59 protein-coding genes (2 of these 59 cut by a window edge) are annotated in these 54865 nt (G+C 70.0%); 31 read left to right on the forward strand and 28 right to left on the reverse strand.

The genetic code is table 11. The features are described 5' to 3' along the window. Positions 1-417 carry the 3' end of a GlxA family transcriptional regulator gene (locus DFR69_RS22905; RefSeq protein ID WP_110039680.1) on the forward strand. Its footprint begins 597 nt before the window's first position, so only the last 417 of its 1014 coding nucleotides appear in the window; its start codon lies beyond the left edge, outside the window; it ends in the stop codon at positions 415-417. Here DFR69_RS22905 and DFR69_RS22910 read toward each other — a convergent pair. From DFR69_RS22910 to DFR69_RS22935, 6 genes are all read right to left on the reverse strand, one after another. Continuing rightward, complete coding sequence (locus DFR69_RS22910) at positions 409-936, reverse strand: hypothetical protein (RefSeq protein ID WP_110039681.1); 528 nt, start codon at positions 934-936, stop codon at positions 409-411. The two genes, DFR69_RS22905 and DFR69_RS22910, sit on opposite strands and share 9 nt — an antisense overlap. Before the next feature lie 49 nt (positions 937-985). Then, complete coding sequence (locus DFR69_RS22915; protein WP_110039682.1) at positions 986-1783, reverse strand: family 1 encapsulin nanocompartment shell protein; 798 nt, start codon at positions 1781-1783, stop codon at positions 986-988. After that, positions 1784-2836: a Dyp-type peroxidase gene (locus DFR69_RS22920; RefSeq protein ID WP_110039683.1), complete on the reverse strand. Its 1053-nt coding sequence runs from the start codon at positions 2834-2836 to the stop codon at positions 1784-1786. A gap of 72 nt (positions 2837-2908) precedes the next feature. Continuing rightward, entirely contained in the window at positions 2909-3235 is a 327-nt protein-coding gene (locus DFR69_RS22925; RefSeq protein WP_110039684.1) for a cupin domain-containing protein, read from the reverse strand. Between the two features lie 104 nt (positions 3236-3339). Beyond that, complete coding sequence (locus DFR69_RS22930; protein ID WP_110039685.1) at positions 3340-3828, reverse strand: dihydrofolate reductase; 489 nt, start codon at positions 3826-3828, stop codon at positions 3340-3342. After that, complete coding sequence (locus DFR69_RS22935; RefSeq protein WP_110039686.1) at positions 3825-4628, reverse strand: thymidylate synthase; 804 nt, start codon at positions 4626-4628, stop codon at positions 3825-3827. Before DFR69_RS22935 ends, DFR69_RS22930 begins: the two co-directional genes overlap by 4 nt. A gap of 45 nt (positions 4629-4673) precedes the next feature. Here DFR69_RS22935 and cobF point away from each other — a divergent pair, with 45 nt between their 5' ends. Together cobF and DFR69_RS22945 are read left to right on the forward strand one after the other, a co-directional pair. Further along, positions 4674-5411, forward strand: a complete 738-nt coding sequence (gene cobF, locus DFR69_RS22940) for a precorrin-6A synthase (deacetylating) (RefSeq protein WP_110039687.1) — start codon at positions 4674-4676, stop codon at positions 5409-5411. Positions 5412-5443: 32 nt separating this feature from the next. Continuing rightward, the gene (locus DFR69_RS22945) at positions 5444-6313 is read left to right on the forward strand and encodes an Fpg/Nei family DNA glycosylase (protein WP_110039688.1); all 870 of its coding nucleotides are present in this window, start codon (positions 5444-5446) and stop codon (positions 6311-6313) included. On the opposite strand, the gene DFR69_RS22950 is transcribed toward DFR69_RS22945, so the two are convergent. The 3 genes from DFR69_RS22950 to pdxR form a co-directional block, all read right to left on the reverse strand. After that, entirely contained in the window at positions 6306-7754 is a 1449-nt protein-coding gene (locus DFR69_RS22950; protein ID WP_110039689.1) for a dihydrolipoyl dehydrogenase family protein, read from the reverse strand. The genes DFR69_RS22945 and DFR69_RS22950 overlap by 8 nt on opposite strands. After that, complete coding sequence (locus tag DFR69_RS22955) at positions 7751-7996, reverse strand: DUF2630 family protein (RefSeq protein WP_110039690.1); 246 nt, start codon at positions 7994-7996, stop codon at positions 7751-7753. Before DFR69_RS22955 ends, DFR69_RS22950 begins: the two co-directional genes overlap by 4 nt. A gap of 77 nt (positions 7997-8073) precedes the next feature. Beyond that, positions 8074-9432, reverse strand: a complete 1359-nt coding sequence (pdxR, locus tag DFR69_RS22960) for a MocR-like pyridoxine biosynthesis transcription factor PdxR (protein ID WP_110039691.1) — start codon at positions 9430-9432, stop codon at positions 8074-8076. Between the two features lie 82 nt (positions 9433-9514). Here pdxR and DFR69_RS22965 point away from each other — a divergent pair, with 82 nt between their 5' ends. Both DFR69_RS22965 and DFR69_RS22970 read left to right on the forward strand, forming a co-directional pair. Further along, positions 9515-10204 (forward strand): pyridoxamine 5'-phosphate oxidase family protein, encoded by a 690-nt coding sequence (locus DFR69_RS22965; protein ID WP_110039692.1) that lies wholly within the window; start codon positions 9515-9517, stop codon positions 10202-10204. A 117-nt stretch (positions 10205-10321) separates the two neighbouring features. Then, entirely contained in the window at positions 10322-10999 is a 678-nt protein-coding gene (locus DFR69_RS22970; RefSeq protein ID WP_244198411.1) for a TetR/AcrR family transcriptional regulator, read from the forward strand. Positions 11000-11084: 85 nt separating this feature from the next. On the opposite strand, the gene DFR69_RS22975 is transcribed toward DFR69_RS22970, so the two are convergent. Then, on the reverse strand, positions 11085-12323 hold the full coding sequence (locus DFR69_RS22975) for a hypothetical protein (protein WP_110039693.1): 1239 nt from the start codon (positions 12321-12323) through the stop codon (positions 11085-11087). Beyond that, positions 12320-13105, reverse strand: coding sequence for a crotonase/enoyl-CoA hydratase family protein (locus DFR69_RS22980; RefSeq protein ID WP_110039694.1), 786 nt, complete (start codon positions 13103-13105; stop codon positions 12320-12322). The genes DFR69_RS22975 and DFR69_RS22980 overlap by 4 nt, the downstream gene beginning before the upstream one ends. Positions 13106-13164: 59 nt before the next feature. Here DFR69_RS22980 and DFR69_RS22985 point away from each other — a divergent pair, with 59 nt between their 5' ends. The 5 genes from DFR69_RS22985 (at position 13165) to DFR69_RS23005 (ending at position 18340) form a co-directional block, all read left to right on the forward strand. Beyond that, positions 13165-13770 carry a TetR/AcrR family transcriptional regulator gene (locus DFR69_RS22985; RefSeq protein ID WP_110039695.1) on the forward strand — a complete coding sequence of 202 codons (606 nt, stop codon included), beginning with the start codon at positions 13165-13167 and terminating at the stop codon, positions 13768-13770. Positions 13771-13788: 18 nt separating this feature from the next. After that, positions 13789-15417, forward strand: coding sequence for an acyl-CoA dehydrogenase family protein (locus DFR69_RS22990; protein ID WP_110039696.1), 1629 nt, complete (start codon positions 13789-13791; stop codon positions 15415-15417). Between the two features lie 26 nt (positions 15418-15443). Further along, positions 15444-16112, forward strand: coding sequence for a nucleoside/nucleotide kinase family protein (locus tag DFR69_RS22995; RefSeq protein WP_110039697.1), 669 nt, complete (start codon positions 15444-15446; stop codon positions 16110-16112). 187 nt (positions 16113-16299) lie between these two features. Beyond that, positions 16300-16881, forward strand: a complete 582-nt coding sequence (locus DFR69_RS23000) for a potassium channel family protein (protein WP_110039698.1) — start codon at positions 16300-16302, stop codon at positions 16879-16881. A 118-nt stretch (positions 16882-16999) separates the two neighbouring features. Continuing rightward, positions 17000-18340, forward strand: coding sequence for a GAD-like domain-containing protein (locus tag DFR69_RS23005; RefSeq protein ID WP_110039699.1), 1341 nt, complete (start codon positions 17000-17002; stop codon positions 18338-18340). On the opposite strand, the gene pgi is transcribed toward DFR69_RS23005, so the two are convergent. Further along, positions 18312-19949 (reverse strand): glucose-6-phosphate isomerase, encoded by a 1638-nt coding sequence (gene pgi, locus DFR69_RS23010; protein WP_110039844.1) that lies wholly within the window; start codon positions 19947-19949, stop codon positions 18312-18314. The genes DFR69_RS23005 and pgi overlap by 29 nt on opposite strands. Positions 19950-20054: 105 nt before the next feature. Between pgi and DFR69_RS23015 the strand changes: the two genes are divergently transcribed. Continuing rightward, complete coding sequence (locus DFR69_RS23015) at positions 20055-21512, forward strand: NAD-dependent succinate-semialdehyde dehydrogenase (protein ID WP_110039700.1); 1458 nt, start codon at positions 20055-20057, stop codon at positions 21510-21512. 90 nt (positions 21513-21602) lie between these two features. Here the strand turns inward: DFR69_RS23015 and DFR69_RS23020 are convergent, their stop codons facing one another. After that, positions 21603-21896 (reverse strand): chorismate mutase, encoded by a 294-nt coding sequence (locus tag DFR69_RS23020; RefSeq protein ID WP_022566231.1) that lies wholly within the window; start codon positions 21894-21896, stop codon positions 21603-21605. A 298-nt stretch (positions 21897-22194) separates the two neighbouring features. On the opposite strand from DFR69_RS23020, the gene pcrA reads away from it, so the two are divergent. Then, complete coding sequence (pcrA, locus tag DFR69_RS23025) at positions 22195-24771, forward strand: DNA helicase PcrA (RefSeq protein ID WP_186817484.1); 2577 nt, start codon at positions 22195-22197, stop codon at positions 24769-24771. On the opposite strand, the gene DFR69_RS23030 is transcribed toward pcrA, so the two are convergent. Together DFR69_RS23030 and DFR69_RS23035 are read right to left on the reverse strand one after the other, a co-directional pair. After that, entirely contained in the window at positions 24768-26147 is a 1380-nt protein-coding gene (locus tag DFR69_RS23030) for a DUF1731 domain-containing protein (protein ID WP_110039701.1), read from the reverse strand. The two genes, pcrA and DFR69_RS23030, sit on opposite strands and share 4 nt — an antisense overlap. Before the next feature lie 155 nt (positions 26148-26302). After that, on the reverse strand, positions 26303-27370 hold the full coding sequence (locus DFR69_RS23035; RefSeq protein WP_110039702.1) for a M23 family metallopeptidase: 1068 nt from the start codon (positions 27368-27370) through the stop codon (positions 26303-26305). Between the two features lie 520 nt (positions 27371-27890). On the opposite strand from DFR69_RS23035, the gene sucC reads away from it, so the two are divergent. The 6 genes from sucC to purH all read left to right on the forward strand — a co-directional run bounded on the left by sucC (position 27891) and on the right by purH (position 35253). Beyond that, positions 27891-29057 (forward strand): ADP-forming succinate--CoA ligase subunit beta, encoded by a 1167-nt coding sequence (gene sucC, locus DFR69_RS23040; RefSeq protein ID WP_110039703.1) that lies wholly within the window; start codon positions 27891-27893, stop codon positions 29055-29057. 12 nt (positions 29058-29069) lie between these two features. Continuing rightward, complete coding sequence (gene sucD, locus DFR69_RS23045) at positions 29070-29987, forward strand: succinate--CoA ligase subunit alpha (RefSeq protein WP_110039704.1); 918 nt, start codon at positions 29070-29072, stop codon at positions 29985-29987. Between the two features lie 273 nt (positions 29988-30260). Beyond that, complete coding sequence (locus DFR69_RS23050; RefSeq protein WP_110039705.1) at positions 30261-31334, forward strand: DUF5336 domain-containing protein; 1074 nt, start codon at positions 30261-30263, stop codon at positions 31332-31334. 114 nt (positions 31335-31448) lie between these two features. Beyond that, entirely contained in the window at positions 31449-32978 is a 1530-nt protein-coding gene (locus DFR69_RS23055) for a cell division protein PerM (protein WP_146229404.1), read from the forward strand. Positions 32979-33034: 56 nt separating this feature from the next. Further along, positions 33035-33691: a phosphoribosylglycinamide formyltransferase gene (purN, locus tag DFR69_RS23060; protein ID WP_110039707.1), complete on the forward strand. Its 657-nt coding sequence runs from the start codon at positions 33035-33037 to the stop codon at positions 33689-33691. After that, positions 33688-35253: a bifunctional phosphoribosylaminoimidazolecarboxamide formyltransferase/IMP cyclohydrolase gene (gene purH / locus DFR69_RS23065; RefSeq protein ID WP_110039708.1), complete on the forward strand. Its 1566-nt coding sequence runs from the start codon at positions 33688-33690 to the stop codon at positions 35251-35253. Before purN ends, purH begins: the two co-directional genes overlap by 4 nt. A gap of 59 nt (positions 35254-35312) precedes the next feature. On the opposite strand, the gene DFR69_RS23070 is transcribed toward purH, so the two are convergent. Beyond that, complete coding sequence (locus tag DFR69_RS23070; RefSeq protein ID WP_244198412.1) at positions 35313-35759, reverse strand: hypothetical protein; 447 nt, start codon at positions 35757-35759, stop codon at positions 35313-35315. 214 nt (positions 35760-35973) lie between these two features. On the opposite strand from DFR69_RS23070, the gene DFR69_RS23075 reads away from it, so the two are divergent. Continuing rightward, positions 35974-36546: a LysM peptidoglycan-binding domain-containing protein gene (locus DFR69_RS23075; protein WP_167456377.1), complete on the forward strand. Its 573-nt coding sequence runs from the start codon at positions 35974-35976 to the stop codon at positions 36544-36546. Positions 36547-36629: 83 nt separating this feature from the next. Here DFR69_RS23075 and rpsR read toward each other — a convergent pair whose 3' ends face one another. Genes rpsR through rpmB form a run of 4 tightly spaced genes read right to left on the reverse strand, consistent with a single transcriptional unit; the run spans position 36630 to position 37637 of the window. Beyond that, positions 36630-36884 carry a 30S ribosomal protein S18 gene (gene rpsR, locus DFR69_RS23080; protein ID WP_022566236.1) on the reverse strand — a complete coding sequence of 85 codons (255 nt, stop codon included), beginning with the start codon at positions 36882-36884 and terminating at the stop codon, positions 36630-36632. Positions 36885-36916: 32 nt separating this feature from the next. Beyond that, positions 36917-37222, reverse strand: coding sequence for a 30S ribosomal protein S14 (gene rpsN, locus DFR69_RS23085; protein ID WP_110039711.1), 306 nt, complete (start codon positions 37220-37222; stop codon positions 36917-36919). After that, the gene (gene rpmG / locus DFR69_RS23090) at positions 37222-37392 is read right to left on the reverse strand and encodes a 50S ribosomal protein L33 (protein ID WP_110039712.1); all 171 of its coding nucleotides are present in this window, start codon (positions 37390-37392) and stop codon (positions 37222-37224) included. Before rpmG ends, rpsN begins: the two co-directional genes overlap by 1 nt. A gap of 8 nt (positions 37393-37400) precedes the next feature. Continuing rightward, on the reverse strand, positions 37401-37637 hold the full coding sequence (gene rpmB / locus DFR69_RS23095; protein WP_019049258.1) for a 50S ribosomal protein L28: 237 nt from the start codon (positions 37635-37637) through the stop codon (positions 37401-37403). Between the two features lie 104 nt (positions 37638-37741). On the opposite strand from rpmB, the gene mrf reads away from it, so the two are divergent. Genes mrf through rpmF form a run of 3 tightly spaced genes read left to right on the forward strand, consistent with a single transcriptional unit; the run spans position 37742 to position 39486 of the window. Then, on the forward strand, positions 37742-39046 hold the full coding sequence (gene mrf / locus DFR69_RS23100; protein ID WP_186817502.1) for a ribosome hibernation factor-recruiting GTPase MRF: 1305 nt from the start codon (positions 37742-37744) through the stop codon (positions 39044-39046). After that, positions 39043-39309, forward strand: coding sequence for a type B 50S ribosomal protein L31 (locus DFR69_RS23105; protein ID WP_110039713.1), 267 nt, complete (start codon positions 39043-39045; stop codon positions 39307-39309). The genes mrf and DFR69_RS23105 overlap by 4 nt, the downstream gene beginning before the upstream one ends. 3 nt (positions 39310-39312) lie before the next feature. Next, positions 39313-39486 carry a 50S ribosomal protein L32 gene (gene rpmF, locus DFR69_RS23110; protein WP_110039714.1) on the forward strand — a complete coding sequence of 58 codons (174 nt, stop codon included), beginning with the start codon at positions 39313-39315 and terminating at the stop codon, positions 39484-39486. Between the two features lie 65 nt (positions 39487-39551). Here the strand turns inward: rpmF and DFR69_RS23115 are convergent, their stop codons facing one another. The 6 genes from DFR69_RS23115 to DFR69_RS23140 all read right to left on the reverse strand — a co-directional run bounded on the left by DFR69_RS23115 (position 39552) and on the right by DFR69_RS23140 (position 45305). Continuing rightward, positions 39552-39776: a hypothetical protein gene (locus DFR69_RS23115; RefSeq protein WP_110039715.1), complete on the reverse strand. Its 225-nt coding sequence runs from the start codon at positions 39774-39776 to the stop codon at positions 39552-39554. 452 nt (positions 39777-40228) lie between these two features. Next, positions 40229-41020, reverse strand: coding sequence for an MHYT domain-containing protein (locus DFR69_RS23120; RefSeq protein ID WP_110039716.1), 792 nt, complete (start codon positions 41018-41020; stop codon positions 40229-40231). Then, the gene (locus DFR69_RS23125) at positions 41013-41612 is read right to left on the reverse strand and encodes a GTP-binding protein (protein ID WP_110039847.1); all 600 of its coding nucleotides are present in this window, start codon (positions 41610-41612) and stop codon (positions 41013-41015) included. Before DFR69_RS23125 ends, DFR69_RS23120 begins: the two co-directional genes overlap by 8 nt. Positions 41613-41616: 4 nt before the next feature. Then, positions 41617-41988, reverse strand: a complete 372-nt coding sequence (locus DFR69_RS23130; protein ID WP_110039717.1) for a DUF742 domain-containing protein — start codon at positions 41986-41988, stop codon at positions 41617-41619. A 6-nt stretch (positions 41989-41994) separates the two neighbouring features. Further along, on the reverse strand, positions 41995-42399 hold the full coding sequence (locus DFR69_RS23135; RefSeq protein WP_110039718.1) for a roadblock/LC7 domain-containing protein: 405 nt from the start codon (positions 42397-42399) through the stop codon (positions 41995-41997). After that, positions 42396-45305 (reverse strand): ATP-binding protein, encoded by a 2910-nt coding sequence (locus tag DFR69_RS23140; RefSeq protein WP_110039719.1) that lies wholly within the window; start codon positions 45303-45305, stop codon positions 42396-42398. The genes DFR69_RS23135 and DFR69_RS23140 overlap by 4 nt, the downstream gene beginning before the upstream one ends. A 257-nt stretch (positions 45306-45562) precedes the next feature. Here DFR69_RS23140 and DFR69_RS23145 point away from each other — a divergent pair, with 257 nt between their 5' ends. The 9 genes from DFR69_RS23145 to DFR69_RS23185 all read left to right on the forward strand — a co-directional run bounded on the left by DFR69_RS23145 (position 45563) and on the right by DFR69_RS23185 (position 53679). Then, a complete protein-coding gene (locus tag DFR69_RS23145) occupies positions 45563-46249 on the forward strand; it encodes a response regulator transcription factor (protein ID WP_110039720.1) in 687 nt (228 codons plus the stop codon). Between the two features lie 10 nt (positions 46250-46259). Next, complete coding sequence (locus tag DFR69_RS23150; protein WP_110039721.1) at positions 46260-47708, forward strand: sensor histidine kinase; 1449 nt, start codon at positions 46260-46262, stop codon at positions 47706-47708. Positions 47709-47803: 95 nt separating this feature from the next. Then, complete coding sequence (locus tag DFR69_RS23155) at positions 47804-49321, forward strand: trypsin-like peptidase domain-containing protein (RefSeq protein WP_244198413.1); 1518 nt, start codon at positions 47804-47806, stop codon at positions 49319-49321. Continuing rightward, positions 49318-49863, forward strand: a complete 546-nt coding sequence (locus DFR69_RS23160; RefSeq protein WP_110039722.1) for a MogA/MoaB family molybdenum cofactor biosynthesis protein — start codon at positions 49318-49320, stop codon at positions 49861-49863. Before DFR69_RS23155 ends, DFR69_RS23160 begins: the two co-directional genes overlap by 4 nt. 5 nt (positions 49864-49868) lie before the next feature. Continuing rightward, a complete protein-coding gene (locus DFR69_RS23165; protein ID WP_110039723.1) occupies positions 49869-50060 on the forward strand; it encodes a hypothetical protein in 192 nt (63 codons plus the stop codon). Positions 50061-50581: 521 nt separating this feature from the next. Beyond that, on the forward strand, positions 50582-51259 hold the full coding sequence (locus tag DFR69_RS23170) for an MspA family porin (RefSeq protein ID WP_110039724.1): 678 nt from the start codon (positions 50582-50584) through the stop codon (positions 51257-51259). A gap of 65 nt (positions 51260-51324) precedes the next feature. After that, positions 51325-51984 carry an MspA family porin gene (locus DFR69_RS23175; protein ID WP_110039725.1) on the forward strand — a complete coding sequence of 220 codons (660 nt, stop codon included), beginning with the start codon at positions 51325-51327 and terminating at the stop codon, positions 51982-51984. Between the two features lie 304 nt (positions 51985-52288). Continuing rightward, entirely contained in the window at positions 52289-52957 is a 669-nt protein-coding gene (locus tag DFR69_RS23180; RefSeq protein ID WP_110039726.1) for an MspA family porin, read from the forward strand. A 62-nt stretch (positions 52958-53019) separates the two neighbouring features. After that, on the forward strand, positions 53020-53679 hold the full coding sequence (locus DFR69_RS23185) for an MspA family porin (RefSeq protein WP_110039727.1): 660 nt from the start codon (positions 53020-53022) through the stop codon (positions 53677-53679). 66 nt (positions 53680-53745) lie between these two features. Here the strand turns inward: DFR69_RS23185 and mscL are convergent, their stop codons facing one another. Both mscL and DFR69_RS23195 read right to left on the reverse strand, forming a co-directional pair. Beyond that, complete coding sequence (mscL, locus tag DFR69_RS23190; protein ID WP_110039728.1) at positions 53746-54150, reverse strand: large conductance mechanosensitive channel protein MscL; 405 nt, start codon at positions 54148-54150, stop codon at positions 53746-53748. Between the two features lie 116 nt (positions 54151-54266). Then, a protein-coding gene (locus DFR69_RS23195) for an SAF domain-containing protein (RefSeq protein WP_110039729.1) crosses the window boundary here: on the reverse strand, positions 54267-54865 show its 3' portion. 73 nt of this gene lie beyond the right edge of the window; only the last 599 of its 672 coding nucleotides appear in the window; its start codon lies off the right edge, out of view — the gene reads right to left on this strand; the stop codon is at positions 54267-54269.

Here is a 54865-nt window from a genome sequence, read left to right on the forward strand (position 1 = left end):
CTGCTGGTCTACCTGCAGCGTTCCGGCGGCCAGACACAGTTCTCCACCCCGCTGCGTGCCGCCGCCTTGCCGCCGGGCCCGGTGCGCGCGGTGACCGATCTGATCGCCGCGGACCCGGCGAAGCGCTACAGCGTGCAGGAGCTGGCGCGGCACGTGAACGTGAGTCCGCGCCACCTCACCCGGCTCTTCGCCGAGGAAGTGGGCCTGAGCCCGGCCGAGTACGCGGCGGGCGTGCGCTTCGATCTGGCCCGCGCCGCGCTGGAGGCAGGCAGCTCGGTGAGCCGGGCGGCCGCCGAGGCCGGGTTCGCCAGCGCCGAGGCACTGCGCCGGACCTTCATCGCCCGGCTCGGGGTGTCGCCCTCCGACTACCGGCGCGGCTTCCGGACCGAGTCGAGCGTGCAGCGCGTCTCAGCGTGACGTCGGCGGGGCGATCTGCCAGTGCTGGTTGAGCGCGCCCGCGATCTCGGGGAGCACGGTGATCGGAATCCGTTTGGCGCGCAACATCTCCCGGATCTCGCTCACCTGTTCGCGTTTGCGCATGTCGTAGGCGCCCGACACCGGGCGCACCACCGGCGGAATCGAGAGCAGGACCAGTTCGTCGGAACCCGCGCCGGTCAGGTCGAGGGCGAGGGACCAGCGGGAGCGCTCGTCGAGGGTGAAGCGGCCCGCGACCACGCTGTCCCACGGCACGGTCGCCGCCCGGAACGGGGTCCTGGCGTAGATGGCGTGCTCGGTGAGCTCGACGACATCGCGCACGAACAGCGCCACGCCGGCCGCGACACCCGCGATCGCGCCGACCAGGAACCCGGTGACGACCCGGTTCACCCCGAACATCGCCAGGAACAACCCGACGATGCCCGTGGTGACCAGCACGCCGATCAGGCAGTAGAACAGGCTGCGGGCAGCGGGCACGACACCGGCGCGCACGGTGGCCATGCGGACCTCCTTCTCGACGACTCGCGGCCCACCTTAGCGCCGGGTGGGCTCACGACCCGAGCGATACCGCCGCCTCCGAGGTCTCCACCAGGAAGGTGAAGGTCTCCTGGAAGTAGAGCTTGACGGTGTCGGCGTCGTGGCTGAGGTAGCCGATCGACAGGTCCTGCCCCACCGCGAGCTCGAAATCGCCGCCGCGGGTGGTGAGCGCGAAGCCGCCGGTGATCGCGGGCGCCCAGATGATCTCCCCGTCGATCAGCCGCTCGATGTGGGTGCGGATCGGATGGCCGTGGTCGGAGGTCTCACTGACCTGGGTGTACAGCTCGGCGCTGAGCACCACCGAGTACGGGCCCTGCACACCGGCCAGCCGCAGACCGGTGAGCGCGTGCGAGATGGCGTCGGGAATGTCGACGACATTGCTCGGCAGCTCGACCGGGGCGTTGGACGCCGCGGCGCGGATACCGGTGATGCCCGCGGCCGCGTAGCTCTCGAAGATGGCGCGGTCCTCGGCGAAGGCGATCTTCTGCGCCGCGTCCTTGAGGTTGTCCAGGTCGGCGTCGGGCGCGCCGCGCTCGATGTCGTCGAGTTCGGAGCGTTTCAGCGTGAACGGCACGCGGAGTTCGACCAGCGGCTGAACCACGCGCTGATGGGCCACGACGCCCTCGTCGGGAGAGGAGATCGAGGTGAGCCTGCCGCGGTTGAGCGCCGAGTAGGCGACGCCGTGCGGGCCGGACAGGTCGACGACGCGACGGCCCGCGATGTTGCGCTTGAACGTGCGGGTGGCCTCCTCCTCGATCTGGGCCCAGGCCTCGCCGCTGATCGGCGCGAGTTCGCGATGCAGGTTGTTCATTCACATACTCCTTTTCATCGTGCCGATGGCGAGTGAGCCGTCGGAGTCGGCCGCCGCGGCGTTCGCCTGCTCCACCGGGGCGAATTCGGGCAGGGAATCGGACTCTTCTTCGGTGGCGACGGATTCGGGTGCGTCGGGCAGGTCGTCGAGGAAATCGACGGTGGGGGTGAAGAACAGGGTGCCGGTGACCGCGAAGGAGAAGTCGAGGATGCGGTCGTAGGCGGCCTCCTCGGTGCCGAGGAACATGCGCTCGAGCATGCGCTCGGTGACGCTCGGGGTGGCGGCGTAGGCGATGTAGTACGTGCCGAACTCGCCGGTGCCGATGGTGCCGAAGGGCATGTTGGCGCGCATGATCTGGCGCTCGGTGCCATCGGGATCGACCAGGGTGTTGACGGCGACGTGCGAGTCGGCCGGCTTCACGTCGTCGGGCAGTTCGTAGTCGGCGAGCTTGGTGCGGCCGATCACGCGCTCCTGCTCCTCGATCGACAGCGCGTTCCACTGGTCGAGCGGATGCGTGTACTTCTGCACGATCACGTAGCTGCCGCCGGTGAATTCGGGATCCTCGTCGCCGATCAGGGCCGCCGAGGCCGCGGCCTTGCCCTCGGGATTCTCGGTGCCGTCGACGAAGCCGAGCAGATCGCGCTGTTCGAAATAGCGGAAGCCGACGGTCTCGTCGACGATCGTGGCCGCGCCGCGCAGCCGCTCACCGATCACCATGGCCAGTTCGAAGCACGGGCCCTGGGTCTCGGCCCTGATGTGGAAGAGCAGGTCGCCGGGCGTGGCGGGCGCGCTGTGGATGGGGCCGTTGTAGCCCGGGAACTCGTGCAGCTCAGCGGGTTTGGGGCCGACGAAGAGCCGGTCCCAGGCCGCGGAGCCGATCGAGGTGACACAGGTCAGGCCCTCACCGGGCACCCGGAACCCGATGGACCGGCGCAGGCCGGAGATGTCGGCGAGCAGGTCGCGCACTGTCGCCTCACCGCCCTCGTCGATGGTGGCGACCAGGAAGATGGCGGCGGGCGTGAGTGGATCGAGGATCGGCTGTGGCTCACCCATGGCGTCCAGAGTAGAGCGCCGCACCGACACGGTCGCGCCGCGCCGGGCGTGTCAGCGACCGAGTGACCCGTCCTACTTCGCGACGCTCAGCAGAAACGCCACGTCGTCGAGCGCCTTGACGCTGTGCCGGGCGCGCGGGACGACGATGAGATCGCCCGCCGAACCCTTCCACTCGTCGGTGCCCGCGATCAGCACCAGGGTGCCGCTGAGGACCTGGATCGTGGCGTCGCCGTTGTTGTCGTGCTCGGCCAGGCTCTGACCCTCGGTGAGCGCGACGACGGTCTGGCGCAGCGCATGGGTGTGGCCGCCGATCACGGTCTGCGAACTCCGGCCGCTCGTGGAGGTGGCCGCCAGCTTCAGCTGTTGACGGGCCACCGCGGTCAGCGATTTCTTGTCCATGACATCGCGCCTTTCGCAGGCTTCTCGCGGGGCTGGTATCGGTGAGTATGCCCGAGACCCCGCCCGCGGTCGGGCGTTTTGCCCCGACCGTTAGCCAGGCGTTGTCAGGCCCTGACGTAGCGGCGAATGCGGTAGCGGAGGCCGGTTTTCGAGTCGCGCCACGGCGTGTCGTCGGCCTGCCACTCCGGCCCGATCGCCGGTGCGAACGCGTCGCCGGCGACGGTCGTGTCGACCTCGGTGACCAGCAGTGTTGTCGCCAGCGGCAGGGCTTCGCGGTAGATCTGGCCGCCGCCGGCGATCCAGACGTCGACCTCGCCGGCGAGGGTCAGCGCGTCGGGCAGCGAGGCGGCCCGCTCGGCGCCCTCGGCGGACCAATCAGGCTGCCGGGTGACCACGATGTTGCGGCGGCCGACCAGTGGACGGAACGACGCGGGCAGCGAATCCCAGGTGCGCCTGCCCATGATCACCGGGTGCCCCATGGTCACGTCCTTGAAGTTGGCCATGTCCTCGGGGACGCGCCAGGGGATCGTGTTGTCGACCCCGATCACCCCGTTCGCGGCCTGCGCCCAGATCAGGGCGATCTCGCGACTCACACCGCCACCGGTGCTTTGATGGCCGGGTGGTGACGGTAGTCGCTGATCTCGACGTCTTCGTAGACGTAGTCGAACAGGCTCGTCGCCGGGCGCAGGTGCATCGTCGGGAACGGGTACGGCTCGCGGCCGAGCTGCTCGCGCACCTGGTCGACGTGGTTGTCGTAGATGTGCACGTCACCACCGGTCCAGATGAACTCGCCCGGTTCCAGCTCGGTCTGCTGGGCCACCATCAGCGTGAGCAGGGCGTAGCTGGCGATGTTGAACGGCACGCCGAGGAACAGGTCGGCGCTGCGCTGGTAGAGCTGGCAGGAGAGCTTGCCGTCGGCCACGTAGAACTGGAAGAACGCGTGGCACGGGGCGAGCGCCATCTTGTCCAGCTCGGCCACGTTCCAGGCCGAGACGATCATCCGGCGCGAGTCCGGGTCGGTGCGCAGGGTGTGCAGGACCTGGCTGATCTGGTCGATATGGGTGCCGTCGGGGGTGGGCCACGAACGCCACTGCACGCCGTAGACCGGACCGAGCTCACCGTGCTGATCGGCCCACTCGTCCCAGATGGTGACCCCGTGCTCGCGCAGCCAGGACACGTTCGAGTCGCCGCGCAGGAACCACAGCAGCTCGTAGACGATGGACTTGAGATGGACCCGCTTGGTGGTGATCAGCGGGAAGCTCTCGGCCAGGTCGTAGCGCAGCTGATGACCGAAGATGCTGCGGGTTCCGGTGCCGGTCCGATCGGCTTTGGGCGTGCCGCGCTCGAGCACGGTCCGGAGCAGATCCTCGTACTGCGTATCAGGGGTGGCCACGCCTGGCGATTCTACGGTGCACGGCACCTGGCAAGCTCTCCGCGTATGCGCAAGCTCTACGTGATCGGCATCGGCGCCGGCGACCCCGACCAGGTGACGATGCAGGCGGTCAAGGCCATGCGAGCGGCCGACGCCTTCTTCGTCATCGGCAAGGGCGACGAGAAGCGGGAACTGGTCGAGGTGCGCACCTCGATCCTGGCCGAGCACGTCGCGGGGCCGCACCGGATCATCGAGATCACCGATCCACCGCGCGAGCGCACCCCCGACGACTACGCGGGCGTGGTGCGGGACTGGCACGAACGCCGCGCCGAACTGCTCGGCGCCGCCTTCGACGAGGTCGACGGGACCGGCGCGATCCTGGTGTGGGGTGATCCGGCGCTCTACGACAGCACGCTGCGCATGGTCGAGCTGGTGCTGGCGGGCGGGCGGGCGTTCGACTACGAGGTGATCCCCGGCGTCACCAGCGTGGCCGCGCTGGCCGCCCGGCACCGCATGGTGCTGCACCGGATCGGCGAGCCGGTGCACGTCACCACCGGCCGCAGACTGCGCGAGGACGGGCTCGGCGCCGGTTCGACGGTGGTGATGCTCGACGGCGACTGCTCGTTCACCGAGATCCCCTCCGACGACGTGCACATCTGGTGGGGCGCCTACCTCGGCATGCCCGACGAGACCCTGATCGAGGGACCGCTCGCCGAGGTGGGCGAGCGGATCGTCACCCGCCGCGCGGAACTGCGCGCAGCCAAGGGCTGGATCATGGACGTCTACCTGCTGCGTCGTCGCTGACCCGGCGGCGCGCGGGCCGCTAAACTGGCACGGTGCCCGAGCTACCCGAGGTGGAAGCGCTGGCGCAGTTCCTGCGGGATCATGCGGTCGGCGCGGTGGTGGGGCGAGTCGACGTGGCCGCGTTGAGCGCGGTGAAGACGTTCGACCCGCCGCTCACGGCGCTGTCCGGGCGCGATGTCACCGGCGCCGGGCGCTGGGGCAAGTTCCTCGGGATGGACTGCGGCGGGCTGTGGTTGATCACGCATCTGTCCCGCGGTGGCTGGTTGCGCTGGGTCGACGAGCCGAATCCGTTGCCGCCCAAGCCGGGTGGAAAGTCGCCGCTGGCGTTGCGGGTGCACTTCTTCACGCCGGAGGGCGCGACGCCCGCGATCGATCTGACCGAGGCGGGGACCAAGAAGCGGCTCGCGGTGTACGTCGTCGAGGATCCGAAACTGGTGCCCGGCATCGCCCGGCTCGGGCCCGACGCGCTGGCCGTCACCGAGGACGAGTTCGCGGCGCTGTTGAAGGGCACCTCGCAGCGGATCAAGACCGCCATCGTCGACCAGACGCTGCTCGCCGGCATCGGCAACGCCTACTCCGACGAGATCCTGCACACCGCCAAGATCTCCCCGTTCGCCAATACGAAAACGATGTCGGCGGAGACGGTTTCGCGCCTGTACGGCGCGATGCGCGAGGTCCTGCTCGACGCGGTGGAGCGCTCGGTCGGACAGGACGCCGCCCGGCTCAAGGGCGAGAAGCGGTCCGGCATGCGGGTGCACGCGCGGACCGGGCAGAAGTGCCCGGTCTGCGGTGACATCGTGCGCGAGGTGTCCTACGCTGAGCGCTCGTTCCAGTACTGCCCGACCTGCCAGACCGGCGGCAAGATCCTCGCCGACCGGCGCATGTCACGGCTGCTCAAGTAGCACTCCGCTCGCGCCAGGCCTCCAGCAGGCGCAGCCAGAACTCGCTGACGGCGGGAAACGCCGGGACGGCGTGCCACAGCGTGTCGAGCGGGACCCGGCCGACCACCGCGATGGTCGCCGCGTGCAGCTGCTCACCCATGTCGGGCCCGACGAAGGTCGCGCCGAGCAGCCGGTTCTCGGTGGTGTCGACGACGAGTTTCGCGTGCCCGGTGAAATCGTCGCGCGACAGCGCCGATCCGGCCACGGCGACGTCGAGTTCGACGGTGTCGACGGCGTAGCCCGCGGCCCGCGCGTCGTGCTCGGTGAGGCCGATCGAGGCGTGCTCCGGTGAGGTGTACACGACCTGCGGGACCTGCTGATGATCGGCGCTCGCGGTGAAGCGGGAGCCGTCGAGGGGCCTGCCCTCGGCCCTGGCGGCGATCACGTCACCGCAGACCCTGGCCTGGTACTTGCCCATGTGCGTCAGCGCGGCCCGGTGATTCACGTCGCCGACGGCGTAGAGCCATGCGCCGGGGACGTCGCGGGCGGTCAGCTGATCGTCGACCTCGACATAGCCGGGCGGCAGGCCGACCGCGTCCAGGCCGAGGTGCTCGGTGGCGGGGGCGCGGCCGGTGGCGACGATCAGCTCGTCGACCTCGAGTTCGCCGTCGTCGAGCACGAGGGTGACCGGTCCGCCGTGGATGCGCCCGACCCCGGTGTCCTCGGGGTCTCGCCGGGAGACCAGCTGCGGTTCGGTGTGCAGCCGCACGGTGACGGCGCCCGTGTCGCGCAGGCCCGCCAGCACCATGTCGGAGGCGAAGCGCTCGGCGCGGGGCAGCAGCCGGTCGCCGCGCACCAGCATCGTCACCTCGGCGGCGCCGAGTTCGGCCAGCCAGGTCGCGGTCTCGCAGGCGACCACGCCGCCGCCGATGATCGCGACGCGGCGGGGGACCACCGTCAGGTTGGTGGCGTCGCGTGAGGTCCACGGCAGCGCCTCGCGGACGCCGGGGATGTCGGGGATGACGGCGGTGGTGCCGGTGGCGAGCACGACCGCGTGCCTGGCCCGCAGCACGCGCACCCCGTCGTCGGTGGCGACCTCGACGAGCCGTTCGCCGACGAGCCTGCCCGCACCGCGGATCGGCTCGATCTTCGCCGATTTCGCCCAGTCGACCTGCGACGAGTCGTCGCGGTTGTGCACGAACTGGTCGCGGCGCGCGAGCACGTCGGCGACCTGGGGCCCGCTCACGCTCACGCCGGGCATCGCCTTCCCCAGACCGAGCACGGCGCCCGGGCGCAGCAACGCCTTGCTGGGGATACACGCCCAGTAGCTGCATTCGCCGCCGAACAGCTCCCGCTCGACCAGCGCGGCCGTGCGGTCGCTGCCCGCGATGGCGTAGGCGGCGGCGTTCTCCCCCGCGGGACCACCGCCGAGGACGATGACGTCGTATTCGACCTCGCTCACTGCAGGTAGCCCTCGACCTCACGGGGCGAGCGCAGTCCGGTGTCGTCGGTCGATTCGTCGGCGCCGGCGCGAGCGCGCCGCTGCCGCAACAGATCCCACGCCAGATCGAGCATCACTTCCAGCTCGGCCAGCTTCTGCCGTTCGGCGACGGGGTCGATTTCGCCCGCCGTGGCCTTGGCGCGCAGCGCGTGCTCGTCGTCGACCAGCTGCTTGATCCGCGCGAGGATGTCCTGATCGTTCATCTGCTCACCGCTTCCATACTCGGAGGGGTAGTGCCGAACCGTGACTCCCGGTCCATGCTACGACCGCGCGAGGGTGTTCACGCGAGGCAATCCGCGGCGATCGGTACCGCCGTGGCCAGCTCGGCGGTGCTCGGCGCGGTGTAGCCGATGGCGACACCGAAGCGGTGTGGCTCGCCCAGGTGGTTGTCGGCCAGGCCGTTGACCAGCACGCCGCGCTCGTGCGCGGCGGCGACCGCCGTGCGTTCGGCGGCGGCGTCGGGAAGCTGCACGACCACGTGCGAGCCCGCGTCGTCACCGAGGACGGGCAGGCCACGCGCGACGAGCGCGTCGACGACGAGTGCCCGGCGCGGCGGCACCACGCGGCGCAGGCGCCGCAGATGCCGGGCCAGGTCGCCGTGCCTGGCGAACTCGCTGAGCACCCGCTGCCCCGACAGGCTCGGCCCGGTGCCGGTGTCGGCGCGATGCGCCAGCACGGCGTCGGTGATGTCCGGGCGGGCGACGAGCCAGCCGACGCCGAGGGTGGTGGTGAGGATCTTGCTGGTGGTGCCCAGGTGCACGACCACGTCGGGCGCCATGGCGGCCAGCAGCGGCAGCGGCGCGGTGTCGTAGCGCAATTCGCCGTCGTAGTCGTCCTCGATGACGAATACGCCCGCCGCCCGCGCGTATTCGATCAGCGCTACCCGGCGCGCGGCGGGCATGCGCGCGCCGAGCGGAAACTGGTGTGCCGGTGTGCAATACACCGCGCGGACGCCGGGCGGGATCAGGTCGACGCGCAGGCCGTCGTCGTCGACGGGCACCGGGAGCACGCGTACGCCCGCGGCGCGGAAGGCGCCGACCGCGCGTTGGTAGCCGGGGTCCTCGAAGGCGACGGTGTCGCCGGGCCGCAGCAGCGCGGCGGCCAGCTCGGCCACCGCCGCGCTGGTGCCCGCCGTGGCCAGCACGGAGGCCGGTTCGGCGACCAGGCCGCGGTGCCGAAGCAGGTGCTCGGCCACGGTCACCCGGAACTCCGGCTCGCCCGCGCGATCCTTGCGCGCGGCCGCGGGGAGATCGCCCGCCGCCCGCCAGGCGCGGCGCCAGGCGGCCGGGTCGACGGCGTCGGTGCAGGGCGCGCCGGGCCGGAGATCGAGCAGACCGGTCTCGGGGACGGCGCCGGCGCCGGGGGCGGTGCGCGGTGGGGCCGCCGCGGGCGCGGTGCGCAGATAGGTGCCGGAGCCGCGGCGCCCGGCGATCCAGCCCTCGGCGTGCAGCTGGTCGTAGGCGGTCGAGACCACCGCGCGGCTCACCCCGAGCCGTTGCGCGAGCGCGCGCGAGGACGGCAACCGGTCGCTGACCCGCAGCACCCCGCCGGTCGCCGCGGCGCGCAGGGCATCGGCCACCTGCACCGACAGCGGTTCGGGGGCGGATCGGTCGAGCGGGATCGGCAGCTCGTCGAGCATCGGCGGCACCTCGAATTGGCCTGTTGATCTACTGTCGAATTGGACCTGTGCGCGGTCCACTCTACCGGCGAAGCTGGAAGACATGACCACGCACGACACCCACCGCCCGCCCCTGTCGCCGACCCCGCGCACCACCCTGACCCGTTCCAAGGAGCGCGGCCGGACCGATCGCGCCGAACTCGACGCGGTGCTCGACGCGGGACTCGTCTGCCACCTCGGCGTGCTGCTCGGCGGCTCTCCGGTGGTGTTGCCGACCGTCTACGGCCGCTCAGGCGACACGCTCTACCTGCACGGTTCGACCGGCTCCGGGAACATGCGCGCCGCGATCGACACCGACATCTCGCTCACGGTGACCCATGTCGACGGTGTGGTCTATTCGCGCTCGGCCATGCACTTCTCGATGAACTTCCGTTCCGCCGTGGTGCGCGGCAAGGCGGTGCTGGTCACCGATGAGGCCGAACGGCTGGAGGCGCTGCGGTTGATCGTCGAGCAGGCGGCGCCGGGCGCCTGGGACCGGGTGCGTCCGCCGAACCGCAAGGAGATGGCGGCGACGATGGTCCTCGCGCTCGACCTGACCGAGGCGTCGGTGAAGGTCCGCACCGGCGGGCCCGGCGATGACGAGGCCGATATCGCGGCCGGTGGCGTGTGGGCCGGCGTGTTGCCCCTGCGCCAGGTCTGGGGCGAGCCCATCGATGCCGACAACCTCGAGCCGGGGGTGGACGTGCCCGCCGACGTCGCCGCCAGAATCGCGCCGGCTACCGTGCCGGCGTGATCGAACGCGCCGGTCCGACCAGCGGCTTCGCGCCGCGGTCGACCGGACGCACCGCCGGGCGATGAACTCCGGTCGAGATACCGGGGACCGGCGGCCGGGCCGGGTACGGTCCGTCGCATGGCCGAGGGGACGACAGCGGATCGACCGACGCGGCGGTCGTTCACCGCGGAGCAGGTGGTGGACGCCGCGCTCGGGCTGCTCGACGAGGGTGGGCCGGGCGCGCTGTCCGTACGCGCGGTCGCCGCGCGGCTCGGCGTGCGTCCGAACGCGGTGTACACCTATGTCGCCAGCCGGGCTGAGCTGGAACGCGCGGTGACCGAACGGGTCCTCGCGACGGTGCCGCTGAGTCCGCTCACCGACCCCGGGGTGGAGTGGACGGCGGCGGTGATCCAGTTCGCCCTCGGCCTGCGCGATCAGCTGCGCGCGCACCCTGCCGTCGCGACGCTGATGATGGCGGGTCCGCTGGACGGTCCGGCCGCGCGCGATGTCGGCGAGGCACTGTTCACCTGCCTGGCCCGCGGTGGTCTGCCGGCGCAGACGCGGGCGCACGGCGTGCAGGCGGTGATCGTCCAGGTGCTCGGCGCCATCGCGCTCGACGTCGCCGAGACCGACGGAAAACCGCCGCTCCCACCGGATTCCGAGCGCATCGCGGAGCGCAGGGCCCGGATGAACGACGTCGACCCGCACCGCTGGCCCCGCACCGCGGCCCACCTGGACGAGATGGCGGCGTGGAACTCCGTCGACCAATTCGTCTGGGGGCTGCGCACTCTACTGGTGGGCATGACCGCCGCCTGACCGGCGGCCGGGGCTGGTGGAGCTCCGCGGCGCGTCGGCCTGCGCTCACTGATGCTCACGGTGGCCCCCGTTGTGCCACGCCGAATCACCAGTGCGCCGGTTGCACTCCGGTCGTCGAGCATGCGTGATCGATGGCGTGACCGAGTGTTTCGGGATGGCGGGAAAGGCTGACCAGGGCCAACGTGTAGGTGTCGCCGAGGCGGGACAGATAGCCGGAGAGCTGCGTGCGTGGGAAGGCCGTCAGCCCGGGGTGGATGGCGCGGGCGGCCACGCGATCGCAGCGGTGGGTGCCGACGGTGCGGAGCGCGTCCGGCAGCGTTCCGATATTGGAGCACAGGATGTCTCGCTCGCCCGCGCCCTTGCTGAGCGCGTAGGCCCAGCGGTCGGGGAGTACCTGCAGGATCTCCTCGGGCAGTCCGGCGGGGCTGGACATGCGGCGCTGGTAGGCGTCCCGCGCCTTGTCGCGGATCGAGGCCGGGGTGTCGGTGCGCGCGATCGCGATCTCGGTGACCGCGAGGTCGTTGTCCACGCGCGGCTCGTCGCGCGTGTCCACCGGCAGGCTCGCGGCGATCGTCGGCTCGGGGAAACCGTTCGCCCACAGGATGTTCGCCACCAGATGGATGAAGAGGCTGTTCGCGGTTCCGCCTGCCGCGGCAGCCGTGGCATCCCAGCCGGCGGCGTCGAACGTGAGAACCGTGCTGTGAACCGCGCGCCCGGACGACAGCGCGGGCGCGCGTGTCGCGGGTGGTCGCGGCAGTCCCTGACGCAGGGCGCGGGCCGTGCCGCCGAGGATCGTCGCCCACTGGGCGCGGGTGTCGGCCCAGTCGGAAGTCGGGTGATGGACTGCGCCGGTCGGTGTTCGCGGCGGCCCGGCAGCGTGATCCGTGAGTTCGGCCAGGGCCGTCGCGACCGCGTGGATCAGGCCGCGCGCGTCGGCCAGCACATGCGAACACGTCAGGGCGACAACAGTTCCCCCTTCGGCCAGCGGTGCCGAGGACAGCCGCCAGCCGGGCCCGAACTCGGGGTCGAGGTCGGTGCCGAGAGAGTCGGCCCAGGGGAGGATCGCGCTCTCGGCGACGGGGTCGCCGAGGTCGAGCGGATGGGCGGCGGTGGTGGGCTGCCAGCGGCGCCGGGCGCCGGGAACACGCGCATCGACGACCCGGCGGCCGAGCGCACCGACCCGGAGTCGGTCGTGAATCGCCTGCAGCAGCGCGGGTTCAATCGCGTCGTCGGTACGCCACAGCCCCTGCAGGGCGATCGGCGTTCCCATCCCGCGATGGGTGCGCAGGAAGATCTCGTCGACGACCGTCAGCCGGTCCGTCACCGCGGTTCGGGATTGCCGTGCCTGCCCGCGCCCGCGGCGAAGCGGGCGGCGCCGTCGAGCGCGCCGTCGGACAGCGACTTCAACCCGTGCCGGAACTCGATCCGGAGCGCCTCGTCCTCGGTGTGGCCGTGCTGTTCGTACAGTGCGGCACGGTCCGAACGCAGACAGGTCTGCGGCAGAGCGGCCAGTTGCGCGCCCAGTTCCTCGGCGGCGTGCCGGGCCTCGCCTGGGGCGACGACGCGCGTCACCAGGCCCATCTGCAACGCCTCCGGCGCGCTCACCGCGCGCCCGGTGAGGATCATGTCCAGCGCGCGGCCCTCGCCCACGATGCGCGGCAGTCGTACGGTGCCGCCGTCGATGAGCGGCACGCCCCAGCGACGGCAGAAGACCCCGAAGGTCGCGTCCTGTTCGGCGACGCGCAGGTCGCACCACAGCGCCAGTTCCAGCCCGCCGGCCACGGCGTATCCGGAGACCGCGGCGATCACCGGCTTCGACAGCCGCAGCCGGGTGGGGCCCATCGGGCCGTCGCCGTCCTCGGTGGCCTGATTGCTGGTCTCGGTGCCGAGCGACTTCAGATCGGCGCCCGCGCAGAACGTGCCGTGTTCACCCCACAGCACCGCGACCGCGGCCGTCGGGTCGGCGTCGAAGGCGCGGAACGCGTCGGCCAGTGCCCGCGCGGTCGGGCCGTCGACGGCGTTGCGGGCGTGTGGCCTGCTCAGGATCACGGTGGTGACCGGTCCCTGGCGCTCGACCCGGACCGGATGCGGTGAAGCCTCGGACATCCCTCGACCATACGGCCACGGCCTTGCGTGAAGTAGTGAATCGGTGGTTCACTTCTTGCGTGGTGTACCGCAGGACCCCGGCCGTGCAGGCCCGGCTCGACGCGCAACGCGCGCTGATCGTGCAGGGCGCCACCGGCGTGCTCTCGCGCGACGGGTTCGCCGGGCTCTCGATGGCCGCCGTGGCCGCCGAGGCGGGAATCGCCACCGGCACGGTCTACAAGCAGTTCGAGAACAAGGCCGAACTGGTGGCCGCCGTCTTCGAGACCGTGGTCGCCCGTGAGGTCGAGGCGGTGCGCGCCGCGGCCGTGGGCGGCGATGTCGTCGAGCGAGTCACCGCGGCCGTGGAGACCTTCGCCGGGCGCGCGCTCAAGAATCCGAAGCTGGCCTATGTGTTGCTGGCCGAACCGGTCGACACGGCGGTCGACGCGCAACGGCTGGAGTTCCGGCGCGCCTTCGCCGCCGTCTTCGCGACCGCGATCTCGCACGGCCTCGCCGAGGGCAGGCTGCCCGCCCAGGACGCGGCGCTCAGCGCGGCGGCCCTGGTCGGTTCGATCGGCGAGGTGCTGGTCGGGCCGCTGGTGGCCGCACCGCACGCAGAGTCCGTCGTCCCCGAATTGGTGGCTTTCGCCGTGCGCGCGCTCGGTGCGCGCCCGGAATCGTCGTAGTCGAAGGAGTTTCCGGTCATGCAGACCCACGAAGTGTTCAACCAGGCACCCCCGCTGGTCCCCTTCGACGCCGCGCGCAACCCCGCGCTGCTCGAGGGCCTGCACCGCGAAGGCGCGGGCTGGGCCGAGGCCGAGGTACGTGAACTCGGCAGGCTCGCCGGTGATGTCGCCGCGCAGGAGTGGGGCAGGCTCGCCAACGAGTACCCGCCGGTGCTGCACACCCACGACCGCTGGGGCCATCGGGTCGACGAGGTGGAGTTCCACCCGCACTGGCACGACCTGATGAATGTCGCTGTCGCCCATGGCCTGCACGGCGCGCCGTGGCTGGACGAGCGGCCCGGCGCGCACACCGCGCGCGCCGCCAAGTTCTACACCTGGGGCGTGGCCGACGCCGGGCACATGTGTCCCATCTCGATGACCTACGCCGTGGTGCCCGCCCTGCGCCACAATCCCGAACTCGCCGCCCGCTACGAGCCGCTGCTCGGTTCGCGCACCTACGATTTCGGCCTTCGTGAGCCCTCGACCAAGGCCGGTCTGATCGCCGGCATGTCGATGACGGAGAAGCAGGGCGGCTCGGATGTGCGCGCCAACACCACCACCGCAGCGCCGCAGCCGGACGGCTCGTACCGGATCGTCGGGCACAAGTGGTTCACCTCGGCGCCCATGTCGGACATGTTCCTGACGCTGGCCCAGGCGCCCGGCGGGCTCTCGTGCTTCCTGCTGCCGCGGGTGCTGCCCGACGGCACCCGCAATCCGATCCGCATCCAGCGTCTGAAGGACAAGCTGGGCAACAAGTCCAACGCCTCCTCCGAGATCGAGTACGAGAACGCCACCGGCTGGCTGGTCGGCGCCGAGGGCGCGGGCGTGAAGACGATCATCGAGATGGTCAACATGACCCGCCTCGACTGTGTGATCGGTTCGGCCACCAACATGCGGATGGGTGCTGTCGCCGCCGTGCACCACGCCCGTCATCGGGAAGCGTTCGGCGCCAAGCTGATCGATCAGCCCGCCATGCGCAACGTGCTGGCCGACCTGGTGATCGAGTCCGACGCCGCGACCACGGTGATGATGCGCTTGGCGGGCGCCACCGACCGCGCGGGCAGTGACCCCGCCGAGGCCGCGCTGCGCCGGATCGCGCTCGCCGTCACCAAGTACTGGGTGTGCAAGCGGGCGCCGATGCACGCCGCCGAAGCGCTGGAATGCCTGGGCGGCAACGGCTATGCCGAGGAGTCGGGCATGCCGCGGCTGTACCGGGAGGCGCCGCTCATGTCGATCTGGGAGGGCTCGGGCAATGTCGCCGCGCTGGACGCGTTGCGCGCCATGGGCCGTCAGCCCGAGAGTGTGGAGGCCTACTTCGCCGAGGTGTCGCTGGCGCGTGGCGCGAATCCGCGCCTCGACGACGCGATCGACCGGGTGGGCAAGGAACTCACCGACCTGTCCGACATCGAATACCGCGCCCGCCGCGTCGTGGAGCTGATGGCGCTCGTGCTGCAGGGGGCGCAGCTGGTGCGCCACGGTCATCCCGCCGTCGCCGACGCCTTCTGCGCGACCCGCCTCGGCGACGACTGGGGCATCGCCTTCGGCACCCTGCCCGTCGGCGTCGACACCGGCGCGATCGTCGAGCGCGCCTTCATGGACGTGCGGTAGCGAGTGGGATCGCCAGGGTGGCCCGGGTGACCTCCGACAGCCTCCCGGTGCGCGCGCTCGCCCGGCGGATTCCGGTCGGCCGGGCGCCGGGGCGGCGATTCCTGCTCGGTCTCGCCGGGCCGCCGGGTGCGGGCAAATCGACCCTCGCGCAGCGGCTTCGCGACGAGCTCGCCGCCGCTGGTCACCCTGCCGCCGTCGCGCCGATGGACGGCTACCACCTGCGCAACGAGATCCTGCGCGCGCGAGGAGCACTGGAGCGCAAGGGCGAACCCGACACCTTCGACGCGGCGGGTTTCGTCGCCGACCTGCGGACGCTGCGGCAGGCGCCGATCGGTGAGCCGGTCCCGTGGCCGCTGTTCGACCGGGCCGTCGACGAACCCACCGAGGGCGGCCTGATCGTGCGCGACGAACAGATCGTGCTCGTAGAGGGCAACTACCTGCTGCTCACCGATGCCGAGGCACCCGGCTGGTCCGCGGTCCGCGGCCTGCTCGATGCGTGCTGGTACCTCGACGCCCCGCGCGAGATCCTCACCGAGCGGCTGGTCCGCAGGCACATCGCGGGCGGGCGGACCCCCGACGACGCCGAGGTGAAGGTCCGCGACAGCGACCTGCGCAACGCCGAGCTCATCGCCGTGAGCAGGGGACGCGCCGACCTGACCCTCTCGGCGGCGGGCGACGGCTACCGGATCGGCTAGCCGAGCACGCCGATCCGGACACTGCTGACGGCGGCCGTGGGCACAGCCTCCAGCCGAGCAGAGCGCATGGCACCGAGCAGCCGCGGCCGAAGTGATCGATGACGGCGCACGGACAGTCGGCACCGAATCCGGCCCACGGTCGGCGCGGGTGCCCGAAATCCGGCCGTCAGCGGGCAATCATGGAGCGATGACGCGAGCTCAGCGGGTCGGTGTCCCGGTGCACGCGCTGCGCAACGGCGCGGCTGCGGCCTTCGCGCTGCTGCTCTACTACAGCGTGCCGACCGGCGTGGTCTTCGAGCTCGACGCCTGGCCTGGCCGGGTGATCGGCGTGCTCGGCTTCGTCGCCGGGGTCGCCGGACTGGGCTGGCTGGTGTGGCGGCGGATCGATCACCTGCTGAACAGGCCGCCGACGGCGGGCGGCCGCGTCGACGGGGTGCTGCTCGTGGTGTGCATCGTCTGCGTGGTCTTCTCGCTGTTCTACTACCGGCTGCAAGAGTTGCACCCGGGCCAGTTCGAGGGCTTGTCGACGCGCACCGACGCGCTGTACTACACACTGGTCACGCTCGGCACCGTCGGCTTCGGCGACGTGCACGCCGTCGGGCAGGCGGCGCGCATCGTGACGATGGTGCAGATCGTGTTCGACCTCATCGTCCTCGGCACCCTCATCAGCATCGTCACGAGCAGCGTGAACACCCGCCTCGGACTCGCCGCACAGGCACGCGCCGAACACCCGGCGACCGAGCAGGCCGGCGACGAGGGGCCGCACTAGAGTCGTCACCGGACATCGGGACAGGGGGAGCGTCATCGCCGAATCGACCGGGCGCCCCGTATCGGCGGACGACATCGAATGGCACATCGCGGCGGAACCGCGGTACTCCGACGCTGTCGTGACGCTGTTCGACACCCTCGAGCGTCGCCTGGCCGAGAAGGACTCGGCCGATCCCCGCGACGACGACATCGAGTGGAGCGACGGCATCGAGGAATCGATGGACCAGGTCGACGACCTCCTGCGCCGCTGCCCCGACCACGTCGACGGGTACGCCGACGTGCGGGAACTCCTGCTGGAGTCGATGCTGTCGATGATGGACGACTTCGAGCGAGGACAGTTCGACGAGGAAGTGCTGTGGAGCCACGCCCGCGTGCTGGACAGTCTGCCGATGGACCTCTCGACGATGCCCGCCGACTGGCGTCACCGGCACCTGGCGGACTTCGCCTTCATGGCCTACCCGCACGATTACGTCGAGATCGCCGAACTCCTCGACGAATGCGCGGGCTGGGACGAGATCACAAGGATCGCCGAGTTCTACGACTACATCTACCGTTTCTTCGACGCGCGGATCGACAGCGTGGACGAGTCGGTGAAGGAGTACGTGCGGTCCGCGAGCGCCGGACCCACCAACTACACGTCCTCGCGGGGCGAATACGGATTCAGCGTCTACATCCCCTATGTCGTCCTCTGCTACCTGCACGAACGAGAAGAACTGCGGCAGTTCATCACCCGCCGAACGGAATTCGACGAGGTGTGGGCGGTGCTCGGCGCCACCGGAAAACAACTTCCCCTGGAAATCCACCACTTCCTGTCCCGCTGGTACACCAGCTGGACAGGGGAACCACTCGATCGGGTGCCGGTACCGGAGAGCTACTTCGACGAGTACGGCGAGCTGCCCGATGTCGTGCGCGCCTTCTGGCGCGAGGTCGGGTTCGCCGGCTTCGACAAGGGACTGTTGTGGGTGTGCGACCCGCGTGAGTGGCAGCCGATCGTCGACGAATGGCTGTCGGGTCTCGACCTCCCGGAATCCCACCGTGACGGCCAGATCCCGCTGTTCCGTACCGCGTTCGGAGAGATCATCTGCTTCAAGGCGGGAATGGGCAACCTGATCCGCATCGACCCACTCACACCCGAAATCGGTTATGTGACACAGGGGGTCGACTTCGGGGCGCTCGTCCTGGGATTGAGTTCACAGGTCAGCGGCGACACCTACTGGCGCGGGGCCTTCGGGAAGATCGTGGCCGCGCTCGGCCCGCTCGACCACGCGACGATCTACGGCTTCGATCCGCTGCCCTTCGCCGGCGAGAATCCCCGCGGTCCCGATGTCGTCTACGCCACCGAGCGAGCGGCCAGGGTGGACGCGCGTTCGGCGATGTCCACGATCCGCGCCGCGGCCACGGCACACCTGAAGCTCACCGCGCGGAGCTTCTTCAGCGGTGCGCGCGGTACCACCCGATGAGCTCGTCGGTCGACGAATCGCCCTGGGACACCGGCTGGTCCGGCTCGCTGAGCAGCGGCGCCAGCGCCAGCGCCTGCTGCTTGCCGAGTTCCACACCCCACTGGTCGAAGCTGTCGATGCCCCAGATCGTGCCCTCGACGAACACCTGGTGCTCGTAGAGCGCGATCAGCTGACCCACCGTCGAGGGCGTGAGTTCCGGCGCGAGGACCGTGGTGCTCGGCCGGTTGCCCGGCATCACCTTGTGCGGCACCAGCTTCGGGTCGGTGCCCTCGGCGGCGATCTCCTCGGCGGTCTTGCCGAAGGCCAGCACCTTGCTCTGCGCGAACAGGTTGCTCATCAGGATGTCGTGCATGCTGCCGGTGCCGTCGCGGGTCGGCAGGTCGTCGGTGGACCTGGCGAAGCCGAGGAAGTCGGCCGGGATCAGCCGGGTGCCCTGGTGCAGCAGCTGATAGAAGGCGTGCTGGCCGTTGGTGCCCGGCTCACCCCAGAAGATCTCGCCGGTCGAGGTGGTCACCGGGGTGCCGTCGGCGCGCACCGACTTGCCGTTGGACTCCATCGTCAGCTGCTGCAGATAGGCGGGGAAGCGCGCCAGATCGTTCGAATACGGCAGCACCGCGCGCGATTCGGCGCCGAAGAAGTTCGAGTACCAGACGCCGAGCATGCCGAGCAGCACCGGACCGTTCTGATCCAGCGGCGCGGTGGCGAAATGCCGGTCGACCGCGTGCATTCCGTCGAGGAACTCGGCGAACCGCTCCTTGCCGATGGTCACCATCACCGCGAGGCCGATGGCCGAGTCGACGGAGTATCGGCCGCCCACCCAGTCCCAGAACCCGAACATGTGCGCGGGGTCGATGCCGAACTCGGCGACCCGTTCGGCATTGGTGGAGACCGCGACGAAGTGCTTGGCGACGGCGTCCTCGCCGAGCGCGTCGACCAGCCAGCGGCGCGCCGCCGTCGCGTTGGTGAGCGTCTCGAGCGTGGAGAACGTCTTGGAGGCGACGATGAACAGGGTGCTCGCCGGATCGAGCCCGGCGAGTTTGGCGACCAGATCGCACGGGTCGACATTGGAGACGAACCGCGCCGAGAGATCGGGCTGCACGTAGTGGCGCAGCGCGCGATAGACCATGTCGGGTCCGAGATCGGAGCCGCCGATGCCGATGTTGATCACCGTGGTGATGCGTTGACCCGTCGCGCCGCGCCACTCGCCGGAGCGCACCGAATCGGCGAATTCGCCCATCCGGCCCAGCACTTCGTGCACCTCGGAGCTCGCCTCGGCGCCGTCGATGGTGAGCTGTTCGCCGCGCGGTAGCCGCAGCGCGATGTGCCCGACGGCGCGGTCCTCGGAGGTGTTGATGTGGGTGCCTGCGAACATCGCGTCGCGCCGCTCGGGGACACCGGCGGTGCGGGCGAGATCGACCAGTAGTCGCAGGGTTTCGCGGGTCACGCGATGTTTGCTGTAGTCGATGTGCAGGTCGGCCACCCGCAGGGTCATGTCTTTGCCGCGCGCCGGATCCTCGGCGAACAGCTCGCGCAGGTGCACGGGTGCGACGCTGCGGTGATTGTCGTGCAGTGCCTGCCAGGCCGCCGACGCGGTGATGTCGCTGCTCACGACAGCCGACATTACAGCGTCGGCCCGAGTCCGGCGCCGTGGTCGGACAGGGCGAGCTGAACGCGAGCGCCGGTTTTCGGATGGCTCGCTCGCTAGGCTGGCGGCATGGTGTCCGAAGGTGAAGTACTCGAATTCGTACCGAAGGGTTTGTGGATCGGCTCCGGGCCGGTCGAGGCGACCGGCGGCGGCACCTTCGCGGTGCGCAACCCCGCCGACGACTCGGTGCTCGCCGAGGTCGCCGACGCGACGCCCGAAGACGCGATGCGCGCGCTCGACGCGGCCGTCGCCGCGGGCGAGTCGTGGGCGGCGACCCCGGCCAGGGAGCGCGGCGAGATCCTGCGCGCCGTCTTCGAGCAGCTGACGGCGCGCGCCGAGGAGTTCGCGCTGCTGATGACGCTCGAGATGGGCAAGGCGCTGCAGGAGAGCCGCAACGAGGTGCGCTACGGCGCCGAGTTCTTCCGCTGGTTCAGCGAGGAGGCGGTGCGCGTGCACGGCCGCTACCTGCACGCGCCCTCGGGCGCGGGGCGGATCATGGTGACAAAGCAGCCGGTCGGCCCGTGTCTGGCGATCACGCCGTGGAACTTCCCGCTCGCGATGGGCACCCGCAAGATCGGCCCCGCGCTGGCGGCCGGGTGCACGATGGTCGTCAAGCCCGCCTCGGCGACCCCGCTGACCATGCTCGCGCTGGCGAAACTGTGCAGCGAGGCCGGCCTGCCCGACGGCGTCCTGTCCGTGGTCACGACGAGCCGTTCCGGCGCCGTCACCGGCCCGCTGATCGACGATCCCCGCCTGCGCAAGCTCACCTTCACCGGCTCGACGGAAGTCGGCAAGAAGCTCGTCGCGGCCTCGGCGAACCGCCTGCTGCGTACCTCGATGGAGCTGGGCGGCAACGCGCCGTTCGTCGTGTTCGACGACGCCGACATCGACGCCGCGGTCGCCGGCGCCATGCAGGCCAAACTGCGCAACGGCGGCGAGGCGTGCACCGCGGCCAACCGCTTCCACGTGCAGCGCGGCGTGGTCGAGGAGTTCACCACCAAGCTGGTGGCGGCGATGACCGACAGCGTGGTGCTCGGCCCCGGCACCGACCCGGACAGCACCCTCGGCCCGCTGGTGAGCGAGGACCAGCTCGGGATCGTCAGCGATCTGGTGGACGACGCCGTCGGCAAGGGCGCGCGGGTGCTGCTCGGCGGCAAGGCGCCCGGCGGCCCCGGCTGGTTCTACCCGGCGACCGTCCTCGGCGATGTCCCGTCCTCGGCCCGCATCGTGCACGAAGAGGTGTTCGGGCCGGTGGCGCCGATCGTCGCGTTCGACACCGAGTCCGAGGGCGTCGCCGCGGCGAACTACACCGAATACGGCCTGGTCAGCTACGTATACACGCGTGATCTGGATCGGGCGCTGCGGGTGTCGGAGGCGGTCGAGACGGGGATGGTCGGCGTGAATCGCGGTGTCATCTCCGACCCGGCGGCCCCGTTCGGCGGGGTGAAGGAATCGGGCTTCGGCCGCGAGGGCGGCATCGAGGGCATCGAGGAATACCTGAACACGAAGTACATCGCGCTGGCCTGAGACGCGAAACCGCCCCGGGGATGGTGTCGCACCCGGGGCGGCTTTGTGGCGGCGGCGCGCTGGATGGCGCGCCGCGTGGTGTGTGGGGTCTCAGCGACCGAGGCGGCCTCGACCGAGACGCAGCAGCAGCATGGCGAGGGTGTGGCCCTCCTGGCCGAGCTCGCTGAAGCGCTCGAGCACCTTCATCTCACGGCTGTGGACCAGGCGAGGTCCGCCGGAGGCCATCCGGGTACGTCCGATGATCCGCGAGATCTCGCTGCGGCGTTTGATCGCGGCGAGGATCGTGGCGTCGAGCTGGTCGATCTCGAGGCGGAGCTTCTCGATCTCCGCTTCGGATTGCGGCAGCGCCGAATCGGACCCGGTGGTCGTAGCAGGGGTGCTCATCATTCATCTCCTCGTGTCAGAACTTGGATCGGTTCGGCCCGACGGCCCGTTACCCGATCTGTTCCTTCACCCTGAAACTTTCCCGACGGGCGGTACCTGATCCCCCCGGAGTACGCGAAAAATCACGCTCACCGCCACGATATCGGATCGTTTGCCGATCCGGGCATGCGAATGAGCACTGACCATGAGGCCCAGTGTGCCACGGGCCCATACCTATGCAAAACAGCTGTGTTTGTGAATCTGCTGAGAACCCGGCGGTTCGCGACCTGTCGGTGCCCGCCGGTAGCGTGGACAGACGATGGATATCACGGTCGCTCCCCACGCCTCAGCCGCCGATCCCAGCGAACCCGCCCCCGCGGCGCTATCGCGTCGGGACGGCGGTGATTCCGGTGCGTCCGGTGGCGGCCTGGCCGAGGCGGCGGCCCGGCACAGCGCCGAACAGGAGCAGCGCCGCAAGGAGCGGGCCCAGCGTCGCGCGGAGGAGACCGAGCGCCTGCTCGACGGGCTCAATCCGCAGCAGCGCGCCGCCGTGGTGCACGCGGGCTCGCCGCTGCTGATCGTCGCGGGCGCGGGCTCGGGCAAGACGGCCGTGCTCACCCGGCGCATCGCGTACCTGCTCGCCGCCCGCGGCGTGCAGACCGGGCAGATCCTCGCCATCACCTTCACCAACAAGGCCGCCGCCGAGATGCGCGAGCGGGTTGCCGGGCTGGTCGGCCCCCGCGCGGCCAGCATGTGGGTCTCGACGTTCCATTCCAGCTGTGTCCGGATTCTGCGGATGCAGGCCGCGCTGCTGCCGGGCCTGAATTCGAATTTCTCCATCTACGACGCCGACGATTCGCGCCGGCTGCTCACGATGATCAGCCGCGATTTCGACATCGACACCAAAAAATATTCGGCGCGATTGCTGGCGACCGCGATTTCCAACCTGAAGAACGAGCTGATCGGGCCCGAGCAGGCCGCGGCCGACGCCGAGGCCGACGAGACCGAGCTGCCCGCGCTCGTCGCCCGCGTCTACGCCGAGTACCAGAAGCGGCTGCGCGCGGCGAACGCGCTGGACTTCGACGATCTGATCGGCGAGACGGTGGCCCTGCTGCAGAACCACCCGCAGGTGGCCGAGTACTACCGGCGCCGGTTCCGGCACGTGCTCGTCGACGAGTACCAGGACACCAACCACGCCCAGTACGTGCTGGTGCGCGAACTCGTCGGCCACCACACCGAGGGTGCCGAGGCGGGCGTCGAACCCAGCGAGCTGTGCGTCGTCGGTGACGCCGACCAGTCGATCTACGCCTTCCGCGGCGCGACCATCCGCAACATCGAGGAGTTCGAGCGCGATTTCCCCGACGCGGAAACCATTCTGCTGGAACAGAACTACCGCTCCACCCAGCACATCCTCTCCGCGGCCAACGCGGTGATCTCGCGCAACGAGGGCAGGCGCGAGAAGAAGCTGTGGACCGATTCCGGTGAGGGTGAACTGATCACCGGCTATGTCGCCGACAACGAACACGACGAGGCCGCCTTCGTCGCCAAGGAGATCGACAAGCTGGTCGACGCGGGCGAGGCCAACTACGGCGATGTGGCGGTGTTCTACCGCACGAACAACAATTCGCGCGCGCTGGAAGAGATCTTCATCCGGATGGGACTGCCGTACAAGGTGGTCGGCGGCGTCCGATTCTACGAGCGCAAAGAAGTCCGCGACGTGGTCGCGTATCTGCGTGTGCTGGAGAATCCCGACGACGCGGTGAGCCTGCGCCGCATTCTCAACACCCCCCGCCGCGGCATCGGTGACCGCGCCGAAGCCTGCGTCGCGGTGCACGCCGAACAGCGCGACATCGGTTTCGCCGCCGCGCTGCGCGATGCCGCCGACGGGAAGGTCGCGCTGCTGAACACGCGGGCGCAGCGGGCGATCGCCGGCTTCCTCGAGCTGCTCGACGAGATCCGCGCGGCCGGGCAACGCGCCGACAGCGCATATCCCGATGTCGGCAATGTCGTCGACGCGGTGCTCGACCGCACCGGATACCGCGCCGAACTGGAGTCCTCCGACGATCCGCAGGACGGCGCCCGGCTCGACAACCTCAACGAACTCGTCAGCGTGGCACGTGAATTCAGTTCCGAGGCGTTCAACAACGCCGAGGCCGCGCGCGAGGAGGGGCTGCTGCCCGAGGTGGGCGACGGTGAGCCGGAACCCGGTTCGCTGGCGGCCTTCCTGGAGCGGGTCTCGCTCGTCGCCGACACCGACCAGATCCCGGACGAGGGGTCGGGCGTCGTCACGATGATGACGCTGCACACCGCGAAGGGCCTGGAATTCCCGGTCGTGTTCGTGACCGGCTGGGAAGACGGGCAGTTCCCGCACATGCGCGCCCTCGGTGATCCCACCGAGCTGGCCGAGGAACGCCGGCTCGCCTACGTGGGCATCACCCGCGCGCGCCAGCGCCTGTATCTGTCGCGCGCCGTGGTGCGCTCGGGCTGGGGACAGCCGGTGTCCAACCCGGAATCGCGCTTCCTGCAGGAGATTCCGCAGCATCTGCTGGATTGGCGACGGTTGGAGCCGGTGGTGTCGCCGGTGCAGCGCGGCCGCCGCCGCGGCGAGGACAGCGGCTTCGAGCGCGATTGGACGCGCGGCGACGGCTGGGATCAGCGCCCTGGCGTGCGCGGCGGGTCCGGGCAGCGCAGGCCGGCGCCGGGCGGCGGGATCAAGCGCAACAACACCGATCTCGTGCTCGCCGTGGGCGACCGGGTCAGCGACGACAAGTACGGTCTCGGCCGCGTGGTCGCCGCCGACGGCGTCGGTCCGCTGGCCACCGTCACCATCGACTTCGGCACCGCGGGGAAGATCCGGCTGATTCCGCAGTACAGCCGGACCATCGTCAAGCTCTAGCCCGGCAACAGGTCGGTCAGGGCCTCGTCCAGGGTCGGGTAGCGGAAGGTGAAGCCCACCTTGGGCAGGATCTCCGAGGTGGCGTGCCGTCCCGTCAGGCCGAGCGCGGCGTCGGAGCGCAGGACCACGGCGCCCACCTTCAGCATGGCCGACGGGGTCGGCGGCGAGGGCGGCCGGTGCAGGTGGCGGCGCAGGCTCGCCATGAGTTCGGCATTGCGCACGGGGTTCTCGGTGGCGGCCACGACAATGCCGTCGGGGAGGGTGATCTCGGGGTCGAGGCCGAGCGCGGCGCGCACGATGGCCAGCCAGTCCTCGATGTGGATCCAGCTGAACCACTGGTCACCGGGGCCGACGCGACCGCCGAGGCCCGCCTTGGTGAGCTGGGTGAGGCGTTTGAGCGCGGGTGCGTCGGGTTCGAGGACGATGGAGGTGCGCAGGATCGTCCAGTGTTCGGCCCGCGCCGGGTCGAAGGCGTCCTCCCACGGCTGGGCCACGCCGGTCATCTGCGGCAGGCCGACCGGCAGGGGAGTGGTTTCGGTGCAGCGGGTTTCGCCCGCGTCGGACCAGATGGCGGTGGTGCTCGCCTGCACCCAGTAGTCGACCGGCTTGTCGCGCAATCCCGCCGCGGCGACCAGTGCGGTGGTGGAATCGACTCGGCTGGAACGCAATTCGGCGATATTGCGTTCGGTGGGTCGCACGTCGACCAGTTTGCCCGCCAGGTTGATCACGGCCAGCGGTCCGGGTTCGCGCAGTTCGGCGGCCCAGGCGCCGACCGAGCGGCCGTCCCATTCGGTCTGCCGGAACGGCAGCGAGCGGTCCCGGCGCCGGGTGAGCAGGGTGACGTGCAGGCCGCGGCAGATCAGGTCGGCGGCGATCTGGGTGCCGAGCGCGCCGGTGCCGCCCGCGATGACCGCGGTGAGCGCGTCCTCGGCGGGGACGAGTCCGGCCAGCCTGGCCAGCCGCGAGAAGTTCACCCGCACATCGGTTTCGAGGTAGGGCCGGACCACCGTGCGCATCGCCGCGGCCGACGGCCCGCTGAAGCGCAGTTCCTGGGAGACCTCGGTGCCACCGTCGCGGGGTGTGAGCCGCCAGGTGAGGTGCATCGTGCCCGCGGGCTCGGGCTGCTCGATGGTCAGCTCCCGCGCCGGCGTGAGTGTGGTGACGGTGAACGGTTTACCGAATTTCTCGTGCACCCGTGCCGAGAGATTGCCGTTGGGCACATAGTCGCCGGTGGCGCCGACCTCGACGGGTCCGTGCATCCACACATCCCGCACGCCCGGATTCCATTCCGGCCACTGCGAGATGTCCCCGAGCACGCTCCACACCAATTCCGGTGAAAGCGCAATGAACTGCGTGTACCGCGTCGTACCAGCCATACCTGCACGCTAGCCCGTCCCCGCCGGAGCGGAAAGCGTGTCACTACTCACCGTCGAGCCACCGGAAGCCTCCCGGTACGCAGGCGACAACCATCAACCGGTCGGCCGCCGGCACAGCGCGATCGAGCGGCTGAGATATGCGGAGCGGCGTGAACTCAGTCGCGCTGGGCGCCCAGGCTGATGCCTCGGGTGGCCAGCCACGGGACCGGGTCGATCTTGTCGGTGCCGTTGAGCCAGACCTCGAAGTGGCAGTGCGGGCCGGTGGAGAAGCCGCGGTTGCCCATGGTGGCGATCTGGTCACCGGCCAGGACGCGCTCGCCCTGCGAGACCGTCGCGGTGTCGATGTGGCCGTAGATGGTGACCGTGCCGTCGTCGTGCAGGACGCGGACCCACATGCCGAAGCCGGAGGCCGGGCCCGCCTCGATGACGGTGCCGTCGGCGACGGAGTAGATCGGGGTGCCGATCGGGCCCGCGACGTCGATACCCAGGTGCTGCACGCCCCAGCGGGCGCCGAAACCGGAGGTGTAGTTGCCGGTGGTGAACTTGGCGAACAGCGGGCGCAGCTTGGCCGATTCCTGCGCGGCGAGGTCTTCGGCGAACTTCTGCCCCTTGGCGAGGATGTCGTCGAAATGGCTCTTGTCCGCGATCGCGGAGGCTTCCAGCACCGTGGCGCCGGCGCCGGCCTGGTCGACCTCGGCGGTGTTCATCGACTGCGCGGCGATCTCGTGGATCTGCCCGGCGGCTTCGTAGTCGACGCCGCTGTGCGGCTGGGCGGGCTCGGCCATCGCGGCCTGACCGGCGGCGACGACGGCGCCCGCGGCGACAGCGATGACGGCGGCACGGCCCTTGAGCGCGGTCGGCGGTGCGGGGACGCGATGGGCGCCACCGCGGCGTTCGACGCGCTGCGGCTCGGGCTCCGTGGCCGCGGGGCCCCAAGCGGCGTCGGCGCTGTAGCCGCCGGTGTTGTACGTACCGGTGTTGTAGGCGCCGGAGTCGTAGGTGTCGGACTCGTCCGGAGTCCATTCGTCCTCGGCGGGCGTCCAGGCATTGTCGCCGGACCAGTCCTGCCGGTCGTTCCAGATGTCCTGCTGCGGCCACGCGGTCTCGGGCGCCGCGGCGGGAGCGCGACGGGCCTGCGGGTGCGAGGTGTACTCGTCGGCGTACCGGTAACGGTGTCCGGAAGTGGGGCGATGTTCGACTGTGAAGGTGGAGCGGTGGTTCATCGGCTGTACCGAATCGCCGACGGCTGTACCAAGCGAGTGCTGACGTGCCTCAAGCTTGTCGTCCTCCTCAGTCCTGACTTGCCAGTCGTGACCTGGTTGTCGTGACCTGGTTGTGACTTCGACCGCTCTGACGGTAACGAAGCTGTTGCAGAGTGGCAAGCGCTGGCCGGAAACCTACACGCCCGTGTGAGATTCGTCACCGTAACACAACGGAATATCTCACCATTTTCGGGCATTCGGGGTGAGGTTCATCGACGACATTACGTAGTAGATCGCGGGGCGTCTCAGCTTTTGGCGTCCCGACCTGCCACGGCGTTCCGGAGCGCGCGAAAACTACTCGCCAGTAGCCTTGGCCAGCGGTTTTCCGGACCTCTCCCGACACGTCGTGACCTGCGCCACTTAGGATGAACGTGGCCGATTGGCCCTCCATGTGACTGGTTAGAGTCCGACCCGACCCGCTACCGACGTCGGGCCGCCAACAAAGACGTTGTCATAGCAACGCAGACGAGACGGTGAGTACATGGATCTCTTCGAATATCAGGCGAAGGAGCTCTTCGTTAAGCACGGAGTGCCTTCGTCGGAGGGCCGCGTTTGCGACACGGCCGAAGAAGCACGCGCCATTGCCGAGGAAATCGGCAAGCCTGTGATGGTCAAGGCGCAGGTCAAGGTGGGCGGTCGCGGTAAGGCGGGTGGCGTCAAGTACGCCGCCACCCCGGAGGACGCGTTCACGCACGCGCAGAACATTCTCGGCCTGGACATCAAGGGCCACATCGTCAAGAAGCTCCTTGTCGCCGAGGCCAAGGACATCGCGGAGGAGTACTACATCTCCTTCCTGCTCGACCGTTCCAACCGCACCTACCTGGCCATGTGTTCGGTCGAGGGCGGCATGGAGATCGAAGAGGTCGCCGAGAAGACCCCCGAGCGCCTGGCCAAGATCCCGGTGGACGCCGTCAAGGGCGTCGACCTGGCCTTCGCCCGTGAGATCGCCGAGAAGGGCCACCTGCCCGCCGAGGTGCTCGACGCCGCGGCCGTGACCATCCAGAAGCTGTGGGAGGTCTTCACCAAGGAAGACACCACCCTGGTCGAGGTCAACCCGCTGGTGCGCACCCCGAACGACGAGATCCTCGCCCTCGACGGCAAGGTCACCCTGGACGAGAACGCCGAGTTCCGCCAGCCCGGCCACCTCGAGTTCGCCGACGTCGACGCGACCGACCCGCTCGAGCTCAAGGCCAAGGAGAACGACCTCAACTACGTCAAGCTCGACGGCGAGGTCGGCATCATCGGCAACGGCGCCGGTCTGGTCATGTCGACCCTGGACGTCGTCGCCTACGCGGGCGAGAACCACGGCGGCGTGAAGCCGGCCAACTTCCTCGACATCGGCGGCGGCGCCTCGGCGGCCGTGATGGCCGCGGGCCTGGACGTCATCCTGGGCGACGCGCAGGTCAAGAGCGTGTTCGTCAACGTCTTCGGTGGCATCACCGCGTGTGACGCCGTCGCCAACGGCATCGTGGGCGCCCTCGAGGTGCTCGGTGACGCGGCCACCAAGCCGCTGGTCGTCCGTCTCGACGGCAACAAGGTCGAAGAGGGCCGCAAGATCCTCACCGAGGCCAACCACCCGCTGGTGACGCTGGCCCAGACCATGGACGAAGGCGCCGACAAGGCCGCCGAACTCGCCGCAGCCAAGTAAGGAACCGCAAACATGTCCATCTTCCTGAACAAGGACAACAAGGTCATCGTCCAGGGCATCACCGGCGGCGAGGGCACCAAGCACACCGCGCTGATGCTGAAGGCGGGCACCAACGTCGTCGGCGGCGTCAACGCCCGTAAGGCCGGCACCACCGTCAAGCACACCGACAAGGACGGCAACGAGGTCGAGCTGCCCGTGTTCGGTTCCGTGGCCGAGGCCATGGAGAAGACCGGCGCCGACACCTCCATCGCGTTCGTGCCCCCGGCCTTCTCCAAGGACGCCATCATCGAGGCCATCGACGCGGAGATCCCGCTGCTCGTGGTCATCACCGAGGGCATCCCGGTGCAGGACTCCGCCTACGCGTGGGCCTACAACGTGGAGAAGGGCGAGAAGACCCGCATCATCGGCCCGAACTGCCCCGGCATCATCACCCCGGGCGAGGCGCTGGTCGGCATCACCCCGAACAACATCACCGGCAAGGGCCCGGTCGGCCTGGTGTCGAAGTCGGGCACCCTGACCTACCAGATGATGTACGAGCTGCGCGATTTCGGTTTCTCGACCGCGATCGGCATCGGTGGCGACCCGGTCATCGGCACCACCCACATCGACGCCATCGAGGCGTTCGAGAAGGACCCCGAGACCAAGATCATCGTGATGATCGGCGAGATCGGTGGTGACGCCGAGGAGCGTGCCGCGGCCTACATCAAGGCCAACGTGACCAAGCCGGTCGTCGGCTACGTCGCCGGTTTCACCGCGCCCGAGGGCAAGACCATGGGCCACGCCGGCGCCATCGTCTCCAGCGGCGGCGGCACCGCGCAGGCCAAGCAGGAGGCCCTCGAGGCCGCCGGTGTGAAGGTCGGCAAGACGCCGTCCGCCACCGCCGCGCTGGCCCGCGAGATTCTGGAGAAGGCGTCGATCGCCTCCGCCTGATCAGTCAGGGCCCGAAGGCGGTAGCTTGCGTGACCACGTAGGGCCCCGGATCGGGCGAATGGATACAGCCTGATCTGAATCTCACATCGACCTAGGCCGTCTTCCGGGTTTGCCGGAGGCGGCCTTTGTCGATTCATCCACAGGCGGTGGGTTGTCCACAGCCCGCTCGGTAGGTGATGACCGGGAACGTGGCGTGCAGTAGCGTCAAGACCGGACCAGCAGCAGTCAGTTCGACGCGACCGATGCGCACGACTCGATCAAGGAGACGACGACATGTCATACCCGACCGGGGGCTCCGGGTACAACACACCCGCGGCGCCCGCCGCGCCCAGCCAGGGTCCGAGCACCGGAGCCGCCGCGCCGTCGCCATCGACCGCGACCGGCTCGGAAGGCAAAGGCCTGCCGTTCATTCTGACCGCGGCGACCGCCGGTCTCGGCGTGCTGACCTTCCTGCTCGGCTTCCTGCCCTACATCGGTTCCGAGCCGACCAAGATCGGCGGCACGACCGTCGGCTCCGACATCAGCTTCAGCCTGTTCGAGTGGTCGGGTGGCGCGACCGTCGCCCTGCTGCTGCTCGCGGGTCTGCTCGCCGGTGTCTCGTTGCTGCCCAAGCAGGATCTGCTCGGTGCGGCCGCCGCGTCGGCGGTGGCCGGGTTCCTCGCCCTGGTGATCTCGACCTTCGTCGGCGCCCCCGAGGGCTCCGAGCTCGAGATCGGCGCCTTCCTGGTGCTGGTGCTCGCGTTCGCGACCGCCGCGGTCGCAGTGGTGGCACTGCTGTTCACGCTGGGGATCATCAAGGCGCCCGCGCCCAAGCCGGCGCAGCCGCAGCAGCAGCCGGGTCAGTACGGCCAGCAGGGCTATGGGCAGCAGGGTTACGGCCAGCAGCCCGGCTACGGTCAGCAGCCGTCCTACGGCCAGCAGGCCGGCTACGGCCAGGGGCAGACCGGCGGTCAGTACCAGACGCAGTCGCCGTACGGCCAGCAGAGCCAGCCGTCGGTGCCGCAGCCGTCCTACGGTCAGCCGGGGCAGGCGCAGCCTGGCCAGCAGCCGTCCTACGGCCAGCAGCCGGGTCAGCAGTCGCCCTACGGTCAGCAGTACGGCGCCCCGCAGCAGCAGTCGCCCTACGGCGGCGCCCCGCAGCAGCCGCGGCCCGATGAGAGTGCGACCCAGCACTTCGGCGGCGCCCAGCCGCAGGGTGGTCAGCCGTTCGGCGCCCCGAACTACGGTGGCGCGCAGCAGGGTTCGCAGCCGCAGCCGGGCCAGGCGCAGCCGTTCGGCGGCGAACAGGCCTCCGACCCGGCGGCCGACGCCACCACGGCGTTCCGCCCGAACGACGAGAACAAGTAGAAAACCGACGGCCGCCGCGCGTGGCACGGTGCGATCGCGAGCCCACAGGTGTGCCTGTGGGCTCGCGGCGCGCCTGCCCCGCGCCCGCCGGGGAAGCTGCCACGCTGAATTGTCATGAGCTCCCGTAACGCCCTCGTGCGCCGGACCTCCGGGTCACGCGGCGTCGGGGAGACCACCGCAGCGTCGTCCGGGCACGAGCACGAGCCGCCCTGGTGGTCGCTGTCGCCGGAACGGGCGCGAACCCTGCTGCTCGTCGCGGCCCGGCCGACGATCTGCGCGCTGGCGGCGACCGTCGTGCTGGTGCTGGTGGTCATGCTCACCACCGGGACCGACCTGACCAGCGCGCCCGGCGCGGTCGCGGCGACCTGGCTCGCCGCCCACCAGATTCCGCTCACCGTCGGCCGCACCACGCTCGGCCTGCTGCCGCTGGTGCCGACCGCCGTCCTGGTCTGGGCAGCGGCCCGCGAATGCGCGCGGGCGATACCGAGCCGCCCCACCCCGGTCGACCTGGGCTGGCTCGCCGCGTCCGTGCTGGCGGGCCCACTACTGCTGACCGCCGTCTGCCTCGCCGTCACCGGTGACGCGGCGGGCGTCACGCCGCTCGAACCGCCGGGTCCGCTCACCGCGTTCGGCTGGGTGATCCTGCTGTACCTCGGCGCCGCCGCGGCCGGAATCGGCAGCCGGTCCTGGCGTTCGCTGTGCGCGCTGGTGCCGGTCGACATCCCGGAGTGGGCGGTCCTCGGCGCCCGTGCCGCGCGCCGCACCGTACTGCGGATGCTGGGCTGCGCCGCCCTGGCGACACTCGTGTCGTTCTTCGTCCACCTGTCCCGGCTCGACGGCGCGTATCAGCGGGCGGACAACGTCACCGACGTTCTCGGGATGACGCTGCTGTCGCTGCTCTACCTGCCCAATGTGGTGATCGCCGCGGCCGGGCTGCTCAGCGGCGCGGCCGTGCAGTTCGGTGCCGGATCGGTCGGCCTGTTCGGCGTCACCGCCGCGCAGGTGCCCGCGCTGCCCGCGCTCGTCCCCGTGCCGGAGGGCCCGGCCGCACCCTGGTGGCCGGTGCTGCTGCTGGTGCCGATCGCGATCGGCGTCCTGGCCGGTGTCGAACTGGGCCGCACCAGCGACGACCGGCCCGGCGCGCCGTGGGCGACGCTCACCTGCGCCGCGCTGTCCACGCTGACGATGCTGCTGCTCGCCATCGTGGGCGGCGGGCAGCTCGGCGCGGTCGGCCGGGTCGGGGTCGACCTGCTGATGCTGGTGGTGCTGATGATCACCTGGTTCGGCGTCGGTGGTTTCGTCGGCATGGTCTTCGCCCGCCGCTTCCTCGCGCCCGCCGCCCCGGCCGAGCCCGAGGCCGACTACGACGACGCGGACTATGACTACGCCTACGCGGACGACGACTACGACGAGGACGATTACTACTACGACGACGACGAGGACGAGGACGAGCACGACGACACCGACGACTACGACGACGATCCCGCCGTCGAGGTCGACGCCGAGGTGCTCGAAGACATCGACGACGACGTCGAGGTGAGCATCGCCGCGCCCGGCTCCGCGACACCGCCCGCCGACGACATCGTCGACGCGGAGGTCGTCGAGCCGGACCTGCCGGAAGGTGACAGGGACACCGGTCGTTAAGCTCGACCCGGCGGTATCGCCGATCGCCGCCCCCCGACCAACGCAGGAGTAGAGCGCTGACGTCCTCGTTTGCCCAGTGGAAGCCCGCAGGGACACCGGCCACCGTCGTCGTCCTCGCCTCGGGCACCGGCTCGCTGCTCAACGCGCTGCTGGCCGCCGCCCGCGAGCCCGGATTCCCCGCGAAGATCGTCGCCGTCGGCGTCGACCGCGTGTGCCAGGCCACCGACCACGCCGAGGCGGCGGGCGTCGAGCACTTCCGGGTCGCGCTCAAAGACTTTCCCGACCGGTCCGCCTGGGATCAGGCGCTGGCCGACGCGGTCGACGCGCATCAGCCCGACCTGGTGGTCTCGGCCGGCTTCATGAAGATCGTCGGCCCCCGCTTCCTGGAGCGTTTCGGCGGCCGGTTCATCAACACCCATCCCGCGCTGCTGCCCGCGTTCCCCGGCGCGCACGGCGTGCGGGACGCGCTCGCCTACGGCGCGAAGGTCACCGGCTGCACCGTGCACCTGGTCGACGGCGGCGTCGACACGGGCCCGATCCTGGCGCAGGAGGCGGTCGACGTGCTGCCCGGCGACGACGAGGCCACGCTGCACGAGCGCATCAAGATTGTCGAGCGACGGCTGCTGGCGGAGGTCATCGCCGCCGTCGCGACGCGAGGCATTGTCTCCGACGGACGAAAGGCAGAAATTCCAGATGAGCGAGCACACCGGTGAGTGAACGTAAGGCCATCCGCAGGGCGCTGGTGAGCGTCTACGACAAGACCGGGCTCATCGAGCTGGCCACCGGGCTGCACGCCGCGGGCGTGGAGCTGGTGTCGACCGGCTCGACCGCGGGCAAGATCGCCGAGGCGGGCATTCCGGTCACCAAGGTCGAGGACCTGACCGGTTTCCCGGAGACCCTCGACGGCCGCGTCAAGACGCTGCACCCGCGCGTGCACGCCGGCATCCTCGCCGACACCCGGCGTCCCGAGCACGTCGATCAGCTGGGCGAGCTCGGCGTGGAGGCCTTCCAGCTGGTGGTGGTGAACCTCTACCCGTTCACCCAGACCGTGGCCGGTGGCGCGAGCATCGACGAGTGCGTCGAGCAGATCGACATCGGCGGTCCGTCGATGGTGCGCGCGGCCGCGAAGAACCATCCGTCGGTGGGCGTCGTCGTCGATGTCACCGATTACGACGACGTGCTGACCGCGGTGAAGTCCGGCGGGTTCACCCTCGCCGAGCGGACCGCGCTGGCCGCCAAGGCCTTCCAGCACACCGCGAGCTACGACGTGGCCGTCGCGAGCTGGATGGGTTCGGTCGCCGTGCCCGCCGTGGTGCCCGAGACCGAACAGTTCCCCGGTTGGGTCGCCGGCTCCTGGGAGCGGGCCGCGGTGCTGCGGTACGGCGAGAACCCGCACCAGGCGGCCGCGCTGTACACCGCCAACGACGGCACCGTCGGGATCGCGCAGGCCGAGCAGCTGCACGGCAAGGAGATGTCGTACAACAACTACACCGACGGTGACGCCGCCTGGCGCGCCGCGTTCGACTTCGACGAGCCCGCCGTCGCGGTGATCAAGCACGCCAACCCGTGCGGCATCGCCGTCGGCGCCGACATCGCCGAGGCGCACCGCAAGGCCCACGCGACCGACCCGGTCAGCGCCTACGGCGGTGTGATCGCGGCCAACCGCGAGGTCAGCGTGGAGATGGCCGAGCAGGTCGCCGAGATCTTCACCGAGGTCATCGTGGCCCCCGGCTACGCGCCCGGCGCGGTCGAGGTGCTGCAGCGCAAGAAGAACGTGCGCGTGCTCGTCGCCGAGCCGCCGCGGCGCAAGGGCGTGGAGCTGCGCCCGATCAGCGGCGGTGCGCTGCTGCAGGACCGCGACGTGCTCGACGCCGAGGGCGACGACCCGGCCAACTGGACCCTCGCCGCGGGTGACCCGGCCGATGCCGCCACTCTGGCCGATCTCGAATTCGCTTGGCGCGCTTGCCGTGCCGTGAAGTCGAACGCGATCCTGCTGGCCGATGACGGCGCCGCGGTCGGCGTGGGCATGGGCCAGGTCAACCGCGTCGATTCGTGCAAGCTCGCCGTCGAGCGCGCGGGGGAGCGGGCCAAGGGCTCGGTCGCCGCGTCGGACGCGTTCTTCCCGTTCTCCGACGGACCGCAGATCCTGGTGGCGGCCGGCGTGCGCGCCATCGTGCACCCCGGCGGTTCGATCCGCGACAAGGACACCGTCGAGCTCTGCAAGGAAGCCGGCGTCACCCTGTACCTGACCGGAGCGCGCCACTTCGCGCACTGAGTCACCGCGTACCCGAACCGGGTGTCGCGCCGAATCTCTCGGCGCGACACCCGTTTTCGTTATCCGGCGTCGACGACCTCGCGGCTGCCGAGTGGAGAGTCCAGTGCGATCTCGACGGTGCCGAAGACGGCGTTCATGGTGCACATCTTGCCGACCGCGTCGGCCCGCGTCCCGCCGCGCAGCGCCACCCTCACCTGCTCGGCGGTCTCGGTGACGGTGACGTCGACGCCGAAGCACTCCGGGTTGCCGGTCTGGAAGTTGACGCCGATCGTGTTGTCACCCAGGCGGGTCCAGGACGAGAACGCGAGCGGGTGCGGCTCGACGATGGTCGGATCGGGGGTGAACCGGTGCCCGATGCCCGCGTTGCCGTCCTCTGGGCGCGCGCTCGGCGTCGCCGACGAACTCGGCTGGGGCGCAGCGTCTTCGGTGTTCGAGCAGGCGGTGAGCGGGCCCATCAGCACGGCGACGGCGGCCGTGGCGGCGGTGAAACGCGACATCGTTCGCATGCTCGCCACCCTAGCCGGGGCGTCGGCGGAGCAGGCCCCGGCGAGCGGCGCGATCCGAAGACGACGTATCTCACAGTGAACTTTCCGCGAACCCTGCGCGTAACTCGCCCATTTCCGCTCCGCGCGGGCTACATTCGCTTCCGATGCGCCGCCGTGGCACACGGCGAGCATCTTTTCATCGGTGCTCTGCAACTGGATCTTCGAAAGGACGAACGTGGGCGACACGCTGCGCGTAGGCGAAGAACTGGGACTGGGACAGTCCCTGACCGGCGGTGCGTACACCCTGGCCCTGCAGCCGGACGGCAACCTGGTGCTGTCCGAGCCCGACGGCAACGTCGTGTGGGCCGCTATGACTCATGGGCAGGACGTGCAGCGCGCGGCCCTGCAGAACGACGGCAACTTCGTCGTCTACAAGGGCGACGGCTCGGCCGCCTGGTCGACCGAGACCAACGGCAAGAACGTCGAGCGCCTCGTGGTGCAGCCCGACCGCAACGTCGTGCTGTACGGCACCGACGGCTCGGTCGCGTGGGCCACCGCCACCAACACCGACAACCCGCTGCCCGCCCCGGCCCCCGAGCCGGAGCCGGTCGCGGCCGCCCCGGTCGCCGAAGAGGTGCCCCCGCCGCCGCCCGCCGCGCAGACCTACACGGTCGAGCCGGGCGACACCCTGTGGGCCATCTCCGAGCGCTTCTACGGCGACGGCAACCGCTACCAGGAGATCGCGGCGGCGTCCGGCATCGACAACCCGGACCTGATCAACGCGGGCCAGGTTCTCACCATCCCGTGACGACCTAGCCGCGGCGCTCCATCGCCTACGCAACGAGAACGGCCCCGAGGCAACAGCTTCGGGGCCGTTCTTCGCTCTGCGTCCTAGCGGCTGGTGAAGGGCAGCAGCGCCATCTCGCGCGCGTTCTTCACCGCGACGGCGACCTGACGCTGCTGCTGCGGGGTCAGGCCGGTGACCCGGCGGCTGCGGATCTTGCCGCGGTCGGAGATGAAGGTGCGCAGCAGGTTGACGTCTTTGTAGTCGACGACCTCGATACCCGCGGCGATCAGCGGGTTCTTCTTCGGCTTGCGGCCCTGCTCGGCGCGTGCCTTCTTGGACGGTGCTCGCTTCACTGCCATGTGATGTTCCTTCTCACGAGTTCAGTGGGTCTCTACCAGCTCGATTTGTGGACCCCGGGGAGCTCGCCCCGGTGGGCCATCTCGCGCACTCGAACACGGGAGAGGCCGAACTTCCGGAGATGACCGCGTGGTCGGCCATCGGCTGCATCCCGATTGCGCAATCGTACCGGACTCGCGTCGCGTGGCTGTTTGCGCAGTTCCGCCTGGGCGGCCGCGCGCTCGTCGTCGCCGGTGCCCGGCCTGCGGATGAGCTCCTTGAGTTCGGCGCGGCGCGCCGCGTACCGCTCGACGATCGCCCGGCGCTGCTCGTTGCGGGCGATTTTCGACTTCTTCGCCATCAGCGCTCCTCGCGGAAGTCGACGTGCTTGCGCACGACGGGGTCGTACTTGCGCAGCACCAGCCGGTCGGGGTCGTTGCGCCGGTTCTTGCGGGTGACATAGGTGTAGCCGGTGCCCGCGGTGGACTTGAGCTTGACGATCGGCCGGATGGCGGTGGTCTTCGAGGCCATGGGTGCTCCTAGATCTTGTCGCCGCGGGCGCGGATGCGAGCTACGACAGCCTCGATCCCGTCCCGGTCGATGGTCTTGATGCCCTTGGCGGAGACCGTCAGCGTGATGCGGCGGCCCTCGCTGGGCAGGTAGTAGGTCTTGCGCTGGATGTTGGGGTTCCAGCGCCGGTTGGTGCGCCGGTGCGAATGCGAGACGGCTTTTCCGAAGCCGGGCTTGCGACCGGTGACCTGGCAGTGGGCCGACATGCGACCTCCCTCCATGGATATGACAACCATTTTCGACAATGGATATTCCAGACTGTACCGTTGCCCCTACGTCTAATGAAAATCGTTATCGAAAGGGGTATCGGGTGCTGGACCAGTCCGACCGGAGAACGCCCGTCGTGCTGCTCGCCGGTTTCGCCGGACCCGCCATGACCGGCGTCGAGCACATCGCGGCGGTGCTGAGCGAGGACCCGGGCACCGTTGTGGTGCACCACGACCTCGCCGAACTGCGCGAAGGCGTGGTGCGCCGCACGGTGCGCACCGCGGGCGCCGTCACGACCACCGTGCTGGAACTGGCGCACGGCTGCGTGTCGTGCACGCTGCGCGCCGACCTGCTGCCGATGCTGTGCACGCTGGCCGCGCGCGAGCACGTCCACCGCATCGTGCTCGCGCTGGATCCGGCCATCGAGGCCGAGGCGCTGTGCCACGCGATCGAGACCGTCGAGGTCACCGGGGTCGCCGACCGGGTCGACGGACCCGCGGGCCGCAATGTCCGGATCGAGGCCGTTTTGACCTGCCTCGACGGGCAGAACTGGCTGGCCGACGCGACCGGCGACGAGGCGCTGGCCGACCGCGGCCTCGCCGCGGCCGACGACGAGCGCACCGTCGCCCAGGTGGCCGTCGGCCAGGTCGACTTCGCCGATGCCCTGGTGGTGCTGACCGCCGGGGTCGACGCCCTGGAGCGTGAGCGGCTCGACGCCGTGCTCGCCAGGATGGCGCCGGGCGCGCCGATCGCCTGGCTCGACGATCTCGCCGCCCTCGACGCGGTGGAACTCGGCGCCCTGCTGACCAGGATCCCCGCCGACGCGCGCCGGGGCCGGATCTTCGACGCGCACGCCCCGCTGCTGCGCGGTCAGCCGCCGCTGACCACCGAGCACGGCGTCACGCTCATCGAATTCGCCGCGCGCAGGCCGTTCCATCCGCTGCGGCTGCACGACGCGCTCGACGTGCTGTTCGACGGCGTCGTCACCGCGCGCGGCCGGATCTGGCTGGCCACCCAGCCGGATCAGGTGGTGTGGCTGGAGTCGGCGGGCGGTGGCCTGCGGGTCGGTGGCGCGGGCCGCTGGCTGGCCGCCATGAGTGCCGAGGAACAGGCCGACGCGGATCCGGACCGGCGGGCGATGGCCGCGCTGCGCTGGGACGAGCGCTTCGGCGATCGCGATGTGTCGCTGGTGATCCTGGCCCATGACGCCGACCCGGCCGAGATCCGGCACGCCCTGCACTGGGCGCTGGTGGAGGACGACGAGCTGCTGCTGGTCGACCGCGCGCCGGAGCGAGTCGCGCTGTGGGAGGACCCCTTCGGCGACTGGCACGAAGACCCCTGCGCCGACCCGGCCGAGGCTCCCGCCGCGGCGAGCGAGCGCACCAACCGAAAAGGAGATACAGCATGAAAGCGGGCATCCACCCCGACTACCACCCGGTCGTGTTCGAGGACGCGAGCACCGGCAAGCAGTTCCTGACCAGGTCGACCGCGACCAGCGATCGCACCGTCGAATGGTCCGACGGCAACACCTATCCGCTGCTGATGGTCGACGTCACCGCGGATTCGCACCCGTTCTGGACCGGCGCGCATCGCGTGCTCGACGCGCAGGGCCGGGTCGAGAAGTTCGAGCGCAAGTACGGCAAGCGCACCCGCGCGGGCAAGGAGGGCTGAGCGATGGCGGTTCCCAAGCGCAGGATGTCGCGGTCGAACACCCGCAGCAGGCGGTCACAGTGGAAAGCGGAAGTGCCGCAGCTGGTTCCGGTGACGGTCGGCGGCGTGGAGTACAAGGTGCCGCGCCGCATCATCGGCGCGGTCCGAAAAGGGTTGATCGACCCGGCGAAGATCTGAGAGTGCTGACACCGAGGCGGGGCCGCGACCATGATGGTCCGCGGCCCCGCCTCGGTGCTAAATGTTCAGCCTTCGCGCTCGGCCAGTTCGACCAGGGCGGCGGCGAGCTGGAAGAACTTGTTGCTGCCCAGGTCGGCGATGGTCTTGATCTTGAGCGCGTCGAGCAGCTGCTTGTCGTGCGCCTCGGTGAGGCCGGCCAGGGCCGACGGCGGCGCGGCGAGGATTTCCTTCAGCGTCTTGTTCTCGAACTCCTTGTCGAGAACTTTGTCGAGCACCACGTTGACGGCCATGCGAACTCCTTCGAACGAACCTCTTGGATGTGCCGGGCGAGACGGAAAGCGCCCGGGGCGACGATAACCCGCGCGACGGCGGTGTGGGGGCCGAACGCGCCGTCGGCGCCGGGTTCGGTGGCCACGGCTGTCCAGGGGCCTTGCTTCGGCCGGATCGTGCCTGTTCAGGGCCCTGCGGCGGGGGAGTGGCAATCGCGTGGTTACTGATGTGACACGGGCCACTTGGGCCGAATCGGCCGCCGTGCTTGCGGAGGGATTGCTGACCGTCGAGTAACCGACCTGTGGTTTGTTTTGTAGCACAAGAAAATTCCGGAACGACTGATGCGGAGTCCTTGCCGGATATGTACTCTCGTGCACGAGGGCGGGTTCTCCGATGAGGAGAACCCGCTCATCGCCACTTCAGGGCCTGTTTCCGGCGCCGAATCCCCCGATGTTTCCGGGCAAACCGGACGTTAGCTGATCAGCGCGCGCCGACGGTCCGCGGGCGGGGCGGGCGTCTCGGCGGTATCGCGGCGATCCGGTGCGATGAGGACCGCGGTGATCGGGATCGTCAGCCCCATCGAGCCGATGACGAACATCGGGAACACGAGGTCGAACAGCGGCAGCCCGGACGGAATCCGGCCGCCCGCGTCGAGCGAGAACTCCAGCGCGGCGACGGCCGTGTAGTACACCGCGCCGACGCCGATCCCGAACAGCAACGACACCACCACCCGCAGCCACACCGGGCGCACCACCTGGGCGGCCCACAGCGTCGCCGTGGACAGCGCCATCGACAGCAGCACCGAAACCCCGATGAGGCCCAGCGTTTCGTCGACCGAACCCTGCACGGTGAGCGCGTCCAGCGTGAGATACGTGGACAGGCCGACACTCAGGCCGGTCGTCAGGCCCGCGACCACCAGGCGCGGCAGTTGCGGCGTTCGACCGCTGATCAGCAGCCCGGCGAGCACCCCGACCACGGCGATGGCCAGGGCCGACGCGCCGAGCGCCACGTTGTATCGCATCGTCGTGTCGTGCACGCGGATGCCGAGCAGGGCCACCGAATTCGCCAGCCAGATCCCGACTCCACCGAGCGAGACCGCGGCCATCGTCAGCCAGATCATCCGGAATCGCAGCGAATACTTCGCATGCCGGATGCACGCGAACGCCACCAGCGCGCCGAGCGCCGACAGGTCGTACGCGAGCCAGGCGACGCCGGTACCGCGGCCGAAGGTCTCGGCGTCGGCCCCGGCGAGCAGCTCAACCACGCCGCCCTGCCTCCTCGAACTGCTGCGGCTCGAGCTGAGCGATGGCGTACTCGGTCACCGCGGCCAGCGCCTGCCTGACCTCGACGGCGTTGCGCGCGTCGATGTCGACGATCGGGATGCCCTCGCGCACCGAAAGCGCCTCGCGCAGTTCCGCGATCGGGAAGCGTGGCGCGTTCGGGAACCGGTTGACCGCGATCAGGAACGGCAGGCCACGCGCCTCGAAGAAGTCGACCGCCGCGAAACTGTCCTCCAGCCTGCGGGTATCGATCAGCACCACCGCGCCGATGGCGCCGCGGATGAGGTCGTCCCACATGAACCAGAACCGCTTCTGGCCCGGCGTGCCGAACAGGTACAGCACCAGGTTGCCAGGCAGCACGATGCGGCCGAAGTCCATGGCGACGGTGGTCGTCTCCTTCTCCGGCGTCTCGGCGAGATCGTCGATGCCGTCGGAGAAGTGGGTCACCATCGCCTCGGTGCGCAGCGGAACGATCTCCGACACCGCCCCGACGAATGTGGTTTTGCCCGCGCCGAATCCGCCGGCCACGACGATCTTGGTCGACGCGACCCGCTGATCGGGTGCCGGCGGTCGCATGCCCTCAGAGGCCACGGAGTCCACGCAAAGTCCTCTCCATCAGTGATCGGCGTTCGTCGTAGCTCGCCTGCTCGGTCAGCGTCGAATGCATTCGGAGAATCCCGCCGACAACGAGATCGCCGATCATCACCCGGACCATACCCAGTGGGCGTCCGAGGTATGCCGCGATTTCGGCGACAGAGAGCCGATGTGTGCCAAGACGCACGATTTCGGTCCGCAGATCCCCGGCGGGCCACTCCAGGTGCGCGGTATAGGAGACCGTTTCCACGACTGCCTCGAGCGGCAGCGCGATGGCGGGCTCGGTCCGGCCGGAGGTCAGGGCGTAGGGCCTGACCCGGGTAGTCGGCCGGTGTTCTGATCCGTACGGGCTCGACATCTCACCTCAGCCGGCGGTGCGGGCGGTGGCGGTGACCGCCGAGCCCACCCGGTCGACGAGCAACGCCATCTCGTAGCCGATGCGGCCGATGTCGTGGCTCTTGTTGGCCAGAACCGCCAGGTGCGAGCCGTTTCCGACGCTCATCACCAGCAGGTACCCGCGCTGCATCTCGACGATCGACTGCATCACCTTGCCGCCGTCGAACAGGTGCGCGGCACCCGCCGACAGGCTCGCCAGGCCGGCGGTCACCGCGGCCAGCTGCTCGGCCCGGTCCGCGGGTAGGTGCGGACTGGTCGCCTGCAGCAGCCCGTCGGCCGAGACCAGGACCGCGTGCGAGACGCCGGGCACGTCCCGGGTGAAGCGGGCGACCAGCCAGTTCAGATTCTCGTCCGTAGGGTGCGCGTTGCTCATTCGTGGCCTCCGTCGTTGTACTGGATCTCGGCACGGCCACTGCGAACGCCGCTGAGATGTCTGGTCAAGTTGTTTCGGATCTCCTCGGGATCGCGGGGGCCCGCTTCCTCGGCGGGGGTGAGACCGCCGGGGACGAGCTGAGCGCCCGGTTTACGGATCGGCAGCCCGCCGACGGTGCGCGAGGACGTCGGCGGATTACCCGCGCTGGCCGCTGCCGACCAACCCGCGTCGCCGGGGGAACTCCATGATGCTCCGTTGCCGCCGGAATCGGCACCGGCGGAAGCGGGTTCGACGAGCCATTCCGAGACCATCCGCTGGTAGATGGGGGTCGGCGCCTCGCCGGTGACCGGCTGCAGGCGGGGGCTCGAGGTGGGGATCGGGTCGGCGGGCGCCGGTTCGGGCGCCCGCGCGGGTTCGGCCGGGACCTGACCGGACTCGGTGAGTTCGGTCAGCTTGGAGGCCGGAACGCGTTGCGGCAGGCCGAGGGTCCGCGGGGTCACGCCGTTCGCCGGGGCGGCAGCGGGGCCGGCCGCCGGTTCGGCGAGGGGCGCTGGCGACAGCGGGGTCGCCGCGGGCGGGGTCGGCGTGGGCGTCGTCGACGCGGGGGGAGTCGACGTGCGCGGAGCCGCAGCGACCGGCAGGTCGTCGGTGTCGTGCTCGTGCTCGGCCCACAGGCCGGTCGGCTCCTCCTCGACCGCGGCCTCGGCGGGCGCGGGCTCCGGTGTCCGCTCCGGCGCGCCCGGCACCGGAGCTGGCGCAGGCACGGCCGACGGGCGACGTTGCGGCAGACCGGCGCTGGTCAGCGGGGCCATGCTCGGCTCGGGCCGGTCGTCGTCGAAGCCGGGCGCGACCGGACCGGTCGGCACCAGCGGCGTCGCGCCGTTCAGCGCGGGCAGCACGAGCGGATCGGGCGTGCCGGGGGCCGTGATCGGGTTGGGTCCGGTGATGTCGGCGGGAGTCAGCGCGTGCGGGCCGATCGCGGGCGCGGCGAGCGCGTGCGAACCGGTCGAGACGATCGGGTTGGGTCCGGTCACCGGACCGGCGGCCGCGGCGGGCGCGGGCGCGACCAGCGCGCTGGGCAGATGCACGCTCGCGGTGATGCCCGGCTGCGGCGCCTGCCCGGAGGTGCGCCGCAGGCTGACGGTGATGGTGTGCCGCTTGGCGAGCCTGCCGACCACGAAAAGACCCATGCGACGTGCGGTTTCGATGGTGACCTCGCCACCGGAGGCGAGGCGGTCGTTGGTCGTCTGCAGGTCTTCGGCCGACATGCCGAGGCCGCGGTCGGTGATCTCGATGAGATAGCCGCCGTCGACCGCGCGGCCGACGATCACCGCCACCGAGGTGCTCGGCGGCGAATAGCGCAGCGCGTTGTCGATCAGCTCGGCGAGCAGATGCTCGATGTCGACCGCTGACTCACCGGCGACCACACCGTCGGGCACATTGCCGATCTCGACGCGCTGGTAGTCCTCCACCTGCGAGACCGCGCTCCAGAGCATGTCCGACAGCGGCACCGGCGGCAGGTGGCCGCGGCGCAGAACGGTGCCCGCGAGCACGAGCAGGTTGTCGCCGTTGCGGCGCATGCGGGTGGCGAGGTGGTCGAGCCGGAACAGCGTCTGCAGCCGCGACGGGTTGTCCTCGTCGTGCTCGAGTTCCTCGATGAGCGCGAGCTGCTGCTCGACCAGCGACTGGCTGCGCCGCGACAGCGTCTCGAACATGTTGCCGATCTGCAGGCGCAGGCGGGCCTGGTCGGCGGCCAGGTTGAGGGCCTGCTCGTGGATCTCGTCGACGGCGCGGGCGAGCTGACCGACCTCGTCGGTGGAGTGGACGCCGACCGGCGCGATCTCGGGCGTCGCGCCGCCGCTGCGCACCACGGCCAGCTCGTCGGGCAGCTTCACGTGCGCCACCTCGAGCGCGTCGCGGCGCAGCCTGCGCACCGGGACGACGAGCGTGCGGGCCACGGCCAGCGCCAGCGCCAGGCCGGCGAGCAGCATGCCGAGCACGAGGGTGGTCTCGCGCAGCGCGCCGGTCTGCGCGGTGGCGGTGTTCTCGTCGAGCGTGTGGTCGATGAGGTCGAGCAGCGAGGAGATGCTCGAGGCGTAGGTGTCGGCGCTCACCTGCAGGGTGTTGAGCACCGCGGCGTTGGTGGTCGGGTCGCCGTTGTTCTGGCTGAACACGCTGATCCTGGTCTGTACCGCGTCCAGCAGCGAGGCCATGGCGCCCGCGTTCTGCGGCAGGATCATGCCGTAGGTCTTGATCATGGTCGACTCGGAGCCGAGCTCGACGAGCATCTGGGCGCGGGCGCTCTGGCTGCGGCCCGCGTCGGGGGAGACCACCAGGGTGCGTTCGCGGGTGAGCACGCGGCGGGCCTGGTGCAGCGCGGTCAGCTGGAGGAAGTAGCGCTGCACGATGAAGTCGTCGACCTGCGGGGTCTTCGACAGCGCGTTGCCGATCCGCTCGCCGATCTCGTCGGTCTGCTCGCCGACCATCGCGGGCGACCCGCCGCGCACCGTGTTGCGCAGGGTGGCGCCGGTGGCGGTGGCCGCGGTCAGCTCGCTGGCGACCTCGGGGTCGATCGTCGCCGAGCGCAGCGCGTTCTGGACCTCGGCGAGCGCCTGGTCGTAGGTGGTGAGCGCGGCGTCGGTCTGCGGGTCGGCGATCGCGCCCCAGTTGGCCGTCGCGGCGACGGCGAGTTGTTCGGTCGCGGTGGCGAATTTGACGACCGGCCGGATGACGGTGGCTTGCTCGGTGGCGGCACCGAGCTGCGTCATCGTCTGCAGCTCGTTGTTGATACGCAGCACGGCGAAGGTGGTCGCCAGCATCACCGGCAGCACCAGCACGACGCCGACCTTGCGGGTGACGGACCAGTTCGACAGGCTGAATTGCCAGGAGCGCGATGCAGGTTCCATCCGCGTGCGTTGCCTCTGCTTCCACGTGTGACCCCGGCCCGCGCGGGGAGGTCGCGGAGCGATGCAGCGCAGAACCAACTGGAGGTCTTCTTTTACCGCAGGAAAGATACCGTGCTGGGTAGGCATCGGCAATCCGGGCCACGCCGTGGAAAATTCGCCGAATATGCGCTGCCACAATGATGCTCCGCGACACCTGTGACTGGCAACGCGCCGCCCCCTCTCAGTGCGTTCTCAGTCGGCCACGGCAAACTGGGCACATGCGCATTCTGGTAGTCGACGACGATCGCGCCGTGCGGGAATCACTGCGCCGGTCGCTGAGCTTCAACGGCTACACCGTCGACCTGGCGGTGGACGGCATGGACGCGTTGGAAAAAGTGGCCGCTGCCAGGCCAGACGCCCTCGTCCTCGACGTGATGATGCCGCGCCTGGACGGCCTGGAAGTGTGCCGCAGGCTGCGCAGCACCGGCGACGATCTGCCGATTCTCGTTTTGACCGCGCGCGATTCGGTCTCCGAACGGGTGGCCGGGCTCGACGCGGGCGCCGACGATTATTTGCCGAAACCTTTCGCGTTGGAGGAATTGCTGGCGCGTTTACGCGCGCTGCTGCGCCGTCGCGCGCCCGATCCGGGCGAAGCCTCCGAGGCGATGGTGTTCGCTGACTTGTCGCTGGATCCGGTGACACGCGAGGTCTCGCGCGGCGAACGCGCCATCAGTCTCACCCGCACGGAGTTCTCGCTGCTGGAGATGTTGATGGCCAATCCGCGCCGGGTGCTCACGCGCGGGCGCATCCTCGAGGAGGTCTGGGGCTACGACTTTCCCACCTCCGGCAACGCGCTCGAGGTCTACATCGGCTATCTGCGCCGCAAGACCGAGGCCGACGGCGAGGAACGCCTGATCCACACCGTGCGTGGCGTCGGCTACGTGCTGCGCGAGACCCCTCCGTAGGCGGCGGGCGATGGCACACAAGGAGCCGGCCGTCGCGGTCCTGCGCCCACCCGACACGGGTGAGATGCGACCGCCGATGCCGCTGACCCGCTCGGTCTCGCTGCGCTGGCGGGTGACGCTGCTGGCGGCCTCGGTGGTGCTCATCGCCGTCGCGGTCACCTCGATCGCGGCCTACGCGATGGTGGCGCGCGCGCTCTACGCCGACGTCGACGCCCAGCTGGAGGCGCGCGCGGCGACCATGATCAACAACAATTTCGAGACGCTCGGCTTCCAGTCGATCGTGCTGGCCGGGCTGTTCTCCAACGACGTCGGCGTCGCGCTGATCTACGCCGACCACAAGCCGTACATGCCGCCGCAGCAGACGATCCCGCCGGTGGGCGTGCAGGAGCTCGCCGTCGCCGACGGCAAGCTCAACTCCTCGCTGCGCACCGTCGGAGATCAGCGCGTGCTCGCCGTGCGCACCCACAGCGGCGCGACGCTGATCATCTCGCAGAAGCTCTACCGCACCCGCGAGGTGCTCGACCGGCTGGCCTGGCTGCTGTTCGTCGTCGGCGCCTGCGGCGTCGTGCTCGCCGCCGCGGCGGGCACCGCCGTCGGCCGCACGGGCCTGCGTCCCATCGCCCGGCTCACCGCCGCCACCGAACGCGTCGCCCGCACCGACGACCTGACCCCGATCCCCGTCACCGGTGACGACGAATTGGCCAGGCTCACCGAGAGTTTCAACACGATGCTGCGCGCGCTGGCCGAGTCGCGCGACCGGCAGCGCAGGCTCGTCGCCGACGCGGGTCACGAGCTGCGCACCCCGCTCACCTCGCTGCGCACCAATATGGAGCTGCTCATCGCCTCCGGTCGTCCCGGGGCGCCGCAGCTGCCCGACGAGGACATGGCCGAACTGCGCGCCGATGTCGTCGCCCAGATCGAGGAGCTGTCCACCCTGGTCGGCGACCTGGTCGACCTGGCCCGCGAGGACGCGCCGGAAACCGTCTACGAGCGCGTCGATCTGGGCGAGGTGGCCGAGCGCGCGCTGGAACGGGCGCGCCGCCGCGGCACCGGCATCACCTTCGCCGCCGAGCTGCGGCCGTGGTTCGTCTACGGGCACGAGGCCGGGCTCGAACGCGCGGTGCTCAATGTCCTCGACAACGCGGCCAAGTGGAGTCCGCCCGACGCCGAGGTGCGGATCAGCATGCGTCCGGCCGGTCCCGGACTGCTCGAGCTCGCGGTCGCCGACGCGGGACCCGGCATCCCGCCGGGGGAGCGCGAACTGGTCTTCGAGCGCTTCTACCGGACCACGGCCTCGCGCTCGATGCCCGGCTCCGGACTTGGGCTCGCGATCGTCAAGCAGGTCGTCACCAAACACGGCGGCACGATCGCGGTCGACACCTCCGACCGCGGTGGCACGCTGGTCCGGATCGTGCTGCCCGGCGAGGCGCCGCTCCCGGACGACGCGGCGACGATCTGACCGACCCAGGAGTCTCGGCGAACTGACGGCCCGATCTCAGCCGCTTCTCAGTACCCGTCACGAAGCTGGTCAGCAAGCGTGAGGAGACAGCAACCATGACCGACGATCCCCAGCAGCGCCCCGCCGAGCAGCCCGGAGATCCCGCGGCGGGCAGCGCGGATCACCCGTTCCCGGCCACGGGGCCGCAGGCACCCGAGACCGGCGCCGCGCCGACCCGCGGCAGCGCGCATCCCGATGCCGCCGCACCGCTCCCCGGCGACGGACGACCCGGCGGACCGGTGTCGTCGTACGACGCGGCGACCGACCGCTCCCAGCAGTACGGAGCAGGGCAGCCCTACGGCGCGCCACAGCACCGGAGCGCGCAGCACCACAGCGCGGCGCAGCAGCACGGCGCGGCACCGCACTTCGGCACGGCGGAGGCGCAGCACACCGCGCCCCTGCCCGGATACGGCTACACGCCGCAGGGTGGTCAGCCCGGTCCCTATGTCGCACAGGCGCCCGCGCCGCAACGCAAACCGTTGCGCCTGGGCCTCGTCGCGGGGGCGACGGCGCTGGCTCTCGTCAGCGGTGGCATCGGCGGTGTCGTCGGAGCGCTCGCGACCGGGTCGGAGTCGGCGCCGGTGACCAACGCGCTCGACGCGCCCAAGCCCAATGTCAACAATGTCGCCAACGCGCCCGCCGGGTCCACCCAGGCGGTAGCCCAGCGGGTGCTGCCGAGCGTGGTGATGATCAAGGTGGCCGGGACGCGGGCTTCGGGGGAGGGCTCCGGGGTCGTGCTGTCCTCCGACGGCCTGATCCTCACCAACAACCATGTCGCGGCGGGGGCCGGTTCCGCGGCGAAGATGGAAGTGGTGTTCAGCGACGGTAGTTCCGCGCCGGCGACCATGATCGGCGCCGACCCGGTCTCCGATCTGGCCGTGATCAAGGTCAGCGGCAAGACCGGTCTCACCCCGATCGAACTCGGGACCTCCGACGGCATCGCGGTGGGCCAGCCGGTGATCGCCATCGGTTCGCCACTCGGCCTCGCCGGGACCGTCACCACCGGCATCGTGTCGGCACTGAACCGCCCGGTCTCCACCAGCGGGGAAGGCGCGCCGAGCCAGGTGAATCCGGTGATCGACGCGATCCAGACCGACGCCGCGATCAACCCGGGCAACTCCGGCGGCGCGCTGGTCGACGCCCAGGGCAAGCTGATCGGCATCAACACCGCCATCGCCAGCCTCGGCGGCGAGGCGACCGGCGCGCAGAGCGGCTCGATCGGCCTCGGCTTCGCGATCCCGGTGGACCAGGCCCGCCGGGTCGCCGACGAGCTGATCAAGACCGGCCACGCCACCTACGCCCAGATCGGCATCAAACTGCGGCCCCAGGACACCGCCGCCCGCGTTCTCGAGGTGACGCCGGGCAGCCCGGCCGACAAGGCGGGCGTGCCCGCGGGCGCGGTGGTCACCAAGCTCGACGACCGGCCCATCGACTCCGGCGACGCGCTGATCGCGGCGGTCCGCTCGCATCAGCCGGGCGACAAGGTGAAGCTCACCTACACCGACGAGCAGGGCGGCAACGCCAAGACCGTCGAGGTCACCCTGACCGGCGCGGCGGCGGAGGGCGGCCGATGATGCGTTCGAGCGCGGCACTGTCGTGTGTAAGCGCTACGGTGATGAGCATGGACATCGATGCTCCCGTGGCAGGGCGTGCACTGGTTGTTGTCGTCGACGATCGGACGGCGCATGGCGGAGTGGACTCACTCGGCCCGCTCGTCACCGAGTTGCTCAGCGAAGCGGGCTTCCTCGTCGACGCGTCGGTGACGGTGCAGGCCGAGGAGGTCGAGATCCGCAACGCGCTCAACACCGCGGTGATCGGTGGCGTCGATCTGGTGATCTCGGTCGGCGGCACCGGGATGTCGCCGCGCGATGTCACCCCGGAGGCCACCACCGAGGTCCTCGACCGGGAGCTGCCCGGCATCACCGAGGCGCTGCGCGCGTCCGGCCGGGTGGCCGGTTCGCTCGACGCCGGTCTCTCGCGCGGTGTCGCCGGGATCTCCGGCAGCACCCTGGTGGTGAATCTGCCCGGTACCCGCTCGGCGATCCGCGACGGCATGGCCACCCTCGGCCCGCTCGCGAGCCGGGTGATCGGCGAGCTCTCCGGATTGGACGAATGAGGCCGATGGCCACGTCGGACAGCACGTCCCCGCCGGATCCCGAGGCGGCCCGCCGCAAGGCCGCCGAGGCCGCGCGGCTGGCCAGGATCTTCGGTGACGTGCTGCCCGAGACCACCGGTGACGAGCGCGGCGAGGCCGCCGGCGGCCCGGACAACGACGAATGGTTACGATCCCAGGTTCCACCACACCACGGGTGACCGCACCGTTACCTACGCGGACCGCACGTAAATCGCCCGAACCGAAATGCCGGTTTCGGTACCGGCGAGTAACCGAGGCAATTTCCCAGGACCACGCGAAAGCGTGGTCCTTTGTCGTGTTCAGGGCTCCAACCGGTGTACCGACGGTACCGGTCAATCGGCCTTAACACATCACGTGCCGAATGCATAAATGCACGTCAAAGCATGTGACGATGTCCGACCGTGTGGCGGGGGTCACTATGAAATTTACGAACTGTTTCGTTGCCTGAACATCATCTGAGCGTTTAATGTTCGCCATCGAGCCATCAACTATCGGTCCCCGCAGTACCCCACTTCTATGCGTTGAACCACCCGGTGGAACCCTGGCTCGGGTTCGCCACACCGGCCCCGGCCGTATCGTCGAAATAACAGTTGGTTACGTAACGGCAACAAAGGGGCGACACACTGAGCTGGGCCTGTGAGGTCCACCCGTCCGGTCTCGAAAGTCGAGACCGGCTGTTAGACACCTGATGAGGGGAAGTATGAGCGAGAACCGCACCACCGGTGTGCGCCGCGGCGCCCGTGCCGCGGGCGTCGGCGCTGCCGCGGCCGCCGTGGCTTTCGGCCTGCTGTCGACCGGTGCCGCCAATGCCGACACCTTCGTGCCGTTGCCGGACGGACAGAAGGTCGGTCCGAATGTGACCATCACCCGCACGCACGAGAGCGCACTGATCTCGCCGTCGATGGCCGCCAACGGCGCGGGTCGCGTCGTCTGGGTCTCCGGCTCGGCGATCGCCGAGGTCGCCGAGACCCCCGAGGGCGAGGTCGGCCCCTGGAACGGTCCGTCCGGCCGTCCCGGCTCCAACAACTCCTCCACCCACGGCACCTCCCAGCTGAACACCGGCTACATCGTCGGTTGCCAGGTGAGCATCGCCGACGACGCCATCGGCGCCGGTGTGTCCGGTGGCCTGAGCACCAGCGGCGTGAGCGCCGGCGGCTCGATCGGTGTCAACCTGGGCCCGGGCGAGGTCAAGTTCGTCCAGATCAGCTCGAAGGACATCCAGAAGGCGGGCACCTACGCCATCGATTACCAGGACGCGGAAATCGAGATCCAGGGCTGCGCCGGCTACGCGCAGGCCCGGGCGTACACCGTGGTCGAGATCATCGGCGACCACTACTCGAAGACCACCCTCTACGGCATGCCGTTCAGCATCGGCTGACGTCTTTCGAATCTGACGAATCTTCTTCTCGCTGCGGCGAACTCAATCCTCGAGGGACAAATCCTATGATCAACCGTAAGTTCATGGCGCGGATGGCGGGCCTCAGCGCCGCGGCCACCGTGGCTGTCGGCCTGTTCTCCACGGGCGCGGCCAACGCCGACACCTTCGTTCCGCTGCCGGGTGGCCACATCACCAAGACCCTGTCCGACGGCACCGTCGTCGACATCAGCCTGGTGGGCGAGTCGGCTCTCATCAGCCCGTCGATGGGCTCCACCCCGGTGCACCGCAACTCGTGGGTCTCGGGCACCGCGCAGGTCACCGTCTCCGACGGCGGCAGCGGCAAGATCTACCCGGGCTACACCGTGGGTTGCCAGGTGAACATCGCCGGCGGCGGTGTCTCCGGCGACGGCTCGGTCGAGAGCGACTGGGAAGGCAACGCCAGCGGCGGCATCGGCACCGGCGGCGAGCTCTCGCTCGGCCCCGGCCAGGCGCAGTCGTTCTACATCCTCGACCGTGAGGTGGCCGACGACTACGGCAACGAGTCGCACAGCAAGAACAACAAGTTCAAGAACGGCTCCGGTTCGGTGAGCTGGCAGGACTCCACCATCGGCCTGACCGGCTGCGCCGGCTACGCCCAGGCGCGCGCCTTCGTCAGCGTCGAGGTCGAGACCGACAACGTCATCAGCTGGGTGACGCTGTGGGGCCAGCCCTTCAGCCTCGGCTGATAGGTCGAATCCCCGGAAACGGGCCGGTCGCGTTCGCGACCGGCCCGTTTTTGTTGCGTCGACGATTCGCTTGCGCTGGACATTGCCGGGCCGCCTCATTATGTTTGTGGCGAATTGACTGCCTCGCAGTCAGTATCACGCGAAGTTTTCTGACTTTCAGCTTTCTCGATAGACCTCCCGGCTGGGCGAATCCGCCCTGTTGCCAGCGGCGCCGTCTGCGGACGCGCCTGGGCTGGGTCCGGGCGCAGCACAGATATCGGCCTCGACGGTCGAGGTCGATTTTGCGTACACCTCGAGGGGAAGTATGAGCGAGAACCGCACCAACCGCGTGCGTCGCGGCGCCTGGAGCGCGGGCGCCGCTGTGGCCGTGACGATGGGCCTCCTGTCGGCCGGTGCAGCCAACGCGGACACCTTCGTGCCGCTGCCGGACGGCCACAAGCAGGGTCCCGGCGTCACCCTGAGCAGGACCGGCGAGCATGCTCTCGTCTCCCCGTCGCTGGCCGCCAACGGCGCCGGACGTGTGGTCTGGGTTTCCGGTAACGCGCGCGCCGACGTGACGGAGACCCCGGAAGGCGAGGTCGGGCCGTGGAACGGACCGTCCAACCGCCCCGGTTCCAACAACTCGTCGACGCACGGCGCGTCGAACCTGAACACGGGCTACATCGTCGGCTGCCAGGTGAGCATCGCCGACGACGCGATCGGCGCCGGGCTCTCGGGCGGTGTCTCGACCGGCGGGGTGAGCGCGGGCGGATCCATCGGCCTGAACCTCGGCCCCGGTGAGGTCGCCTTCGTGCAGATCGATTCCAAGGACATCCTGAAGCCGGGCGTCTACTCGGTCGAGTACCAGGACGCCGAGATCCAGATCCAGGGCTGCGCCGGGTACGCGCAGGCGCGCGCCTACACCGTGGTCGAGATCATCGGCGACCACTACTCGAAGACGTCCCTGTACGGCCAGCCGTTCAGCATCGGCTGACGCGCGACCACATCGAAACCTTCGCTCGTTCACACGAATTCACCCTCGAGGGGTCAACTGTGATGATCAATCGTAAGAGCATGGCGCGCGCTGCCGGTTTCTCGGCCGCCGCGACCGTGGCGCTGGGTCTGCTTTCCACGGGTGCGGCCAATGCCGACACCTTCGTTCCGCTGCCGGGCGGCCACATCACCAAGACGCTGTCCGACGGCACGGTCGTCGACATCAGCCTGGTGGGCGAATCGGCCAATATCAATCCGTCGCTGGGTTCCACGCCGGCGCACCGCAACGCCTGGGTGTCGGGCAGCGCGCAGGTGACGGTGTCCGGTGGCGGCGGCGGGAAGATCTTCCCCGGGTACACCGTGGGTTGCCAGGTGAACATCGCCGGTGGCGGCGCGACCGGTGGTGCCGAAGGTGCGGTCGACGACGCGGGCGATCCATCCGGCGGAGTCACCACCGGTGGCGAACTGTCCCTCGGCCCCGGCCAGGCGAAGTCGTTCTACGTGCTCGACCTGGAGCAGGCCGACGACTACGGCAACGAGTCGCACAAGACCCGCAACGCCTTCAAGGGCGGCAGCGGCTCGGTGACCTGGGCCGACGAGACCATCGGCCTGAGCGGCTGCGGCGGTTACGCCCAGGCGCGCTCGTTCGTCAGTGTCGAGGTGGAGACCGACAACGTGATCAGCTGGGTCACGCTGTGGGGCCAGCCCTTCAGCCTCGGCTGAGTTCGCGCGATCCGGGAATTCTCGGGCCCCCGGCTTCGGCCGGGGGCCCGATCCCTGTGTCCCCGCTCAGAATTCGTGCTTGCCGCCCGCGCTGTTGTGCTGATCGGCGAGCAGGTCGCGAATCTGCAGCAAAACCTCACTGTCGCTGAGCTTCTCGTCCTCTTTGGAGAATCGTTTCTTCGCCGATGCCGCGGGCAGCACCAGGACGAAGTACAGAATGGCGGCGATCAGCAGGAAATTGATTCCGGCGGTGATGATCGGACCCACCTCGATGAACGTGGCCGGCTTGTCGGCGACCAGCTGGAAACCGAGTCCCACCTCGTTGGTTCCGCCGAACACCGCCAGCAACGGGTTGACGATCCCGTTGGTGAACGCGGTGACGATGGCGACGAACGCGGTGCCCATGACGACGGCGACCGCCAGGTCGATCACGTTGCCACGGAGCAGGAAATCCTTGAAACCCTTGAGCATGCGTTGCGCTCCATTCTCGTAAAGCTGCGAACGATCGTGCTGGTTCGTCCTGATGTTAATCAGGGTTGCGGCAAATCGCGCGCTAACCGGAATTCGAGGGCTCTGTGCCGCCGGCCTCAGTGGAAGACGACGGTGAGCGCCGTCCGCAGTGAGGCGCCCGCGACGGCCGTGGCGTACTCGGCATCGAGCGCGACCAGGACCACCCGCTCCGCGCCGGAGCGCCGCTCGCCCGGCGCCGTGACGAGAACGACGGCCGCGTCGGTGGCCAGGGTGCGGGCGGGCTTGCTCGCACCGGGCGCGCCCGCCTCCTCGACGCCGACGACGTCCACCCGGTCGCCCGCGCGCAATACCTCGGCGACCGCGGAATCGGCGAGCCGGATGGGCACGATCCTGGCATCGGCGCTGCCCGCGGCGGCCGCGGCCAGGCGTGGGCCGACGACGCGCAGATCGGTGAAGGCCTCGCCGGTCCGCATCGCACCGGTGAGGGTGGCGCCGAGCAGCGTGGTGACCTCGGCGACGGAACCGGAAGGGAGCGAACGGGATTCGTAGCGCTCGACGCGCAGATCGTCGGCGGTGAGCAGCCTGCCCGGCGAAAGATCGCGGGCGGCGACGACGACCTCGCGACGGGCGTCGCCGGGGTCGCCGCGAATGAACAGCGCCAGCGCCGTCAGCGCCAGCGCTCCGGCCAGCACGCGCCGCGCCAACAGGGCGTCGG

The sequence above is a fragment of the Nocardia neocaledoniensis genome (assembly GCF_003182135.1).
GTDB lineage: Bacteria > Actinomycetota > Actinomycetes > Mycobacteriales > Mycobacteriaceae > Nocardia > Nocardia neocaledoniensis.

Excerpts from the sequence above, each read along its gene's own strand:
- DFR69_RS23130 (WP_110039717.1), bottom strand. The coding sequence starts at position 41,988 with ATGTCGAGCCCGTACGGATCAGAACACCGGCCGACTACCCGGGTCAGG.
- DFR69_RS23000 (WP_110039698.1), top strand. The coding sequence starts at position 16,300 with ATGACGCGAGCTCAGCGGGTCGGTGTCCCGGTGCACGCGCTGCGCAAC.
- DFR69_RS23115 (WP_110039715.1), bottom strand. The coding sequence starts at position 39,776 with ATGGCCGTCAACGTGGTGCTCGACAAAGTTCTCGACAAGGAGTTCGAG.
- DFR69_RS23030 (WP_110039701.1), bottom strand. The coding sequence starts at position 26,147 with ATGGCTGGTACGACGCGGTACACGCAGTTCATTGCGCTTTCACCGGAA.
- DFR69_RS23185 (WP_110039727.1), top strand. The coding sequence starts at position 53,020 with ATGATCAATCGTAAGAGCATGGCGCGCGCTGCCGGTTTCTCGGCCGCC.
- DFR69_RS23105 (WP_110039713.1), top strand. The coding sequence starts at position 39,043 with ATGAAAGCGGGCATCCACCCCGACTACCACCCGGTCGTGTTCGAGGAC.
- DFR69_RS23125 (WP_110039847.1), bottom strand. The coding sequence starts at position 41,612 with ATGCGACCGCCGGCACCCGATCAGCGGGTCGCGTCGACCAAGATCGTC.
- DFR69_RS23070 (WP_244198412.1), bottom strand. The coding sequence starts at position 35,759 with ATGCGAACGATGTCGCGTTTCACCGCCGCCACGGCCGCCGTCGCCGTG.
- rpmB (WP_019049258.1), bottom strand. The coding sequence starts at position 37,637 with ATGTCGGCCCACTGCCAGGTCACCGGTCGCAAGCCCGGCTTCGGAAAA.
- rpmF (WP_110039714.1), top strand. The coding sequence starts at position 39,313 with ATGGCGGTTCCCAAGCGCAGGATGTCGCGGTCGAACACCCGCAGCAGG.
- DFR69_RS23055 (WP_146229404.1), top strand. The coding sequence starts at position 31,449 with ATGAGCTCCCGTAACGCCCTCGTGCGCCGGACCTCCGGGTCACGCGGC.
- DFR69_RS23160 (WP_110039722.1), top strand. The coding sequence starts at position 49,318 with ATGATGCGTTCGAGCGCGGCACTGTCGTGTGTAAGCGCTACGGTGATG.
- DFR69_RS23135 (WP_110039718.1), bottom strand. The coding sequence starts at position 42,399 with ATGAGCAACGCGCACCCTACGGACGAGAATCTGAACTGGCTGGTCGCC.
- DFR69_RS22925 (WP_110039684.1), bottom strand. The coding sequence starts at position 3,235 with ATGGACAAGAAATCGCTGACCGCGGTGGCCCGTCAACAGCTGAAGCTG.
- rpmG (WP_110039712.1), bottom strand. The coding sequence starts at position 37,392 with ATGGCCTCGAAGACCACCGCCATCCGGCCGATCGTCAAGCTCAAGTCC.
- pdxR (WP_110039691.1), bottom strand. The coding sequence starts at position 9,432 with ATGCTCGACGAGCTGCCGATCCCGCTCGACCGATCCGCCCCCGAACCG.
- DFR69_RS22990 (WP_110039696.1), top strand. The coding sequence starts at position 13,789 with ATGCAGACCCACGAAGTGTTCAACCAGGCACCCCCGCTGGTCCCCTTC.
- DFR69_RS23150 (WP_110039721.1), top strand. The coding sequence starts at position 46,260 with ATGGCACACAAGGAGCCGGCCGTCGCGGTCCTGCGCCCACCCGACACG.
- DFR69_RS23180 (WP_110039726.1), top strand. The coding sequence starts at position 52,289 with ATGAGCGAGAACCGCACCAACCGCGTGCGTCGCGGCGCCTGGAGCGCG.
- sucD (WP_110039704.1), top strand. The coding sequence starts at position 29,070 with ATGTCCATCTTCCTGAACAAGGACAACAAGGTCATCGTCCAGGGCATC.
- DFR69_RS23155 (WP_244198413.1), top strand. The coding sequence starts at position 47,804 with ATGACCGACGATCCCCAGCAGCGCCCCGCCGAGCAGCCCGGAGATCCC.
- pcrA (WP_186817484.1), top strand. The coding sequence starts at position 22,195 with ATGGATATCACGGTCGCTCCCCACGCCTCAGCCGCCGATCCCAGCGAA.
- DFR69_RS23175 (WP_110039725.1), top strand. The coding sequence starts at position 51,325 with ATGATCAACCGTAAGTTCATGGCGCGGATGGCGGGCCTCAGCGCCGCG.
- mscL (WP_110039728.1), bottom strand. The coding sequence starts at position 54,150 with ATGCTCAAGGGTTTCAAGGATTTCCTGCTCCGTGGCAACGTGATCGAC.
- DFR69_RS22915 (WP_110039682.1), bottom strand. The coding sequence starts at position 1,783 with ATGAACAACCTGCATCGCGAACTCGCGCCGATCAGCGGCGAGGCCTGG.
- DFR69_RS22920 (WP_110039683.1), bottom strand. The coding sequence starts at position 2,836 with ATGGGTGAGCCACAGCCGATCCTCGATCCACTCACGCCCGCCGCCATC.
- DFR69_RS23050 (WP_110039705.1), top strand. The coding sequence starts at position 30,261 with ATGTCATACCCGACCGGGGGCTCCGGGTACAACACACCCGCGGCGCCC.
- DFR69_RS22965 (WP_110039692.1), top strand. The coding sequence starts at position 9,515 with ATGACCACGCACGACACCCACCGCCCGCCCCTGTCGCCGACCCCGCGC.
- DFR69_RS23020 (WP_022566231.1), bottom strand. The coding sequence starts at position 21,896 with ATGAGCACCCCTGCTACGACCACCGGGTCCGATTCGGCGCTGCCGCAA.
- DFR69_RS22955 (WP_110039690.1), bottom strand. The coding sequence starts at position 7,996 with ATGAACGATCAGGACATCCTCGCGCGGATCAAGCAGCTGGTCGACGAC.
- DFR69_RS23165 (WP_110039723.1), top strand. The coding sequence starts at position 49,869 with ATGGCCACGTCGGACAGCACGTCCCCGCCGGATCCCGAGGCGGCCCGC.
- sucC (WP_110039703.1), top strand. The coding sequence starts at position 27,891 with ATGGATCTCTTCGAATATCAGGCGAAGGAGCTCTTCGTTAAGCACGGA.
- DFR69_RS23035 (WP_110039702.1), bottom strand. The coding sequence starts at position 27,370 with ATGAACCACCGCTCCACCTTCACAGTCGAACATCGCCCCACTTCCGGA.
- DFR69_RS23140 (WP_110039719.1), bottom strand. The coding sequence starts at position 45,305 with ATGGAACCTGCATCGCGCTCCTGGCAATTCAGCCTGTCGAACTGGTCC.
- rpsR (WP_022566236.1), bottom strand. The coding sequence starts at position 36,884 with ATGGCAGTGAAGCGAGCACCGTCCAAGAAGGCACGCGCCGAGCAGGGC.
- DFR69_RS22970 (WP_244198411.1), top strand. The coding sequence starts at position 10,322 with ATGGCCGAGGGGACGACAGCGGATCGACCGACGCGGCGGTCGTTCACC.
- rpsN (WP_110039711.1), bottom strand. The coding sequence starts at position 37,222 with ATGGCGAAGAAGTCGAAAATCGCCCGCAACGAGCAGCGCCGGGCGATC.
- DFR69_RS23170 (WP_110039724.1), top strand. The coding sequence starts at position 50,582 with ATGAGCGAGAACCGCACCACCGGTGTGCGCCGCGGCGCCCGTGCCGCG.
- cobF (WP_110039687.1), top strand. The coding sequence starts at position 4,674 with ATGCGCAAGCTCTACGTGATCGGCATCGGCGCCGGCGACCCCGACCAG.
- DFR69_RS23145 (WP_110039720.1), top strand. The coding sequence starts at position 45,563 with ATGCGCATTCTGGTAGTCGACGACGATCGCGCCGTGCGGGAATCACTG.
- DFR69_RS22910 (WP_110039681.1), bottom strand. The coding sequence starts at position 936 with ATGGCCACCGTGCGCGCCGGTGTCGTGCCCGCTGCCCGCAGCCTGTTC.
- DFR69_RS22980 (WP_110039694.1), bottom strand. The coding sequence starts at position 13,105 with ATGTCCGAGGCTTCACCGCATCCGGTCCGGGTCGAGCGCCAGGGACCG.
- DFR69_RS23015 (WP_110039700.1), top strand. The coding sequence starts at position 20,055 with ATGGTGTCCGAAGGTGAAGTACTCGAATTCGTACCGAAGGGTTTGTGG.